Genomic DNA, 56,930 nt, shown 5'->3' with positions numbered 1-56,930 from the left:
TTATGCCGTGGGATTTTCGCAAAGGTATTCGAGCAAAGGTACAGCCGAAGCCAACCCTATCTGTTCCCAAAACTGCTACTCCTTCGCGGTCAGGATGCGATCGCTCTTATCCAGATGTTTGCATTCCCTCAGCTCCGCCTGATCTAGATTGTGGGGATATCAGCTACCGTCGGTTCCGGGTGGTAGGGGCTGACCCCCATCGGTTTGATGGGAATCGGGATGGAGTTGGTTGTGAGAGGTAGTAATGATTATGGGCACTATTTAGCTGATGGCTCGGGTAAAAATATGCGCTCTCTTAAGTTGACAACAGGCCAAAAAATTACTTCTGCTAGTTCTCTTGTAATCTCTTTCCTTGCCATAGCTACCGTCAGTGCATTGGCTCATTCTGGCCGAACCAATGCAAGTGGATGCCACAATAATAGTAAGACAGGGAGTTATCACTGCCACAATTCAGGTACTCCCACTGCACCAAGCTCTCCCAGCAGTCCACGACGATCGACGCCGACTTCCTCGCCCAGTCGAACCACAGCCCCTCGTGTAAGTGAACCGTATCCCAAGTCGGCTAAATTAATCCAAAGCGAAAGTGCATGTATTAATGCTGAATCCGTCAATGTACGCCGCCTGCCGAGCCTTGACTCAAGTGTTGTTCAGACTCTGGATAAGAACCAGTGCATCTTCGCACTGACACAAGAGTTCTCAGTGACAAGTAATTCGTACCGCTGGAGAAAAGTACGGCTGTCTGACGGACGCGAAGGGTATACCGTCACCCAGTTTCTCAATTTACTGTAATTGGGCTTTCATAACGATTCTTTCTGAGTGCGTTTAGATTTGGACTTTGACCGAGCAGCGGCAGCTTGGGACGCTTCCACCCACTGCACGAGCTGTTCTAGATTATCAAAGACCTCACTTGGCAAACGATAGTAAGACATCTGGATGGGTTTGCCTTTTCCGTAGTAGGTGAAAGGTTCTGAGACTGCTTCAATGTAGTCCTCTCGGTTCTGATCATCAACCTTGAAATAGAGGACATCATCGGCAATCAGGGCGATCATCACTCCCTCTACAAATAAGCCATAACCGCCAAACATGAACCGTGCCGTTACCGGCGCAACCTGATTGAGATGGGCAACCGCTTGATCAACAAACGGAGAACGACTGGACATATTCAATCCTCAAAATCAAATTACAGATCTTGTTTACCGCACCACCGGCACATCTTCCCATCTTGTCGTAAACGCCTGCGTCATCCTCTCGCGCTTCATCGCCCACTGTTTGCTGCAGCCCTCGCTAGCGAAAAAGACCGCCCGCCGTCCGTAAATCCGATTGAGCTGATCGATCGCACTCATTAGCGCGATCGCCTTCTCACTATCCCTTTCCTGAAAGAGATGGCCCTGCATTGCATTAGCCTGGGAGATATCCAGCAGCATCACCCCCGCCTTCGCATACCGTCGCCCTTTCCGATAGATTCTCCGTAGTGCTTGCCCTGCTGCATTAATCAGCTTACGAGTGTCAGCCGTGGGTATCGGGAACCTAGCTAATGCAGACTGCGAGTAGTACTCCTCATCGGGATTATGCCTGCCGGTGCGAATAGAAACCTGTATCGCACTGCAGGCCGAGCCTTGCGATCGCAACTTCTCCCCTGCCTTGGTCGCGTGCATGGCCACAGACTGCAGCAGCGGCTCCAGCTCCTCTACTCGCTGCCCGAAGGATCTTGAAGAGATGATTTGCTTCTTGGGCTGAATGTCCTCTAGTCCGATGCACGGAACACCCCGCAGCTCTAGAATTAGGCGCTGCATCACTACGCTGTATTGCCTTCGCATAGAGTCAGGATCGGCATCTCGTAAGTCTTTAGCAGTGTGGATGCCAGTGGCCTGGAGCTTCTTCGACAAGCGCCGTCCTATGCCCCAAATATCCTGCACCTCAATGGAAGCAAGGACATCATCGAGAGAGTCTGCGCTGCCTAGATTGAAGACCTGTCCCGGAATCTTCCGCTGCTTACAAATGCGGTTGGCGATTTTAGCCAGCACTTTTGTAGGTGCGATACCAATACTGACGGGGATGCCGGTATGTCTGTAGGTTGTTGCCGCAATCTCGCGGGCATAGGCATCGAGCGAGAGATGGCAAAATCCAGAGAGATCAAGCCATGCCTCGTCAATCGAATAGACCTCTACGTCGGGGGTGAATTGCCCTAGAACCTCCATTACCCGTGCTGACATATTCCCGTAAAGCGTGTAATTGCTGGAGACAATCACCGCATTGATATCCTCTAGCTGAGCACGAACTTTGAAATAAGGGGCACCCATAGGAATACCAGCGTCTTTAACTTCATTAGATCGACTCACAAGACAGCCATCATTGTTACTCAAACAAGCCAGGGGCCTACGTTTCCAGGCCGGATTGAATACGCGCTCTGCTGAAATGTAAAAGTTGTTGGCGTCCACCAAAGCTATCTGCTGCAAGGGTTTAGACCGTTTTCCTGAAAACACCCCTGACGACCCCCCAGATCTCTAGCTCAGACTCTCGATGGATCCGAATTGGCTGGTACTGGCTATTCTCTGGTCGCAGCTCCAACACTCTGCCTTGCTTGTATAGGCGCTTGACCGTCAGCTCTCCTCCCAGCTCTGCGATAACGATAGAACCATGCGTCGCTTCGACTGCCCGATCGACAACCAGATAGTCCCGGTCGAAGATGCCTGCCTCCACCATCGAATCGCCCGAAACTCGCATGAAGAACGTCGCTGAAGGATGTGCGATCGCAAGTTTGTTGAGGTCGAGATTACACTCAATGTATTGGTCTGCTGGCGAAGGGAATCCAGCCGGTACAAGGGAACCGAGGAGCGGTCGCTCTAGCTCAGAAAGCTCTTTCAGCTCGTGGATAGATTGAACTTGCATACTAAGTGTTCATTGACCGAAAACCTCACTGGCAAACAAGTAGACATACAAAGCTTGCCCACGCAAAAGCTCAAAAATAGATGAACTCGAAGGGTGCTGGTATCTATGTACTGCTCAGAGTACCATAGGTATTCTGAGGATTCCAGTGGTATTGCTTCTTATTGCACCTTTAGTCTCCTGTTGAGGCTAGCTTGGATTGTTTATTGATACCCTGGGAGACTTAACGAGAGCAGAACTATATTGCTTTGAGATGCGATGGTCTCCGATCTGCCTCCCTCTCAGGGAGAAGCTTGCCCTTAAATTTTTTCAAGCGCCTTCTAAGCGATTAAAGCAACAAAGTCCTTCAGCTCTATTCAGTGAAGCTACGGAGTAGAGCACTTCAAACAAGATCTACAGTTCAGTAGTTTCTCTATTTCGGCTGTATAGGTAGTCGCAGTATACGTAAGTTGTGGTTACTAAAAACGCTAACCGGAAAAGAGAATGAAGCTTTTTAAGATCAATCAACTACTTGCCACAGCAGCTATTATCATTTTATCTGCTGCACCTGGGAAGGCTGAACCTCCTAAGTACGGACAAGCTTGCATCACGGGTGAAGATGTCAATGCACGTTGGGCCTTGAAACACGAGAACCCTGCAACATTTATGCAGGGACGCACCTTCGATAGAGCTGATTTACATAAAGCAGTGACATCGTTAGGTGAGTATCAACCGCTAGATCGACCCGTTGAGTATGTTTTTAGTAGAAATGAAGGGGTAGAGATTGTCACTCATCCACTGAACGGTATCAAACGCGGTGGTATCGCTTGGACAATGGTTTCGTATCCAATCCTAAACAGCAGTTCGTATGACGTTGCTTGGGTTGCTAGTAAGTTTCTTCGCAAACCTGACTATGTGAACGTAGAAGAATTGACTGGGCCTGGAGCGATAGGCACTCATACCGCCATTACATGCAGAAACGTAACTACTCACCGCTCATGGTTTTAGGTAAGGCGCGATTGCGATCGCAGTGACGGTGGTAATGCCGTCACTGCAATAGATTCTTATTATTGATTCCGACAATACTGCGCTACTTCTGAATCTTTGTTATCGATCTACACTGCTTATCAATAATAAGAAGGGTGAATCACCACCATTTGGCACTATTCGGGCTGTGACCGTAGGAAGTGCGATCACATCTATCAGATCTCTTGCCTGTTCCTAGACCGATTCTCCTCGAATAACGCATACTCTTCCCGCCGCTCCTGCAATTGTCCGGGCGTTAGCTCTTTCTCCTGCCGTGCTTTGATTCTGTCAAGCAGAAGCTGGTTCAGCTCAATCTGTTCTTGAGTGGTAGAACCAAAGTGTTTCATTGAGGCTAGAAACTCATCGGAAGCTTTAATATTCATCGCTTTTCTCTCCAAGTGTCTGCGGCCATAATTTCCACTGCTGCCCTTCCTGCGATCTCCATTCATCTTCTGAATACTAAGCTGATCGCCTCTCCACCCAATAGTAGAGTGCAACGATCGCAACCATCCCTGCCAGACAACCCCAGGCAGCAAGTGGCATCGGCGGTAGATACCAAGTCTCTGGTACTGCGATCGCATCCCTGGCTTCTTGAGTATAGAGATCCATCAGAGGCTTTCCAAGAGCATCTGAAATTGATTCTGTTCCTCATCACTCAAGAGAAATTCAGGATCGACTTTCCAGTCACCGTAGGCAGCTCGCCTGCCTTCAATAGTTACAGATTCGATGTAGTCGAATGTGCCTGGATCATCTATTAACAAACTGATCTTGTAATCATCAATCGTAAAATCAAATAGATCGCCAGATATGCAGCTCAAGAAAAAAGTATCAAATACTGCCTGGGCGTTCTTCTCTCCAGATATCATTTTTCTCAGGACTTCTGCAACCTCTCTCGGGCCAACCTGACAGTGAGAATGTTGCAGATCTGTATCAGAGTAAAGCGTAGGATCATTGAAATCAGGTCGTTCACTACTAAATTTTTGACTCTTTTGCCATTGAGTTGGTAGTAACGATTTTAGTATTGATTTCATTTGCACGGCTCCTTACAACGGCAACAACAACTGCATCCCCTTCGGCCTTCTGGCATTTTCCGGCAATGGCTCAGGCACCTCTGCCTTCTCCGCGCAATAGCGCTGATAGCTACAGCGATCGCACTGTTCTCCTTCTTGCGGTCTCCATTCATTTTCCTTCTGCAAGCTGACGGCTAGTTTCTCGATCAGCCTTTTTGACTCTTTCCTATGTTCAGGTGTCACCTGATAGGTAACCTTCCTTCCGGTCCGCAGATAAATCAGGCTGAGCTTCTTCAATGCTTGCTGATAAGTTTGCTTGAGCAGTAAATCATAGAGACCCAACTGAATATCAACCGCCTCAGGAGTATCATGAACTCGTAATACCCCACCCGATAAGATCCCTTAATCGCCCTCTCCACCCCCTAACCCTGCGGGTATAGACGGAGCACTGCGAAGAAACTTGGTAGAGCCAGGATCTTTTCCGCTTATTCAGCTTTTTTTAGGGGATAAGCAATTGGGACAGTAAATGTCACTCTGGAAACGCTGGATTTTGATTCTTCAGGAGGATCCTTACAATTCCCTCCGCCATTCAAAACATTGATTCCAAGAGTTTTTACTCCATCCCTATCTCCTGCACTGATCGCAACATCAAAGGTGACAGGAAAAACACTAGTACCATTTTCATCTGTATAGAGAGTTGGTGTAACAACATTGATACCTCCAGAAGATTTTGGGTTGATTCTGATCTGCTCGGTTCTGCGAGATTTTTGTGCCTCTTCAATTCCTTCTGTTATCTGAATAAGTGTTTCAGAAATAAACTGCTTTAAATTCATGAATCAACCTTCTTGATAGATACAACGTTGCCCAATATATTCTAAAACTCGACTATGGTTAGACGACAAGCTGCCGTATAACATTTCATTTTCACTCAATATTTGGCAATCCCTTCGATTCCAAGCAACAATTTCTCACTTATCTGTTTACTGTTCTGCCAGTAGTCTCAACTGCCCCAATCTCTCCCGCCGTTGCATCATATTGAACTTGACCATTTGCGATCGTGGTTCAAATGGCAGACGCGGCAGAGTGCCTTGAGATTACTTCTTCTGTTGTTCTCTGGATCCTGATCAAGATGTGCGCCGTCAAGGGTATACCGCTGGCGGTGCAGCAGTACCTCCACTGCAGGATACTGTGAGCGTTGGATGTAGTCCATCAGGCTCTCGCCAGTCCGACGACAGACTTTACCGCAATTCTCGCACTGCCATCCCGCCTCCTCTTTGATCGACGTTGCGATCGCTTTCCAATCAGCGGGATATCGGTGGCGTTCTAGGGACATGGGTTGAGCTGGTGCTTTTTTAAGTTGCACAGCTAGCACCCTAAAGTTTTACATACGCTATCCCCCGACAACAGCAGCCCGTCCAGCGTTTCCTGCAGCCATGCTCTCGACTCTTCCGGCTGGGGTAAGTCAAAGGTTGTCGCTCGGGGAACTGGGGTGAGCGAGGGTAGGGCTTGGGGTCGCGGTGGTTTAGGGAGACGTGGAAAATCTACGCTAAAAAACAATTATTTCAAAGTACACATAAATCATATTGTGTAATATTCAAATTACACAATATGATTTATCGTTAAATTAGTATAACCCCCTTGGTGAGGGCCTTGGAAGTATGCCAGTCAAAATTCTTGGGTCATGAATTGCTTTGATGGAGTTAATGAATGGATTTAAGCCTGACTAATAAGCCTTCTGAGCTGCCCCTTGCGTTTTCTTTGTTTATATCGACTCTCAGCTTCTTCCTGAACTTTTTTCATGAGTTTTGGATTATCTTTGCAAACGATGTAGAACCCTTCTAGTAAGGTTTCAAGTGTCAAAGGGCTATCTCTACACATTGTGAACAACTCTTCATCAATAGAGGTCTCTAATCTAATGTTCCTTCTGTTTCCAACTTCAGGTAACGTTTTTAATTCCTCTTCCCATGACAAAGTTCGAGTGATCTGATTTTCTTCAGTCGCATTAGGTATTGCACTTGTATTGGATGCAGACTCATGATCTTGTGCAGTAAAAGAGGTATCTCGTGAAACCTTTGGACGGCCTCTCTTCCGACTACCCTTCATTCCGTCTAAGATTTTATTCCCACTCACCGTTTAATACTCCTAATTACGTCTGAAATTACTTCAAAGGGATATTCCAAATCTGGATAACCAAGCTGCTTGAGGGTGGTTTTGCCGCTAATTGCTTGTTTGTACCTCTCTGATTCCCGTATCGTGGGAAATACTGGTGCATCACCATCAAGTTCTTCTTCCATTGCCGAGATACACAGCTGAGACTCATTAGTCCTGTTGTTACCCACCCATCGATCACGAAAAGGAATAACTCCTAAAATCTGAGCAGAAGAAACTTCAATGTCATTCAACTCATCTACTGCACACAATGTTCTCACCATTGAACCAAAACCCTTAACGCTTGATTCACAAGGCATAAGGATATAGTCAGAAGCACCAATGATCGTTTTACAGATCTGAGATCGTTGAGGCGGGGAATCCATGATGCAAATATCATGGCTTTTCAAAGGTTTGAGCCTTTTTCGTAGCATTACTGCACCAGCACCTGAGCTACTTAGCCAATCCTGAACTTGGTCTAATGCATCATCTGCTGGGATCAAGGATAGGTTGGATATTTCCGTTTCATAAACTGCATCCTCAATGTCTACTGTGCCTTTTATGGCTTCGAGAAGTGTTGGTTCATCAGACTCAACAGAATGACCCAAGAAAGTAGTTGCATTTGCTTGTGGATCTGAATCAATGAGCAAGACGTTAGAGCCTTGCTCCGCCAGATATTTTGCCAGCAAAACCGCTACGGTTGTCTTGCCTTGGCCACCACTCAATGACATAGAAGCAATATTAAGCATTTAACTATTGATTAATTGGTGTCATTGCTTTATATCACAAATACAACAAAAAAAAATAATGCAATTGTAAAAATACAATATATATGCTTTGTAAAAATATTATATTACACATTAACATATTCACGTCATAGTCATATTGTGTATAAAGCAAATTACACAATATGACTATGACGTGAATATGTAAAGGTTTATTTGTGTAAATATTTATCTATTTCTAGAATAGATTTAGTCTTATGATGCTGATGCCTGGGTTTTTATGTAATGTTGTTTGAATGATTGCCCAAAAGTCAGAGTAGCTGGATCCGCTAGCTCCCCTCCCACTCTACACTGCAAGTCGCTGAACCCTTGGGCTACTCAAACAAAAATTGGTCAAACTTCTTAGAGTCCAGCTCTGTGTACCTAACCGTATGCTGAATGTTGCGATGCCCCAGCCAGTCTTGAATCTTTCTGAGGTCATACCCCTTGTTTACAAGGTAGTACCCACAGCTATGTCTCAGCATGTGCGGATGCACCTTGATTTCGATCTCTGCTAAATCTACACAGCGCTTCAGCAGCATGGTGACAGCGTGGGGCGATAGGTGCTCAGCTCTCTCTGCCGGAAATAGAAACCGACTCTCTGGATATTCGGATCGCAAATCCACTAACAACTCAATCTCATCCTCCTGCAGTGGATGAGTCGATGGCTTGGATCCCTTCAGCCGCCTCACATAGATTTGCTGGGTGGGAATCATGACGGCTTCCCATTGCAATTGGATCGCTTCCGATACTCTCAGGCCATGCCGGAACATCATCAAAAATAGTGCTTTATCTCGGATCGGGTGCCGTCCTCGTAGCTCTGCAGCATCAATGAGCCGATCCATTTCATCGGGTGTCAGATGCTCCCTGGAGCGATAGTGCTTATTCTGCTTGCGAATGAATTTGGATCCGGTCAAAATCGGCTCAGCTTGTAACTGTTAATAAAATGGTCGTATTTTTAACAGTTTAAGGTGTTTAGGGTACATCGGAACAGAAAACAACACTAAGGCTGCAATGCCCTGACAGTAAGGGATGCAGGCGCTATTTTTAAGGTTTTCTAGAGTGCTAAAAACCTTAAAACATATGCCTAGAGAGGGTTTTAAGGTTTTTACATTTTTATATTCACGTTCAATATCGCTAAAAGCATTGCTACTATTGAGTTACAGGCATATTCTTGTCGCTTGTCGGGGAGGCAGAGGGAATCATCCAAGGAGGGTATTTTGGCGCAGGAGCATACGGGTTCCTACCATTTATGACATTAACAGCGGCTTTAAAAACACTATTAATAAGTATGCTTTATGCTAACTAGGATTCAGTATTTTTCGTCAAAATGTCGATCTATATATTGAAATAGTTGCAACATATAGATCGACCTAAAGAGCTTCATCATCAATGCCTAATAAGCTTCAGTACTGCACTTCAGAAGCTCTCTCTGAGACATTAGAGCTATGACTGAGTAGCAAAAAACATAATAGTGTAATGCTTGATAATAAAGGGTTTTAGCTTTCAAATCTGCGTTATGGCTTTGTATCTGATCACGTTGGCTTGATTTACTTTGAAGATCTGAGAGTACTGTTTGCAAATCAGTATCTTTAAGCCACAAGCATGGGTAGATACGACATTCTTACCGAAGAGTAGGGGGTACAAAGTAGACTTTAAAAAGTTGCTTTTAGTAGAGCGTTTCGCTTCAAGTGATGAATAGAACATCAATAAATCTGTATTAATGGCTAGTATTCCAGAGTAGTTAAGATACTCTGGACCAGCAGACTATGAGTTAAAGCAAAACAAGGACCAAACTCAAACACAATGCCTGAAAACCCTACCTTAAAAGGATTACAGGCCAATTACAGCCTAAAGCAAAAAATACAAAACCTTCTATTGCATAACCAGCAAAGGTTTCAGCGATTCGCACCTTCAAAAAAACACCAAAATTAGCGCTTGTAACCCATGCTGTCAGGGCGTTACAGGCTTAGCGTTGTTTCCTGTACCGATTCACCATAAACCCCTTTAACAACGAATTTACTGGCTTGTGGGGGTATGGCCCCCTGAAGACCCCTCGATTAAGCAAACCTTATCGATAGCAAGCGGCTGAAGCCCTTTAAAGTCGTCAGCATTCCCGCCACTGATAAGATTGGCTGATATCACCCCCGTTTTCCCGAGTCCTACCGCCGATGACCGATGATGCCACCTCTGGTCAAGAGCGTTTTCCGCAGAAGAGCGATCTCATCTCTCTAGGGTAAGCAGGCTATGCCCAACTGATAACCGCTGTCCACCGTGCACTTTCCTGAGTGAGAGGTTGCAATACAGCATGTGATAGCAATATTTGTAAAAAGTTAGTCTATTCGCATTGAGGGAATACTGAATATAATGCTGCCGTTTCATGTTTTTGGACGGCAATTATTTTAGGTTAATAGAACCAATGCCTTTACATAAATTGAATATAGCAGGGAAAAATGTACGTTTACATGGATGTTTGCGATCTCCCGATTTTCGAACGTCTAGGGTTCTTTGCTCTGACCCTTGGGATTTTGTTGCCCTTTGGCTCAAGCGTGCTCATCAAGATGAGGCTTTGTTCTATTGGGAACAGGCCAAGCATTTTTATAATGCTTCCCTTGCGTTGCCAGAGGTGTCAGCTCCACTTACATCGTACTACTGCTTCCTAAACGCAACCAAAGCGCTACTATCTTCTAAGAACTGCATAATTATTGAAAGTCATGGTGTTGGAGGACGAGCTATCGAAGGAAATAAATCACTTAGTAATGAGGTTGTAGACTTTCAAGGAAGTGGAATTTTACCTGCTATGTGCAAGTACTTAGCAGAACCTGATAATGCGGGAAAGAGTTTTACTCTGAAACAAATTTTGTGGCAAATGCCATTTATTCATCGAGCTTATTGCTTGTCTTACAAGGGTACGACCGAACTATTTATTCCACTTACAGAAAACTGCTTTATGAGAAAGGACGGTTCTTATGAGGCTTGGTTTCAAGCACAGGTTCATCCGCGTTATTTAAATGCCCATACGAAACGTATCATAGAACCCGGCTTTGAATTATTTAATCAGCATGGGCATACTCTGATTCGTAGAAAGCGGCGATTTAAATGGTCTGGCAGAGCTATTGAAGATAGCATTTCTAAGTTTATAAGCTATCATAAGCAAATCAGGCGTCGCATCATTCCAATATTTTCTAATGAAAATCGTTGGTATCTAAAAAAGTCAGTTGCGAATCACGATGATCTTTCTAACTCGCAGTTGGTGTTGATCTTTGCTGCAATGCATCGTTTGAGTGAATTAAGCCGCTATGATCCAATTGCCTTGGCGGCTCACTTCAATGTCAACCATAACTGGCTTTTAATGGAATTTATCAGATCTGCCGCAGGTCAATTTGTTTACGGAATTGCTTCTGAAATTACTGGCCTAGAGTTTATACGGCCAGATTCTTTCTGATTTTGAGTGATCTATTTCTCTAATTTATTAGTGGAAAAAGTACCACGAACTTTTCGCTTGTAGCTATGATGACAGTATGGGCAGGAATAACTTTCTAGTTCTTTCCCAACAGGATAAGACATTGGATGTACTACTAGCTTAAATTCCTTCTGGCATCCTTCACAAGTCTCAATGCTCATGGTATTTCAGATCTATTTAACTACAATTAGGGGATGCTATATTGTGCCCATTGTAGAGAGAGTAGCTTACACACTCTACGATAGTAATAATTCATAAAATTGTCCGGTAAGTAGTGATATTAGTTTTTGGGCCTTTTTCCATCTAGCAAAATGCTCCACAGCTATAGCAACTCCATGACCCCCTACGCCAACCACCGAATTCCGCAGCAGTGCGATCGCATGACACCAGAACAGCAGCGGGTGATACTTGATCGGGGCTATGCCGACATACGTCTAATTTTTCTCACAGGATCGCCGAAAGTGTTATCTAGTAGTCTTTTTAAGACTTCAAACTTTGAGATTCAGGCAACTTGTATTCTTGCCTACAGTAGGGGTATAACCGATGTTTGAGGGAGGTAATGAGTTCATCACAACTCTGACAGCGATTTTGTAATTGCTCACGATTATGTCGTAGATGTCCTTGATGTTCCGCAGCCACTGGAGTTAGCGATCCCGCTTCCCATCCAAATTGTGGAGACTTTGATTTTATGACTTGCAACCAGTTCATCATGCTGAAGGACTATTGTCAGCATGATCCCAATCTGAGCAAAATGAAGAGCGTCATCTTAAAATGCGCCCCGCATTGAAAATGGCTAGTAGTGCAACACCCACATCAGCAAAGACGGCCTCCCAAAGTGTGGCAACGCCAATGGCTCCTAGGCCGATGAATATAGCTTTTACCGTCATCGCAAGGATGATGTTCTGCCAGACAATCCGTAGAGTGTGTTGGGAGATCGCAATGGCTTCTGCCACTTTGGACGGTGCATCAGTCATAATCACCACATCAGCGGTTTCAATCGCCGCGTCTGAGCCGAGTCCCCCCATTGCCATCCCTACATCTGCTCTGGCAATCACAGGAGCATCGTTAATACCATCCCCAACAAAGGCCACTTTGTCTTTCGTTGAACTGGCCCGATCTAATAATTCCTCTAGTGCCTCGACTTTATCTTCGGGTAACAGTTCGGCTCGATATTGGTCAAGACCAAGGGTTTTGGCAATGCGATCAGCTACCGCTTGGTTATCACCTGTAAGCATGACCGTTTGAATACCCTGCGAATGTAAGGCTTGAATCGCGGCCACTGCGTCTTCTTTCAATTCATCCTCGATGATGATGCGCCCAGTATATTCACCGTCTACAGCCAGATGGGTAACAGTTCCTTCTACGGTGCAAACCTCATGGGGAATGCTTTCTCGATGCAGCAGTCGATCATTCCCTGCCAGAACGGTACGCTTCTCTATTCGGGCACGAATGCCGTGCCCCGCAATCTCTTCGTACTCCTGAACACCTGATTCATCTACGGATTTGCCATGTGCCAGTCGAATTGACTGCGCGACGGGATGATTAGATTGAGACTCAACTTGAGCCGCCAGTTCCAGTAGTTGTGGTTGGGTGAACCCATTCTCAGAGATCACGTCTGTGACGCGAAAGTTACCCTGGGTTAGGGTGCCAGTTTTATCAAAGACGACAGTTTTCACCTGGGCCAGCGCATCTAGGAAGACGGAGCCTTTAACGAGAATGCCGCGTCTGGCGGCTCCTCCCACGCCCCCGAAGTAGCCCAGCGGAATACTAATCACCAAACCGCAGGGACAAGAAATCACCAGCAGCACCAAAGCGCGATAGGTCCATTCGGCCTGGGATGCTCCGGCAATAAGGAGCGGCGGCAAAATTGCCACTGCTAGAGATAGGAATACAACGACAGGGGTGTAGTACCGGGCAAAGCGGGTGATAAATTTTTCGGTATCGGCCTTCTTACTGCTGGCGTTTTCCACCAGTTCTAAAATTCTGGAGATTGAGGATTCTGCAAAGGGTTTGGTGACGCGCACCGTCAGCACTCCCGACTGGTTAATCATGCCGGAAAGGACAGTTTCACCTGGAACAACAGTGCGAGGGACCGACTCCCCTGTGAGGGCAGAGGTATCGAGTTGGGATTGCCCCTCCAGGATTTCACCATCTAATGGAACTTTCTCACCGGGGCGAACCAGAATTAGATCACCCATGTTAACGGACTCAGGATCGACCTCACGAATCTGATCGCCCACTTTGAGATTGGCGGTGTCGGGTCGCACCTCCAGTAGGGCTTTGATGGAGCGGCGCGATCGCCCCACCGAATAATCCTGAAACAGCTCTCCGACCTGGAAGAACAACATCACAGCCACGGCTTCGGGCACCTCGTGAATCGCGATCGCACCCAGCGTGGCGATCGTCATCAGGAAATTTTCATCAAGTATGCGTCCCCGCAAGATATTGCGGCCTGCCGCTGTCAACACGCTCCAGCCGCTGACTAGGTATGCAGGTATTAAGACGGCGTATTCAGCAATGGCAAAGGGAGTGTTATGCAGTGGCTCATTGAAGAGAAGGCCGACAAGGAAGAGGAAGGCTGCGATCACAACTGGTGTCAGCTCTTTACGGAGACTAAATTCACCTGAGCCGTGGTCATGGCTATGATCGTGACCGCTGCCGCAGCAATTTTTACGGGCGTGGGATTCTGACATTTAGAAAAACCTGCCAAGAGTATTATCTGAATATCTGAAAGACTATTCAGATAATACATCATAAAAATATTCTTATCCACTGAATCTGATCAGAGTTATAAGCTCAATCAGTCAGCTTTTCATTGTTGGACTGGAACTAGCTGAAGACGTCACCCCCCTGATAGAGGTCGGTTTAATTCAGAAAAACCTTCACTCGTCCAGGTGATCGGCTACTTCTCGATATACTGTCATGATGTGGTCATCAGCGAGGCTGTAGCAGACATTTCGACCTTGGCGTCGGTATTTGACCAGGCGTTGTGATCGCAACACACGCAACTGATGAGACACTGCCGATTCACCCATTTTTACAGCAGCAGCTAAGTCACAGACGCACAGCTCCTGTTGGGCCAGCGCCGATAGGAGCTTCAACCGATGGGGATCAGAGAGGGCACTAAAAAAGTCAGCCATCCGCTGAGCCTTTTCAGTTTCGATAACGTCTGATTGCACCTGGCGAACATTGTCCAGATGTACCAATGATTCATCGCAGCTAGGAGCATCAGAAGATGGGGGAGATTGTCGTTTCAGGGGGCTAGAGTCAGCCATTGCAAATGAATTTGAGGATCGGCATTAGCTTCTATGATACTGATAATCATTGCCGATTGAATGCCTGTTCAGATGTCCTTGTGAGTGCCTAAGACAGCGGCACAAGGTTCTGTTGCTCTACCTCTTGAATGAACATCAATGTTTTCTGATAGTTCGCTTCATCTCCCTGCTGCTCAAACAGTTGTGCGGCCTGCTGCAAATCCGCCATGCCCGCTTGGCTATCTCCAGTTCGAGCGCGGAGTATTCCTCGATGACCATAAGCCTCTGCTAACTCGGGTTCTAGCTTAATCGCCTCGGTGTAATCTGCGATCGCACCTTCAATATCTTCCATTGCCGTGAGGACATTGCCGCGATTGTAGTAAGCATTGGCATAGTCGGGCTGCAACTTAATTGCCTGCTGTAAATCATCGAGAGCGAGTTTCAAGTTGCCGAGTCTGGTGCTATACAGAATCGCTCGGAAGTTATACGCCTGGGCATAGTTGGGATCAACCTCAATGGCCCGACTGAGATCTGACATGGCCCCGTCAAGGTCGCCTACGTCACTGCGGGCTTCGCCTCGGTTGTAGAGCAATACTGCGTTTGTGGGTTCAATTTTTAAGGCTTGGTTAAAGTCGGCGATCGCTTGCGGGTAATTTTGCAGATCGTGATAGGCCAGCCCCCGAGCTAAGTAGATCTCTGTGAGGCGGGGATTGGCTTGCAAGGCTTGATTGTAGGTTGCGATCGCGCCCCGAAAATCACCCTGTTTTGCTTGCTCCTGTCCCTGCTTTAGCAAGCTCTCGGCAGAGGATGAAGGGGCAGCCGCAACGAATGATGACCGTCCTGAAATCGCTGGTGCCGTACCTGTATACAGGATAAGACTGCCCAATATAGCTGCTTGCACAATAGAGTTCATAGGTCCGATAGCCGACGACGACTTTTGATTTCACCCTCACACTTTTAAGATAGCCGACCGATCACCGAATTCCTCGCAGATCGCTCTTAGAGGCAGACTGAATGGGGGGTCAGAGCTTGGCACTGAGATGGAACCGCGTTTCTAGTCACCTTTTGAGCGGTCAGGTGACTGCAGCTCCTGAAGGAGTTCTTGGGCTGATTCAAAGTCCGGTGTGATGTCCAAGGCCGCTTGGACTTCCTTTAGTGCTGCTTCCGGGTTATCCTCGCGCTTGAAAATAATGGCGAGGTTGTAGTGGGCCAGCGTGTGGTTGCTTGCCGGAGATTCTTCTCGGTCAGGGAGCGTCAAAACTTGACGAAAAACCTTGCTGGCTTCGTCTAACCGCCGCCCCTCAATCCAGGCTAGACCTAAGTTGATATAGGGCAAGTCATATTTAGGGCTAATCCGAATCGCATTTCGGTAGGCTAAAATCGCTTCTCTGAGGCGGAACTGTTGATGAAGGCTCAGTCCCAGGTAATAGTAGGCTTCTGCCGAATCAGGGCGTTGGGCGATCGCTTGCTGCAACATTGTCTCTGCATCGGTGTAGCGTCCTTCCTCAATGGCAGTCTGAGCCTGCTGCAGAAAGGAAGTATCACTCTGTTGGGCCAGCACCGAGAGACTTGGTTGCCAAACACAGAGAAACAGAGCTGCAGGAGCCACATGCATCAATCTCTTGAGTGATATCATCAGCACTCCTGCTTTTCAATATTGAGGGGATTCTTTGCTTTAACGGCGACGGCGTGATCTCAACGCCACTGCACCGACACTCCCCGAAACGCAAGCAGCCCCAATCACCAGTAGCTGTGGAGGAATGCTAGGTAAATGAGAAGAGGCATCACTCAGTTCACCATAGGTGATGCTGCCTCCTGTGGACATCACGGGCACCGTCCAGCTATCCCAGTGGCTCCCCTCACCGATATCAACGGTCCACTCTCCTGGTTTAGACTGATCAGGCTGAAATTCAAACTCGCCCTCTTCATTTGCCTGCATTACACGCCAGGGTTTTTCTTGATCGTCAGGGGCATAAATGGTCACTTTGGCATTGGGGTAGGGTTCACCGGAGCTGAATTTAGCGGTGAATTTAATGGCTGAACGGCTAACACTGCCCGTTACTCCATCAGGAGCAATTGGAGTGGGCAAGAGGTAGTCTGTCTCAATGACGTGGGCTAGCGTTTTGCCTGAGATTCCAAGAACGGCTAGCAAGGTTAAAGGAAGGAATAGCTTAGCTTTCATATTGCAATTCTCCTGTGCTTTGGGAAGCGGTAGGCAACTTCTAGCATATTCTGACGGTTAAATCTACGGCGATCGCAACTCTTCTGCTCGTTACATTTTGTTTGAGGTGTCGAACCTATTGTATTTGACTCTCTAGTTAGGTAGAGAGTCTATCCTAGATGTAAACACTCCGCGAAAGTGCTGCGGGGAAAAAGACACTATACATTGATAATTTGAAATGGCAAGCAATCTTTTAAAGCAACCTTGGCTGCGCTTTGGGGCTGCGATTCTGGTCGCAGGTGGCGTTGGCATCGGCGTTTACAGCATGGTTGCACCTACTGATGTTCAGCATCAAGCGATCGCAGACACCCTCCCCCCTGAAGCACGTCAAATCACGGCCTACCGCAGCCCCACCTGTGGCTGTTGTGGAGAATGGGTCAAACACATGCAGGCTCAGGGGTTCCAGGTTGAGGACAATATTGTCGAGGATATGGACGGTGTGAAGCGGGAGCATAATGTCCCTGAAGATCTTGCCTCCTGTCATACTGCAGTCGCAAATAGCTACGTGATCGAAGGTCACATTCCTGCGGCTGACGTGAAGCGACTGCTAACTGAGAAGCCTGATGTGGTGGGCATTGCTGTTCCTGGAATGCCGATTGGATCGCCGGGGATGGAATCGGGGAATGTCAAAGAACCCTACACGGTTTTTTCCTTTGATCGGGCCGGACAAACCACAGCATTTGCAGAACATAACTCCTAAACCCGAACAGCATTCTGATCGCTAGCTGCGGGTCTCTAGATACGCTGCTGTTCGTGATCACGTCCAGTCTTCGATGGACAAGCCTGTAATCTGGCTGAAATCACGACTGTTTCGGGTTAGCAAGATTGCCCCCTGGACAGAGGCGATTGCTGCAATTTTCAGATCCATCGATCCTAACCTAGGATATTGCTGTTTGAGGTGATGAAATTTCTGTGCCGCAGCTTCATCAAACTCAAGGACTGGAATAGTGCAATAGTTTGCCAATTGGCGCTTAAGCTGGTTGTATCCATTCACTTGCTGCTCAATCGTCTTTGCTTTGGCAAGGTAACTCAGCCAACCTCGCATCTGCTCTTCATAGCTGATAATTGTCGTCGTTACTTCTGAGGGGTTGATGGTTGCTAATTGCTGAAATAGCCGTTGTGCTGAGGTGCCTCCCCGATCTAGAACGCTCAGGTGATTGGTATCGAGGATGTACATCAACTGGCAGGTGATTCACTAGAGCCTGGTCGCAGGGACTTTCGGTACTCCTGCCCTAAGTGCATCGCTTCGTCATAGGCTGGATTGTTGGCGAAGGTTCCGGTGATTTTCTCCCACCAGGGTCTTGAAGAGGCACTATCTTCTACCTTCGTTTTGAGACGGGCGACTTCAGCTTCTAAGAGGGCAACTCTCTCTTCTATCTGATCTGGCATTGGCGCTTGATCTCAACTCATCTGAACTTGATCGTAAGTTACTACTCGACATTTCGCATACAAGCATCAACCGACAAAAATCCGAAGGACTTCCTCAATTACGAGGAATGGAACTTGTAGCGCTAGATGATTCCATTCTGAGCTGAGATCGCGATAAACCCTTCATTAACATCACGGCATCATCTACAAACGTATAGACAATCGGCACCACAATTAACGTCAATAGGGTTGAAATCACCAGCCCGCCCAGAATCACTGTGGCAATAGAAGAATAGGCATCCGAGCCAATTTCAGGGAAGAAGGCTAGCCGCACGACAACAATCAGCGTGGTCAAGGTGGTCATCACGATCGCTTTTAACCGCACGGGTCCAGCCTGGGCGATCGCCGCTGCCCGAGGTAACCCCTCCTGTCGCTTTGTGATAATTAGCTCTAGAAGCAAAATCGCCGCTGATAAAGACAGACCCGAGAGAATGATAATCCCCAGAATGGAAACAGTGGATAGCGTTTGATTCGCGAGGATTAGTCCACCAAAGACCCCCACCAACTGCAGCGGCACCGACAGCATCATCACCAAGGGGTGAATAAAAGAGTTGAACTGAATCACCAAGATGATGTAAATCAGCACTAGGGAAACGGCTAGCCCATTGAGCAAGCGTCCGAACTCGATCATCATGTCAGTCATATCGCCCATGGAGTCAATGCCATAGCCCGGTGGTATCTCTAGCTCAGCTCCGGCCCGCATTGCGATCGCCATGCTCAAGTCCATCGAAGCGGGTCCATTCCGGCGATAGTAACCATTCACATAGACAACCCGCTTACCATCGATATGTTCGATTAGCGTCGGCCCTTGTCGATAGTCAAGTTGCACCAGTGAATTAAGCGGTACCTGCCCACCGTTGGGAGTTGTCAGATAGGTGCTCTCTAGGTCAGCCGTCGTGCCCCGATCTGCTTCGTCATAGCGCACTAAAATCGAGTTTTGCCGAAGATTGGGACGGTTGTAGGAGCGCTGGGTCAGACCACCATTGAGTGCAAACCGGGATTGGGTGGCGATCGCTTCTACACTGAGACCCAACTCCTGGGCGCGGCGGCGATCAATATTGAGCCTTAACTCTGGCTGGGTCATGGCTGAGCTGGTTTGGGCCATCATCAGCCCCGGCGTATCCTCGGCAATCTGCAGCACATCGTTCGCCAGTTTGTGAAGAATGTCTAGATCATCACCATAGACGGCAAGTTGAATCGGTGCTGCAGAGGTGGCCATCACATCGACGCCCATTTCCTTTAGCGCCAGCCGTCGGATGCCGGGAATGGTTGCCAGGGCTTCGGTGTGAACTGTGTCCATGACCTGCCAGATGTCGCGATCTCGATCCAGCTTCAGGGTGACGGTCAGCGAGGCGGTATAGGCGTTCCCCATACTGTAGCCGGTGAAATAGGTGCTGTTGCGGGTCAGCTCATACCCCACTTGAGAGGAGACCTTTTCCACCTCTGGCTGTTGTAGCAATAGTGTTTCGAGCTGAGCGGTACTGGCATCAGTTTTAGCAAAGGAACTGCCTGCTTCCATTTCTAAGGTGACCATGAACTGACCAGAATCCCCTAGCGGCATCATTTCCTGGGGAACTAGGGGGTAAAGTGCGATCGCCAACACCATTGTTGAACCCAGGACTGCCAAGGCCAGTTCCCGATTGCGGAGCGAAAGCCGGAGGAGCCAACTATAACCCCGCACGAGTTGTTGAAAACCATAATTAACTGGGGTCAGCAGTTTTTGCAGCCAAGTTCGACCGGATTGGGGTCGGGAGCGATAGAACACCACCGCCAGCAGCGGCACCAGCGTCACTGACACCAGAACTGAAGCTACGAAAGCAAAAACCATCGGCCACACCAGGCCCACAAACATTAGTCCGGTTAGCCCGCCCGATAGTATGGTGGGTAGCAGTGCTGCCACCATGACACAACTAGCGGCCACACTAGCCAAAAAGACTTCCCCCGTCCCTTTGATCGCGGCCTGCAGCGGGCGCAACCCCTGGCGCAATTTTTGCTCAATGGCGTCAATCACAATGATGGAATCATCCACGAGCTTACCAATGGCCATCGTCATGCCAATCAACGTCGAAGAGTTGAGGGACATGTGCATGGGGCCAAAAGGCAGCGTTGAAAGGGCCAGCGAGGTCGGAATGGAAATCATAATCAGCGCGGTAGCGCGGAAGTCTTCGAGGAAGATTAAGATAATGCCCCCGGCCAACAGGACACTGATTAGCAACTCCTTAAACGTGCTCTGCACAATAATATTGACTAAAAAGGAGTTATCGTAAGCTTCTTGAAATTCCAGCCCTGGGTATTCCTGCTGGATTTTCTCTAGCTCGGCCCGTACCCGCTTAATCACCGCTGGAGAGCTAGAATCCGGCTTTTGAATAATATTCACCGCTAGGGCCGCTTGGCCGTTGTAGCGATACCCACTGCGACGCTCTTCAAAGGTATCTTGCACCGTGGCCACATCCCGCAGATACACCACTTGGCCCTGACGCTCTAGCAATGGATAGGTCAGCAATGCCTCCGCGTTTTGGACCCGCTCATCAGTCCGCACCAGAATTTCGGCATCTCCCCGCGTCAGAATGCCAGAGCCTTGACTCAAATTATTGCGATCTAAGGCATCGCGCACCTGAACAATCGAAAGACCATAGGCCCCCAATTTTTGGCGATCCACAATCACCTGGAGCTGCCGTCGATAGCCCCCCAGAATCGACACCGCCTGCACCTGGTCCAGCTTGGTGAGCCGATCCACCAGGGTATTATCGGCAAACTCCCGCAGTCGCACTGGATCCCACTGGTCCCCTGTCAGCGCCAGGGTCAATACAGGTCGGTTGAGGGGATCAATAGGCAGCACCCAGTAGGAGCGGGCATTTAAACCCTGTAGTTCTGTATCCCCCTCCGCCGCCTTCATCAGGCTTTGAACGGACTGGACTGCCTTGTCGATGCTGCCGCCCCAGCCAAACTGCACCGTCACCAAAGATAGATTCTGCTGGGAGGTCGAGCGGACAAAACGCACATCTTCCAGGACCGTCATCCGCTGCTCTAGGGGCTTGGTGATATAGGCTTCCACCTCTTCGGGGGCGGTGCCGGGAGCTTGGGTAATAACGGCCACCAGGGGGCTTTCGACATAGGGCATCATCCGTACCGGCAGACCCAGCAAGACCAGCAGAGACAGGATCAAGACGCCAATATAGAGCGCCGCCACAATCACCGGATGCTTGATCGACCAGCGGGTGAGGAATTCTTTCACGGTGCTTACTTCACATTGAAGGCTAGGGTTGCGGGTTCAGCATCTTTAGCCTTAACCTCCATGGTCCAGGAACCCGCCATGCCAAAGTTAGTTTTAATTTTGAACTGTTTGGCTTCGTCACCGGGTTCAATGATCGCCAGAGATGTCATATCTGCTTCGCCTGCCATGGGCATTGAGACATCAGCGGAAACGTCCTCTGGCGTAAGATTTTCCTGCTCGATATGAACCACAATTTCGGCGTCGCCCATCGGTAACTCGCCAGATTCAGGACTCACCAGATGAATATCCTCAGACGCCTTGACTGGATTCGTGCCTGACCTTTCGCTATGGTCTTGACTGTCTCTGTTGCTCTCAGCGTTTGCCTCTGTTTGTGCGATGGGTGCGCTTGAGCCGTTCGATGATGATTGGGTCGCTTGCTCATTGGAGTTAGCACCACAGGCAACGAGCAGGGTACTCACGACAGCGATCGCCAAAAAAGTTTTTTTCATATTAGTCCTCACAGTCAGTAATAGATTTAGATCAAGTTCGATCTCTCGAAAGGCATCCTATTGTGCCGTTAGCTTAAACTGAGCGCGGCCTTTGTGGTCTGAGTCCTTGACCTGGGCTTTGACTATCCAGTCGCCTTTCATGCCAAAGTGAGTCTTGACTCGGAACCGACCGGGTTCCGGCAGGGGTTTCAGATCGACCATGGTGGTCATGGGAGCCATATTTTTCATCGGCATGGTCACATCCACCGCTAACTGGTCTACGGCCAAGGGCGACTTGGACGCCGGATCGCTCACCTGCAGAGTCAACTCGGCGGTCCCCATCTTCACGGTTTTGGGATCAGGACTGATCAATTGAATCGCCACCGTGCCTGCTGCCGGAGCCGAGAGGGACGCGACGGGTTCGCCAGCGGTATTGACCATCGCCACCTTAGTGCCGTCTGACAAGCGGGAGAAGCCTGTGGTAATAACGCGATCGCCTGCCCTCAAACCCTGGGTAATTTCTACGCGATCGCCACTCACTAAGCCCCGTTTCACTAAACGACGCTCAGCAATAGCTGCGTCATCACTGCCCTGCACCACCCACGCTGCAGACTGTCCCTGATACTGATGCAAGGCCATCTGAGGCACCGATAGGGTTGCGGGTTTACTGGTTTTGATAATCTGCATCTCTAGAAACTGCCCCGACAGGAGCTGATCTTGGGGATTATTCACCACCGCCTCTACAGTGACCGTGCGTGTTTGGGGATCGGCGTTGGGGAAAATGCTGGTGATTTCGCCAGTAATGGGTGGCGTCTCGGTGCCCGGAATCTTAGCTTTGACGCGGGTGCCTTTGCCAATCCCCACCGCATCGGCCTGAGCGACATTGGCCCGCAGCCGCACCCGGCGATAGTCGCCGATTTTGAGAATTCCTATCCCTGGCTGCACCACAACGCCGGGATCAGCCATGCGGGACTGGACAATACCGCTGATGGGGGCGGTAATCACAGTGTATCGAGCCATCACTACGGCGGTATTGGCCTTCGCTTGAGATTGGCTAATCATGGCCCGATCTCGCCCCAGCTCTGCCCGCATACGCCCCAGCTTGGTTCTGGCCCCTGAGATTGCAGCTTCCTTGGCTGCCACCTCGGCAGCGATCGCATCATAGTCATTTTGAGCTAAGGCTCCACCAGCTACTAAATCCTTAAAGCGCTTGGCCTTGAGCTTCATATAATCGAGTTCAGCAACCAGGCGATCAATCTCGCGCTGTTGCTCTGTCACCTGAATTTCGTTGGCGGCAAGTACCTCTTGCATCACATTCCGCTCGGCCCGCGCTTCGTCTAACTCCGTTCGCCGTTCTAAGGCATCGAGCTGAGCAATGAGCTGGCCCTTTTGGACGCGATCTCCTGGATAAATGGAATAGTCTCTGAGCTGTCCGGCGATCCGGGGATAAACAGTAACTTCTAGGTAGGGATACACTGACCCCGTGTATTGAACTGTTTCTTGCACCAAACGCGGACGAATCTCTTCCACCTGGACGGGCACTGCGTTGAATGTCCCCTCTACCGCCATCATATCCTCCATGGACATACCGCTATGATCCATGGAACCTTCGTCCATCGCTCCGTGATCCATCCCCATATTTGCCATCCCACCGAAGTGTTTGACGACAAACCAAATGCCACCGGAGAGAATGATAAAAATGCCCAGCGCCAATACGCTTCTAAATGGACGAAAGCCAGGGAGATGAACTGAGGATGTGCTCGGGGAATCACTGCTCTCATCCTCGACTTCTCGGGTCTCCTCGACTTCAATAGGTGAAGAGACTAATTCATCCGGTTTGGATTTGACGCTATCTTGGGTCATTATTGCATTACTAAAATGAGAAAATGCTTCCTCAGTCAAGCCTATCGACCAATTGTGAAATCAGTATGAGAAGGAAGCCAAGAATGCTAAAAGTTGTGAGATGACCCGGTTGAGTCATCGTCGATGTGGTCTGTAAGCTGAAGAAAAATAGCTGCCAAGGTAGACCAGCTTTTCATAATATGCACAGCCTTAACCCTTAACCCAACTTGAGAGTCAAGCCTCAGATATTCATTTGCTTGAGCCGTAAACTTTACCCTTGCCCGACCCCTGCCTGGATCAGAGACTCGCGGGAAATGGGTTGCTGATTTTGGCAGCAGTCTGCCAACTTGCCATCCACCACCACTGCCGGAACCCGATGAATGCCATACTGAGCAGCTTGCTCACGACCTTGGGTGGCATCGTCTGCACCCAAATGCCAAATCTGGATCTCACAGGCTGGGCAGGCTAACTCCTGGACGAGCTGGACCGTAGGATGGCAAAGAGGACAATCCGCCGTGAACACTTCAATTAAACGCTGAGTCATTATTTAACTCTCCAGAATTGTTTACACAGCCTAAGCCCTGTAGCTAGCTGGAGAGTCAAGAACTGGGAGTGAGACCATCACAATCTTTTGAATTTCTCTAGCAATAACGCTCGGAGGCAGACAGATTTCACCGCTTGGGGGGAAGGCTAATCCTTGACTCTCAAGCCGACTTGAGAGTTTAGTTTAGAACTAATTCACGCACCACAAGAGAAGTTAGGATGAGCCAGATCGCAACAGCCCCAGCGGTACCGCCCACCCATCCACCGTTGAAGATTGGCGAATTAGCAACTCGTACTGGAGTGGCCGTCGCCACGATAACACGTTCAGCATCAGCAAAATCCACGCCATGCTTTTAGATTGGTTTGCCGCTTAGGTTCGTGTCAAACGAATCACATTATGCATATGATTATGCCTGTTTTGGCGTTCAACAGTTCATATTAGCTTTTTAAGTAAGGCTTTAAACGAAATGAATGTCATCCTGATTTCATAATTATGTGCCGTAATAGAGGTATACCTAATCGTTGCACCATGACTGAGGCTAAGGTTCGAGAGCAGTATGACCAGGTAGCCAGTCAGTATGACTGGCGTTGGCGGAGCTACACGGCTCAAACCCTCGATTTCTTGCAAGCATGTGCAAAGATTTCATCCTCGGCGAATGTCCTGGATGTGGGTTGTGGCACAGGTGAATTTGAGCAGCGATTGGTAAAGGAACACCCGGATCAGCACGTAGTCGGGGTTGATCTATCTGAGAATATGCTGGAGATCGCCCAAAAGAAATTTTCTTCCCATTCCAATGTTCAATTTCAACATGCCTCAGTCTTAGCCCTTCCTTTCCCTAAGCAGACGTTTGATGTTGTTGTGTCTGCCAATGCCTTTCACTACTTCGACCAACCTCTAGCGGCCCTGGCAGAAGTAAAGCGGGTTCTTAAACCCCAAGGACAGTTGATTATTTTAGATTGGTGCCGCGATTTTTTGCTCTGTAAGGTTTGTGATGCAGTGTTGAAAATTTTCGACTCAGCCCACCAGCAATGCTATACCCAAGCTGAATTTCATCAATTACTGGCATCGGCTCAATTTGAGATTAGCCAAACCACAAAAGATCGCTTCGGCCTGATCTGGGGACTGATGGCGGCAGTGGCAACTCCCAAGCAGCTTTAAGTTTTACTCAGTTCGTAACTCTAAGCATTTTAGTTTCGTAGTCCAGGTAGACATATGCAATCGCTCAACCGCAGACAATTTTTGGTTCTCAGTGCCAGTAGTGCAGGTGCCGTGTTGCTCTCGCAGTGCAGTCGCGGCCAAACTCAAACGGTACCCAAAGCACCCCTCAGTTTGCCAAAGCTGTACACCAGCAAAGATGGCTTGTTAGACCTAGAGTTGGAGGCCAGCTATCGTCAAGTTAACCTGGATGGGAAACCCACTAACTTACTGAGCTACAACGGCCAAGTTCCCGGTCCCCGGCTAGAAGCAAAGCCTGGAGATATAGTTCGGATTCGCTTCAAAAACAACCTGAGCGATCCGACCAACATTCACTATCACGGACTGCATATTCCACCTACGGGGAATGCAGACGACGTTTTCCGTCGCATTGATAGCGGGGAAAGCGCCCTCTATGAATTTTCGATTCCCCAGCAACATCCGGGAGGAATTGCTTACTATCATCCTCACCTGCACGGTTATGTTGCTGATCAGATCCTGGGTGGGTTAGGTGGCATGTTCATCGTCCGAGGGGCGCTAGATGAGATTCCCGAAATTCAGGCGGCAGAACAAACGTTTCTGTTTTTGAAAGATTTTGTAGTCGAGCAAAGACAGCCAATGATGGGGCGAATGGCAGGACGTGAGGGCGATCTGGTGACGGTGAACGGGCAGGTGAACCCTTCGTTTTCAATCCCCGCTGGTGGACTGGCGCGGCTGAGGCTAGTGAATGCCTCGAATGCTCGGTTCTATCGTTTGGCTCTAGAAAAGCATCCCCTATACCTGATTGCCACTGACGGCCATCCTTTATCGACACCAGTAGAGATACAGGAACTGCTTTTGTCGCCAGGGGAACGGGCCGAAGTGCTGGTGCAGGGTGATCAGGAAGCGGGCCAATACCGTCTCTTGAATCTACCCTACAGTCGAGGCCAGATGGGGATGATGGGGGGTGGCATGATGAGGCGAGATCGCGGAGGCCCAGGCATGATGGGCCGCGGTCGAATGGGACCAGGCATGATGGAGGGTAATGATCAGGACTCACCTCAAACCTTGGCGACACTGGCTTATACCGGCCAAGTGGAGCCTCAATCCATACCTCAACAATTGATTGAGGTTGAGACGCTACCGGAGCCACAAACCGTACGCCAGTTTGAGCTTGATCATGGCATGGTGCCTGGACAGGGCATGGTGTTTTTAATTAACGGCAAGTCCTTCGATCACCAACGTATTGACACTCAGGTATCTCTCGACACCGTCGAGGATTGGGAAGTTAGCAATACAGGGGTGATGGATCATCCGTTTCATCTACACACCAATCCGTTTCAAGTGATTGCTCGAAACGGCCAGCCAGTTCCTTATCAAGCCTGGAAAGACACGGTGTTAATTCCGACAGGTGAGACGGTTCGGATTCGGATTCCTTTCCGAGATTTTCCTGGGAAGACGGTCTACCACTGCCATATTCTCGACCATGAAGAGCTGGGAATGATGGGAACTATTGAGATGAAGGCATGAGGCCAGTATTGAGTGACTAAACGGAGAAGTCACAGACAATCTAGGCGATGGCGGGTTCTATTCAGCCGACCCAATGCGATCTCACTTCTGGTGCTTATTGGGTGCTTGCTTGTCTGCTGGTGGATTTATTCTCCGCCCGATCTATCTAGCCCTGAAACTTTCAAGCAAACGGTCATCAACGCAGGCTGGCTGGGGCCGTTCGTCTACATTGGGATCGTTGCCCTATCCGTGGTGATTAGTCCGATTCCAGGTGCCCCCATTGCAGTGGCCGCTGGCGCAATATGGGGGTCTCTAGTGGCGGGGATCTATAGCGTCATCGGTGGATTTATTGGCAGTTTAGCGGCCTACTATATTGGCCTTACTTTGGGACGCTCCGCCGTTTACGCCCTCACCGGCAAACTCATCTACTTTTCAAAGGAGCGAGGAGAGCTATATCTTGGCTGGTTGATCTTTCTGACTCGTTTACTTCCGGTCTTATCGTTTGATTTGATGAGCTATGGCGCAGGTATCACCGGACTTTCACTCCCTATCTACGCTACCGCTACCTTATTGGGCATGATTCCTTCAACCCTTCTGCTAACTTACATGGGGTCAGCATTTACGATAGGGCTACCTGAAAGCCTCGCACTGGCGGCTATTTTTCTGGTTCTGTTGGTGGGTCTGCCCTGGGGCATTCGGCGCTACAACTGGTTTGGGATGAAAAATATCATTAGAGTTGAATGATTTGAACGTTACCGTTTTACCCGAAGTTGATATTGCTGCAACCACATAAGCGTCCCCGTAATCACCAGCACCAACAAGCCGAGGGCATTGAGAAAGGGATAGACCAATTCCAAGTCAAACCGACCAAACCTTCCTCGATGGAGGTCCAACAGCCAAAGAAACTGATCTCCCTTGCCGCTGACAGCCGCCATTTGAAATCCGACGCCAGTGAGTAACGTTAGCAGAAGGGGAACACACATCAGAGGGGCAGTCGCCTTGTGGAGGCGGCGTAGGTTCAAGCGTAAAGAACTCATGACTGCAGCCAACGTCTTATGGCAGACAAACAGACTGGGCCGATTAGAATCAAACCCAAGGAGAGTTCACCCAAACCAAAGGGAAAGCCCATCACGGAACTTGCCAGCGTTGTTTGATTACTGACCACTGACGCTGTAGAAGGTTCTACAGGAGTGAGCGACGGCTTGGTAATCTTGGCAGGGGCGGTAGGTTGAGACTCTGGCACGGTCTCTGATCCATGAGATATTGAAGCTTCAGTTTTTTGGCTCTCGCTTGAACGATCGTGACTTTCGCCACTGTGAGCCAAAGAAAATAATCCGGTATTCGGCTCTGCATTTGTGACGTGAAGCGTCATCCATATTCCCTCGTGACGTAGTTTGGTTCGAGAGTGTCAACGTAAGTTTGCGATCGCACCATAAAAGTCCCATTATCCAATAACACTCAGCTCTAGAATAAAAGCCGCACACCCGCTAGAACTGAAAAGTCCCCGACGCTCTCTCCTTCTTCTCTGACTAGGTCAGCGGTTTCAAAGAATTTGCGCTGCCAGTTGATGCCAACATAAGGAGCAAACTTGCGGCTAATTTCATAGCGGAGGCGCAGTCCCAGCTCAATATCATTGAGTCCCGAGCCAACACCAAAATTTTCGACCCTCTGGGCGGCAAGGTTAATCTCAGCCTTGGGCTGCAAGATCAATCGCTGGGTCAGCAACAGCTCATATTCACCTGTGAGTCTAGCTGAGACATCACCATCCTCACTAATGAATAGGGAAGCATCCACCTCAAACAGATAGGGCGCTAATCCCTGGATGCCGACCACCGCAAAGGCTCGCCCTCGGTCTGGAGCAGGACCATATAAGCGGTCATACCTTAGGCCCGCCTGAAAATCCCAAAAGGGTGCGACCAGTTGACCGTATAGAGCTTGCACCTCTGCTTCTCCGCCAGTGTCTGCCGAGAGGCCCACGTCACCCTCTGTTTTGAACCAGAAGCGTCTGAAGTCGCCACCCACCCATCCGACTGCATCCCAATTCAGGGTCGTTGGGCCATCAACGGTGCGAATCTCCAACTGATCAATCAAGACAAAGAAGAAAGTTTGATTATCTTTAACGGGCGATGGCCAGTCCTCCTTGTCCGTTGGTTGTGGAGCTGCAGGTGAGAGCTGCGGCATTTCAGGCGATTCCTCCGTTAGAGACTGTGCTAGAGGACCATTTGTAAAAGAAGGCTGGGGAGTCTGCCTGCTGGTCTCAAGAAAAGTTATGGGAGGCTGTACTTTGCCTGCCTCTGTCTCCTCAAAGCCTTTGGAGTGGGTGGGCAGCAACGCTTCTGAACTAGCGGTTTCTGCCGTTGTCGGTTTGAGGGCGTCTACGGTAGCGCGAGGGTTGGGTGCAAGGGGTGCCAGTTGATCGCTTTCCTCTGCAGAGGATTCTGTCTCATTGGGGTCTTCCAAACGGTCGGCTGGTGGCGAATCGGGGGCTGCTAAGATTTCAACCTCCTGATGAATTGGCTGCGTTTTAGTCTTCTCCGCCTGCGCCGGGGAAAGACCACCCCCAAGCACCATCGAAACCAACGTTCCAGAAAGAGCGGTCGCCCAATAACGATGTTGAATCCTCACTCACAATTACCTCTACAAATTTACCAATAGTAGAGACAGCACAAATCCGCAAGACTGCTTCATTCGCTGTCAAAAAGCACATTGTTCTGTACGAGTTATGGGTATAAAGCCAATCTAATTCGCAGGACTCTGCCCACTGGGGCTAGGCGGTGTTGTCGAATCTGTTCCCGGCATGTCGTGCTGCATATTTCCCTTATCGTGTTGCATATTGTTCATGCTGTCTGAACCCATTCCCGGCATGTCATGCTGCATGCTGCCAGACTTCATACCCGGCATGTCGTGGGGCATATTATGCTGCATCCCATTTCCTTTTGGTTGTTCTGGGGCTGGAGATTCTGAACCCGTGGCCGCAGGTACTTCAGTACTGGTTTGGGTATTGTCGAGCCGCTGTTCCTCTGCCTGTACCCGAGGGGTAAACACGGCTAGAGCTGTAACCAACAACAATCCAGTAGTTGCATAACTTACTTTTTGAACGGTCATAAATTTACCTCTGCAATTTGGTTAGTGACAGAAACGATGCGGAACATTCCCACTTCCATGTGGTAGAGCAAGTGGCAGTGGAAGGCCCAATTACCGGGAGCATCTACCGTGACATCCACCGACACTTTCTCGGCAGGTTTGACATTGAGGGTGTGCTTTCGGGGCTGATGAGACCTTGCCCCATTGACCAGCTCCATCCACATGCCATGCAGATGAATGGGGTGCTCCATCATGGTGTCGTTGATAAAGGTGAGCCGCAGCCGTTCCCCGTTACGGAACGGAATTGGCTCTTTCGATTGCGAATACTTTTTCCCATCAAAGGACCACATGTAGCGCTCCATGTTGCCGGTGAGATGGATTTCTATCTCCCGTTCCGGCTGTCGTTGGTCCTCTCTGGGGGCGAGACTTCGCAAGTCGCTGTAAAGCAGGACACGGGTTCCCGTATTCTCCAAGCCAATGCCAGGATCATCAAGGCGGCTTTGAAGCATCATCGGCACACCTGAATTACCGGGGCCATGACCATCTGGACCGTGAGGGGTTCCTTGACCCATGCCTGACATGTTGTGCTGCATGTTGCTCATGCCACCAGATCCCTTCTCTGGCATGTTGTGTTGCATATTTTTCACATCGCTTGAATTCATGCCTGACATGTCGTGCTGCATGTTATTCATGCCACTAGACCCCTTCTCCGGCATATTATTCATGCCACCTGAGTCCATGCTCGACATATCATGCATCATGCCCATATCGGCCATTGTTCGCATGGCACGGGGACGTTGCTTAGGAATAGGTGCCGTCATTCCCTGACGGGGGGCCAAGGTACCACGAGCATATCCGCTACGGTCCATCGTCTCGGCAAAAATGGTAAAGGCTTGCTCGTCTTGCGGTTCAACGATCACGTCGTAAGTTTCAGCCACAGCGATGCGAAATTCGTCAACAGGGACGGGTTGAATATTCTGACCATCGGCCTGCACAACGGTCATCTTCAGGCCAGGAATCCGCACATCAAAAAAAGTCATGGCTGAAGCGTTGATGAACCGCAGGCGCACTTTCTCCCCAGAACGGAATAGTCCTGTCCAGTTCGATCCAGGGGCCTTGCCGTTCATGAGATAGGTGTAGGTCGCCCCCGTCACATCCGCAATATCTGTAGGATCCATTCGCATCCGCTTCCAGGGTAAATCCTTGGCGAGCGTTGCCACCGTGCGCCGGTTGTAATTGTAGTAGGCGCTCATCTTTTTTAGATTGGCCAGGACACTATGAGGATTCTCAAAGGTCCAGTCCGAGAGCATCACCACATAATCCCGCTGATACTCGAACGGTTCTGGCTCTAAAGGGTCTACAATTAGGGGTCCAAAATGCCCCATTTGCTCCTGTACACCGCTGTGACTGTGATACCAATAGGTTCCACTTTGCTGGACGGGGAAACGATAGGTAAAAGTCTTTCCTGGTTTGATACCCGCAAAACTAACTCCGGGTACGCCATCCATCTCAGGTGGTAGCAGAATGCCATGCCAGTGAATTGACGTGTCTTCCTTGAGCCGATTGGTTACTTGAATGGTGGCGGTTTGACCTTCCCTAAGCCTCACCAAGGGGCCAGGAATGGAGCCATTTGAGGTGATGGCTGAAGTCTCTTTACCGCCAATCTCAAGCTTGGTTTTCTGTACCTGAAGGTTAATTACGTCGGGATAATTACGGCCTCCTTCTGCCTCACGAGCTGTTGCAGCCCGTAGCCTTGGGGAAAGACTGTTAAACCCCAGTGCAAATCCCATTCCGGCTGAGAACCGGATAAAGTTGCGCCGAGTAATTATTTCGGTGGTGTAACCCATGACGTTGCGCGATGAATGGTAGCTAGATGAACAACAAATATAGAGAAAGAAGGAGTAAACATCAGAAAGCTTTTCAACATCTCTCTGATGTCTACAGCAATTTATGGTGTGAGGTATGAGGAAATACCCTAGTCACTACTGTGGAGCATAAATATGAAATCAGAATGAGATACCCAGGCTCTTATTCATAGGTAGAAATTCGAGCCATCCCCAAGGGAATATCTGTTGTCATTTCTGCGCCTCGCCCGGTCATGGGGAAGAGCCACACCGAGAATGGAGGAAGGTATTTAGGAGACAGTTTGCCTCCCAAGTACTGATATGAATTTGTCAGAACTACCTAAGATCGCGGTCTATGATGCCATAGCTGGCGGAGTATTTGTCTTGAGAACATGGCAGCCAGCAGGAACTTTCTCCACAACTCTTGCTGCCCCATTCGGACCACAAACAACCAGTGTTTTTGCAGAGACACGATTGATTAACCCCATACTGAAGAGAGATACAGGGCACCTCGAATAATTGACCTTACTGAGAATAAAATCTCGCCAATTGAGAATTTTCAATGATGTCATAAGGGTTTCAGACTGCAAGATCCTTAAGGAAATCTATTTTTCGAGGTGCCCTACAGCAATTAAGGCTGCACCAATAAAAACCTCAATTTATCTCATGACTTTAATGCTGCATAATGAACTACCTCTACTTTAGATTTCAAAGATGAAATCAGAATGAGAAAAGTAATCAGTTTTAGTTTTTAACAAATATCCAAATTGGAGATATTCGCCACCTTTAGCTTTAAGTATTAATGCCAATTCTAGGGAGTTTCTGCAGACGGAAGATAAATCCTAAAGATACTCCCTTGGCCCAGTTGGCTTTGGACCTGAATCTTGCCTTTATGAGCTTGAGCAATCGCATCAGCAATGGCTAACCCCAACCCCGAGCCACCTGTTTGTCGGTTGCGATCGCTATTCACCCGATAAAAGCGGTCAAAGATCTTCGCTTGGTATTCAGGTGCAATTCCCACCCCCGTATCCTGCACCTGGATTACCGCCTGCTGGTCTGGCTCATTCAGCAAAAGCGTAACTGCCCCGCCTTCAGGCGTATGCTGCAGTGCATTAATGACTAAATTAAACACGAGTCGGTAGAGCTGCGCCTCATCCCCGTTGACCCACAGTGGCTGCTCGACCTGAATGTCGGTCAGAAGCTTGACCTTGTTGTTCAAAGCTAGAGCTGCCAACTCTTCCGCGATGTCATTCACCACATCTTGAAGGCAGCATGAATCATTCTGCTGGGTCTGCACTTGACGGTCTAAGCGCGTTAGCAACAGCAAATCCTGAATCAGTTGAGACAGTCGCTGATGCTGTCGATCTAGAACCTGTAAGGTTTCGCGGGCATCGGTCTCCGATAAATGTGGCGTATCTAGCACCGATTCCACCGTTGCCTGGGCTGCAGCAATAGGGGTTCGCAACTCGTGGGCTGCATCGGCAGTGAACTGCTGCATCTGCTGGTAGGACTGACGAATGGGCTGCATAGCTCGTCCCGCTAGCCACCAGCCTGCGATTCCAACAAAAGCTAGCGCTAGAGGAAAGCCAGCAAAGAGCGCAAATCTCACCGATGTGAGGTATCGATCAGAATCCTCAAGAGAGCTGCCCACCTGTAGGTACCCCCAAAGCGGTGTGTCAAGATTCTGCAAAGGAACTGTAATTTGGCGGTAGCGAATGCTGCGCTCATCTGTCAGATACTGCCACTCAGCAGTGGGTGAGGTGATCGCTAACCCCTGTGGCTTCAGTCCGGCCAGCACAATAAGGTCTCCTGTGGGACTCAGAAGCCGAATAAAATAGTTGCCCTGGAACATGTCTCCGGGTGAGTGACTGGCAGTAGCGTCTAAACATTGACTGGTACGAATGCAGGCATCAGGGAGGAAGCGCTGAGCGCTAGCTGGGATTTCTCCTTGCTGCTGTAGCGTGGGTTCTAGATTGTCGTGCAGTCGGCCTGCGAACGCCTGCAATTCTCGGTCTGCCGCTGTGCGGTGAGCATGGTCAATGGCTTCGTAGACCCCAAAACCGCTCAGGACAAGAATAATCCCCATCACTCCGGCATACCAGCTTGCCAAGCGCCAGCGCGTCTGGCGAAAGAGCTTTATCTCATTCATGGTCTAGGTTGAGCCGATAGCCAATACCGTAGAGGGTCTCAATCGCATTGTCGCAGCCATGTTCAGAGAGCTTCCGCCGCAGTTGGCGCATGAGCGCAGCCACCACATTGCTAATGGTATCGGCTTCAGAACCCCAGAGCTGGTTAAGGATCTGGTCCCGGCTGACAATCTGGGTCGGATGCTGCATGAAATATTCTAAGAGCTGGAATTCTTTATGGGTTAACAGGATGTTCTGGGGGGCTTGCCCTTCTGAAATGGCAATAGAAACGTGATGAGTACCGTAGTCTAAAGTCAGTTGACCCACTTGGAGCTGCTGGGGTTGGAAATGGGGCGATCTCCGCTGCAGCGCCCGCAGTCGTGCCAGTAGTTCAATTTTACGGAAGGGTTTAACGAGATAGTCATCCGCTCCAGCATCTAGCCCCTCTGCTGTATCTTCTGGGCGATCCTTTGCAGTGAGCATCAATACAGGTAGGGAGCTGTTCTGGGCACGGAGGCGTTGACATAGCTCAACGCCAGATATCTCTGGCAATAGCCAATCAAAAATCGCCAGGGTATATTGCGTCCACTGGCTGTCTAGATAACCCCAAGCCTCTAAACCATCTTTGGCCCAGTCTACGATATAGGCTTCTTGGGCAAGGGTTCGCGCAATGGCAGCGCCTAAGTCCGGCTCATCTTCGACCAGTAGGACTCGCATGAGGGTTACAACGTAACTGTTGAGATGAGGGGGCAGATATCGCCCGGTTGGGGGCGGGGCTGACGGGTGGCCCAACGATCTTGATAGTCCTCCAGCTCTACTTTGAAGGCCGTCATCTTCTGAATTTGAGCTTCAAGCTGCTCAATCTTTTCCTGCAGAAGCGATTGGACAAACTCACAGGGCACGTCTCCCTGCCGATGAACATTCAGCACCTCATGGATATCCTCTAGGGAGAAGCCCAAAGCCTGTGCCTTTTTGATGAACTGCACCTGCTGCACAGCTTCTTCAGGATAATAGCGATAGCCATTGTCCCCCCGCTCTGACTGGAGTAGACCCAGACTTTCGTAATAGCGTAAAGCCCCGACAGCAATGCTAGTTCGCTTAGAAACCTCACCGATCCTTAAGCGTGTTGCGACAGCCATTGAACGCCCCTCTCAAAACAACTGATTCAACCTTAGACTCTACAGTAGACTATAGGGTCAAGACAGAAGAATGAGTTCTCTTTATTTTGAACCTCTTCCTCAGTGATCTTGGCTGTGTTTACCTTTTCCAGCATGGTCGCCATGCATGAACAAGTGCATCAGTGGGCAAATAAGCAGGAAAAGCCAAGGCAGAACAGGAGCTTTCGCCACTAGCAAAAAGGCAACTATTCCCAGACAGACTAGCAGCGCGATTCCAGCCGGAGACCGCCACCGCCATCTCAAGGGAGGATGTCTAGACATAAAAATCTCCCCAATATTTTCTTGATTTGTGTTAAATCAACTGACAAAAATATCATTTGGCCCTTCGATTTATTAAGTATTAGAAAAAATATCTCTTCCATAGACATGCTTCCATTCATTCAAAGAATAAATCTAGAGAGCTTACCTCCATCATTAATACAGAAGATTATGAGATGGAAATGAAGTTCTATTCTTGCTGCCTATTGTGGAACATTTATATCTCCGATCAGCTCAGAAACACTGTAGCTGAAACTTATAGACTAAGAAGCATACAAATATGAAATCAGGATGAGATCACCCTATTTAATTCGATAGATTTTGATGGATTTCACCTTTCCAACTTCTGGTGGACGCGCCCCTGAGAAAGAAAACTTAAGGTGCGAATGACGACGAATTTCGCTTCAAAAGTCTATCCAGGGAGAAAACATGCTGTTAAATCACGAAGAATACCAATCCAGCTTCGATAAATCGATGAAGTGCATGGTGGAATGCGAACACTGCGCTGAAGCCTGCATCGGAGAGCCAGAAATGATCAAGTGTGCCCGCACTTGCTTAGACTGCGCTGAAATCTGCCGCACGGCAGCGACTTTTATGGTTCGAGGCTCCTACTTTGTCTCTCATCTTTCCAGAGCCTGTGCTGACATTTGCGAAGCCTGCGCCCAAGAGTGTGAACAGTACGAGATGGAACACTGCAAAAAGTGTGCTCAAGCCTGTCGTACATCGGCTGACGCCTATCGCCAAATCGCTAGCGTTGCAAAGTAAGCTGCTGCTAAGCCATCGTTCCCACCTAACTCAGTAGACGATGCAGTGAAATCACTTGACAGGTAGCTGTTATACGAAACTGTTCGGTTTATAAAATTTCATCTTTCATCCGATTACTTCTACCTAAAAAATCTAATGACTATCAGAGACAGCACAATTGGAAGCCATACAGATACCAGGCATCACAATGAAATGCAGGGTAGCTACATCAAGTTCTTTGCCATGATTGGCACCTCCATCGTGACGATGTTCTTCTTAATGTATCTGCATTCCTATCAAATTCTCGATCATGCGTGGTTCAGCGAAACACGGGTCTTTATGGCCCTGATCATGGGTGCTGCAATGATGGTGATCATGCTGGGATTTATGCTGAACATGTACAAGAGCAGAAAAATGAACATCGCCATCTTCTCGCTCGCTATTCTACTGTTTGGAGCCGCATTATGGCTGGTGCGTAGCCAGGTTACGGTCAGCGATGTGGACTACATGGAAGGCATGATTCCTCACCATTCCATTGCAATTTTGACAAGTGAACGCGCCCAGATTAAGGATGTTCGCGTTCGTGAATTGGCCGATGAAATTATCGAAGCGCAGCGTAGAGAAATCAATGAGATGGAGTGGCTGATTGCTGACATCAGAGATAAGGGAAAGGTGGACACGCCCACCGAGGTAGAGGCGAGACCGCTACCAGACTTTTCCTCAAGCTCCGAGTAAATATCATTGACTCTCTAGTTAACTAGAGCATTTAGATTCGTTTCAGGTCACTGTATTTCACATCAGTCAGAGCAGCGACCTCGGTTTTCTAAAAAATCTGCCGCAAAGGAGCAATATCATGGCTCACTCCAGTCAGGCACATCACCCTACAGAAGGATCAGAGCAGGCTCACCATCATGACCATAAGGGGCATGGCGGTCACGATAAACATGCAGGTCACAACCCTGATATTTTCAAGCGTCGTTTCTTCATCTGTCTGATTTTGACGCTGCCCATTCTCTACTTCTCAATGCAGCTCCAAAGCTGGTTCGGCTATCAGGCCGTTACCTTCGCTGGCTCTAACTGGATTAACCCTGTCTTCGGAATTGCCATCTACTTCTATGGTGGCTGGGTCTTCCTCAAAGGTGCCTGGTCTGAAATTAATAGTCAGATTGGAATGATGACGCTGATCGCGCTGGCGATCACGGTGGCGTTTGTTTACAGTCTCGCGGTTTCACTGGGGCTGCAGGGCAAGCCCTTCTATTGGGAACTGGCAACCCTAGTAGACATTATGCTGCTAGGACACTGGGTTGAGATGGCATCCGTGCAGGGGGCCAGCAAAGCGCTGGAAAATTTAGCGGAGTTGGTACCTTCTGAGGCCCACCGTCTCCGAAATGATCGGGTGGAAGATATCCCGGTAAGCCAAATTCAGGCTAAAGACGTGATCCTGATTCGTCCTGGGGAGCAAATTCCCAATGATGGGGAAGTGATTGAAGGCACGACGGCAGTCGATGAGTCATTTCTGACCGGAGAGTCGCGGCCAGTCTCTAAGCAAGAAGGCGATGAAGTTGTGGCTGGGTCGGTCAATCAAGAGGGGTCCGTTCAGGTCCGGGTGACTCGGATTGGTGACGAGACAACGATTAATCAGATGATGCGCTTGGTTGATGAAGCCCAATCGTCTCGCAGTCGCTATCAGGCGTTGGCAGACCGAGCAGCTTACTGGCTGACGTTGGTTGCGATCGCATCCGGCACCCTCACCTTCATCATTTGGCTCAGCGTTAGCGATCTGGTGTTCTCCCTCAATCGAGCTGTCACCGTTCTGGTGATTACCTGCCCTCATGCTCTAGGACTGGCTATTCCCCTGGTGATTGCTAACTCGACTGCATTGGCCGCAAAAAACGGGATCTTAGTGAGAAACCGTGATTCTTTAGAACGGGCCAAAGATATCAAAACAATGGCCTTTGATAAAACGGGCACCCTGACGGAAGGACACTTCGGGGTTCAGAACGTCTATGCCGAGGGTCTGGATGAACTGAAGGCGTTGGCGATCGCAACTGCTCTAGAAACTTCCTCAGAGCATCCCCTAGCTCAGGCGATTGTTGAAGCAGCAGAACAGAAAAGTCTTGATATCCCAGCCATGAAAGATTTCGAGACCATCACGGGTCGAGGTGTACAAGGCAGGGTCAACGGTAAAACCTATCGTATTGGCCGTCCCGAGTGGGTGAAAGAACAGCAGGTGAAGCTACCATCCTCACTGCAAAGAGGACTGGATCGAGCGGATGAGCGCGGGGAAAGCGCTGTAGTCTTGATGGACGAACAGCAGGCCGTGGCCGTGATTTCAATGGCGGATCAAGTCCGCCAACGGGCTAAAGAAACCGTCCATCAACTCAAGCAAATGGACATTCAGACGGTCATGATTACCGGCGATGCTGAAGCTGTTGCCCGCACCGTTGCTGAGGAGATTGGCATTGATCGCTACTACGCTCGTGTTCTGCCCGAAGATAAGGTGAACCGGATTCGAGAACTGAAGCAGGAAGGCCCAACGGCCTTTGTCGGCGATGGCGTCAACGATGCGGCAGCGCTGCTAGAGGCCAATATGGGGCTGGCAATTGGGGCCGGGACAAATGTAGCGATTGAGTCGGCAGATCTGGTGCTGATTGAAGACGACCCGCTGGATGCAGTTAAAGCGCTAAATCTAGCGAAGAAAACCTACAGCAAGATGATTCAGAATCTGTTTTGGGCGACGAGCTATAACATCCTCGCTATTCCTTTAGCGGCTGGGGTGCTTTATCGATGGGGCTTTTTGCTTTCGCCTGCAGTAGGCGCACTGCTGATGAGCCTATCCACCGTCATCGTTTCAATTAATGCCGTGATGTTGCGTCGAGCAAAGTTAGCTTAGCGTCATGCAAATTGCAATTCAGCCACAGCATTGACTCTCTAGTGAACTGTAGGGTTTAGGCTGGTGGCACAAACCCAAGTATAGGAACGCAAACACTTAATCGAGGAAGAATAATGTCCAACACAACCATTACGAGAGAACCCGTCAAGGTTTATCGGATGTCGATGCCCGAGCATGAATGTCCGTGGGGACTCAAGGCCATCAACCTATTGGATGAGCAGGGAATTGATTTTGAAGACCATAAGTTGCGATCTCAGGATGAAGTCGAAGCCTTTAAAACGAAGCATCAGGTTGCCACGACACCCCAAATTTTCTTCGGTGAAGACCGAATCGGCGGCTACACCGATCTAGCTGAGCGGTTCGACGTTGAAGCAGAGTCTGCAGACTATTCTTACGCGCCCGTGATTGCCGTTTTTTCCACTGCTGGACTCATCTCTCTGGCGGCTTCTTTAGGCATGACAGGTCTGATGGGCGTCTCACTCTCAATGCTGGCATCGCTGAAGCTGATGGACATGAATGCTTTTTCTGAAAGTTTCAAGAAGTACGACCTAATCACGAAACGATTTAAGCCCTATGCCAAGATTTACCCATTTGCTGAATTACTAATCGGTCTCGGTTTCTTATCTGGATGGGTGCCACTCGTCACTGGAATTAGTTCGCTATTGATTGGTACCAGCGGCGGCATTTCTGTATTCAAAGCAGTCTATATCGACAAACTTGCGCTAAATTGTGCCTGCGTGGGCGGCAACACTAAGACTCCGCTGGGTATCGTGAGCTTTGCTGAGAATGCGATTATGGCTGGGATGGGGGCTTTTTTGATCTTTACAGCAGTTGAAGGTAAGCCAGAATCAGCACAATTTCCAGAGGCATTCCCGCCCGCCGTTATTCAACTCCATAATGAAACAGCTTGACCTAAAAACGACACACTGGTGGACCTTTATACTTGGTACTGTTCTGGGTGGCCTAAGCTGTGCCGTCTTGAGTGTCCTACCCAGTGATTACACTCTCGAAAGTTTGGCATTGATTCTCGTGGCGGTGAGCGCAGTCTATTTTGGAACCGCTATCTCAGAGAACAAACGAGAGATAGTAGTACTCGAAACACTGGTGACTCTGGTGTTTATTGCACTGGCTCTGCTCGGTCGGTGGTACTCGCCCCTGATCTTAGCCCTTGGCTATTTTCTACATGGCTTGTGGGACTACCTTCACCATTCCTGGCAAGTTGGGGCAACAGTGAGATCTGTTTGGTACCCACCTTTTTGCATGGGATACGACTGGCTGATTGCGATATTCATCCCGTTCGCCCATTAGGTAGCTCAATCTAGGCATTCTGAAATGCTGAGATATTGCTGCAAGCTTATCCACAGTACTCTACGAAAGTAAAACTGGCAGATAAATACAAAAGGTGCTGCCTCGATTAGGATGGCTCTGGACCGAGATCTTGCCTCTATGTTTAAGCGCTATCGCCTGGGCAATCGCCAAGCCCAATCCTGAACCGCCAGTTTTGCGGTTGCGATCGCGATTCACTCGATAGAAACGGGTAAACACCTGAGCCTGTTGTTCGGCTGGGATGCCAATTCCCGTATCTCGAACCTCGACGAAGGCATATTTTTTATCTCGGTCGAGTCGAATCACCACATCGCCACCCCGAGGCGTGTAGTGAATCGCATTGATCACCAGATTGGCAATCATCTGGTAAAGCTGTTCTTCATCCCCCTGTACAAATAGAGGGTGAGTCGTGTCCAATTCCGCAACCAGGGATAAACCAGCATTATGGGCTAGGGCAAGAAATTCATCCATCACATCGTTAATGATCAACCCTAGCTGACAAGCTTTGCGATTGCCCTTGCGGTTGTGTTGAGTATCAATCAGCGTCAGCAGCAGCAAATCCTGGACCAATTGAGTCAGTCGATTGACCTGCCGATTGATCGTCCCTAGCGTTTTTCGAGCTTCCCCCTCTGAGATATTGTCCAGCTCTAGGACAGAGTCAACCGTTGCTTTGGCTGCCGATAGTGGAGTGCGTAACTCATGGGCTGCATTGGCGGTAAATCGTTGCATATCTTGGTATGCATTCTGTACAGGCCGTAGGGATAGTCCGGCTAACCACCACCCAGCCCCGCAGACAACTAGCATCACAAGAGGCCACCCCCACAGTAGAAACCGCTGGGCCTCGGCTAATTCTTGATCCAGCTCACTGAGCGATCGGCCCACCTGCAGATAGCCCCAGTTCTTATGATCGACCGTCTCCAGCAGCAACGAATACTGCATAAAACGCTCTCCACTGCTATTTGTGAAGATCTGCCAACCGTCAAGAACTGTTTTGTCTGGGATATAGTTCGCTGATGGCCCCAACGTGGCCACAGTCTGACCCGACAAATTTTTCAATTGGGCATAGTAGACATCCTGTTTGACCAGTCCCAGGACGTGTCTTCTGGCAAAACGGTCTGGTTCTGGGCAGGTGACCGTTGGTTTGCACAGACCAGGGAGTAACCCTTCTACAGATGCATTCAGGCGTCCGGGTTGGAGCAATACTGAGCCTAGACTGTCGTGCAATATTCCTGATGATGATTCAATTTTTTGCGTCAGTGCCTGTAGCCGCATCTGCTCAGTGATTTGATAGTAGCCAACTCCACAGAGGGCCAGAATAATGCCCATGACCCCTGCATAGTAGCCAGTCAAGCGCCAGCGGGTGCGATTGAAGGGATTACGTTGAGGCATGGGAAGGGTTGAGACGATATCCCAGACCATAGATGGTGTCGAGTGAGTCCCCTAAACCATAGTCTGCTAGCTTCCGTCGCAGGAGACGCATCTGCGCTGGAACAACATTACTGGTTGGATCTGCCTCGATTTCCCAGACCTGGTTCATTAACTGCTCCCGAGGGATAATCTGATTGGGATGCTTCATAAAGTACTCTAGCAACTGGAACTCTTTTGCCGTCAGCGGTATGACCGAGGCAGTCACCGCTTCACCCTGCACAGAGACGGTTGCGGTGCCATAGTCTAGGAGGAGCTGCCCTACCTGTAACTGCTGTGCCTGAAGCTGAGGCGATCGCCGCTGCAGCGCCCGCAATCTCGCCTTGAGTTCCCCCATTTCAAAGGGTTTGACGAGGTAATCATCCGCTCCCGCATCCAGGCCAGCCACCTTATCTTCCATGCGCTCCTTGGCCGTCAGCATTAGCACAGGCAAGCAGGATTTTGACTGCCTAAGTCGCTGACAGAGTTCTATCCCCGATAACCCCGGCAGCAGCCAGTCAAAAATTGCTAGAGAATAGTTGACATGCGGGTTCTCAAGATAGTCCCAAGCTTGGGTTCCATCCTGTGCCCAGTCAACCACATACTTCTCTCGCGACAGGCTACGCTTAATCGCCGCCGCCAGATCGACCTCATCCTCAACGAGAAGAATCCGCATTCCAATAGAACCCTCCCTAGCACCAGATCCATTGTCTGTTCTCTTGCTGGTCCATCAGAAAACAGCCACGTCAATTGTTGTAAGTGTGGATGCGGGCCATCCCAACCGACAAGTCCTTAGCTGATTCAGTCCCACGAACAGTGACGGGCATCAGCCATACCCGACCCAACATTGACAGGGTGCGAACAGAGGATAGCTCAACTCTGAGTGCGGTACCGGGTGAGACAGGCTGAGCAAACTTAATCACGGCAGTTCGATCTTCGACCATCGTTGATGCCTCAATCACCTGTCCGTCTGCACCTCGAACAGAGATCCTGCCAACCGTCATTCGCTCTGGGAGGCCAATTGAGAGCTGGGAGACGGGATACCCCGAAACATTTAGCCCAAACTGATATTTTGCAAAGGGAGCAAGGGCATTCCGTGGAACCGAGCGACTAGAGGTTAGATAGGGGACTGGAGCATCTTGAATCGTCGCAGCCCAGGTCGGTACTGAAGCTAGGAATAATCCCCCAGCAAGTACTATTGTTGATAATTTAAACATTTTTCTCTCTCTGTGAACCTTGGTAAGTCGATTTATGATGAATTTCGGTAATATTGAAAAACAAAAATATAAACTGCTTACTGCTAAAATTTCTAGCAACAGTCGCACCGTCACTTCTAAAAGTCCATCCTGAAAAAATGTAAAAGATAGACTATTCAGAGGGTATTAACTCAATTTATTGGCGATGTGCCGACAATCGACTTTTGAGGACTGTCAGCACACCGCCAGAATATTATGAGCTAGAGTTAGAGCTGCTCTTCGGTGGTGTATTTGCCTTCAAGATGTGGCAACCAACCGGCACCTGATCAACAATTCGAGCAGCCCCATTAGGTCCACAGACAACAATAGATTTAGCTGAGGCTCGGCTTGGCAAAAGCATCCCTGACATCAATATTGTCAACAGAATACCCATGAAGGCTCTACTGGTTTTCATGACTTTTTACAACTGTATGAACTGATAGTGATCAGCCTATGTCATGAAAATAAAACACAAATGAAATTGATGCCTGCGATACAAATTAGTTAATTAACTTTACGTGGGGTTGTCAATTTCCAATATCTTCCCTCATCTCTCGATACTAAATCGGCTGTTAATCTTTTCGCCGCCAATATCAGTTTGCACGACTAAATCGTATTGGCCTGTGGCTTGCGCAGCCAGTAAGCCCGTGTAGCCTTCTTCGGCAGGCTTGTAAATCAACTTGACAGTTTGTTGCTCCCCGTCTGGTTGCTGAACGTTGGCTGTCACTTGGGCATCGGTAATCACTCGCTCTTCCGCTTCATGGAGAAGATATAAGTTGAGCTGAGTTCCATCGTCTTTGGGTTTCGTGACCAGCTCAATATGGTAAGGGTCTGATTCAACCACCTGACCACCCTTGGAATGCAGCTCATGTTCACTATGGTCATGTCCGTCATCGGCAGAGTGTTCTTCTCCATCTTTTGAGTGGTCGTGGCCATCATCGGCAGAATGTTCGGTTTCAGCGGACGTGCTTTGGGGAGTGCTGCTGCTGCAGGCAGTCAAAGGCAACACCAACAGACATAGGCTCAAAAAGACAGGAACGTTTAGATAATGGCGCATACAATGAACTCCTTGATTCAGTAAAAACGGTAGACGACATCTACCAAACTTCAATCGTTTGACAGGTGACAAATGTATTTTTGAGCAAAGGCTGCAGCGAGGTATAGAAATGAGAAATGATATCCTCTCGATCAATGACAGTAATGACAAGCGGTAAATCAGAGGACTCAGAGGCTGCGTCCAGCACATTGAGAGTGCGGAATACACCATGCTTGCCATACCCTGCAATAGCCTGCATGACCGTTACCCCCATCAACTCTTGCTGACGAGCCATCCCCAGTATTTCTTGGTAGAGGGGTTGGTGCTTCCAGTGGCTGGACTCACTGGTGTGAATGGTTAGCTGTTTCCAGGTGGTCGTGCTCGGCATTGGGTCTCTTGTTAGGGAATAAACTGTCTGATATTCATTGCTTCAGGGTCAAATCATGCTTCTGTACGTCGGCTTCATGTTCGGGTTGTCTGGTTGCTGGATCAGCCTTAGGGCGCAAGAATCGACCGAACTGAGCATATAGCGCGGGCAAGAGTACCAGAGTCAGGGCGGTGGAGGTGAACAGGCCCCCCAACACCACAACCGCTAGCGGTTGCAGAATTTCCTTGCCTGCCCCAGCCCCAATGACAAGGGGCAGCATTCCGAGCGCTGAGGTTAAGGCCGTCATCAAGATCGCTTCCAGGCGTTCTGTCGATCCCTCCATCACGCCTGCTTGGATCGACTTGCCCTCGGCAAATTTATTGTTATAGTTGTCCACCAATAGCAAGCCATTGCGGGTCGCCACACCAAACAGAGTGATAAAGCCCACCATTGACGCTACGGAGAGAATGCCCCCGCCCAAGGCGACGGAAAAGATACCACCCGATAGGGCCAGGGGTAGGTTAAGCATAATCATCACCGTGGCGGGGACAGACTTGACGGCAAAATACATCATCACGGCCACCACCACCAGCGCCAGAAATCCAAAGGTGATCAGGTTTTGGGACGCTCGCTGCTCTGACTCAAACTGACCGCCGTACTGAATGAAGTATCCCTCTGGCAGCTCCACCTCTTGGGCTACGGTAGCTTTAATTTCTTCGACGGCACTGCCTAAGTCTCGATTGGCAACGTTGGTTGACACGATGAAGCGGCGCAGCACATTTTCACGGTTAATTGTGTTGGGGCCAGTGCCAAAGCTGATATCGGCTACCTGTGCCAGCGGTATTTTCGTCCCGCTGGGGGTATCAACCAACAGGTTGCGAATTGTATCGAGGTTGCTGCGATCTGATTCCTGCAACCAGACCAATAGATCGAAGAGCTGCTGCCCTTCTAGCACTTGTGATACAGCGCGTCCATTGAAGGCTGTTTCGACCGTTTCTGCAAGTTGGCCCACCGTTAAGCCATAGCGGGCAGCGGCTTGACGGTCGAATTCAATCTGAAGCTGTTTGATGTCCACTTGGGGTTCGAGCTGTAAATCAACCAGTCCCGGCACTTCGCTGATGGCAGTCTGTATCTGGGTACCAAGGGAGCGCAGCTCGTCTAAGTCTGGTCCGAAAATCTTGATGGCGATCGCGCTTCTCACCCCGGACAGAATTTCATCAATGCGGTGAGAAATGAAGCCGCCAATCCCTGGAACAACTCCTGGAATTTGAGCAAACGTCTCACGTAACGTCTCAATAGTGGCCTCTCGGTCTTTCATCCCAGCTTCACTAATTTCCACATCAACATGACCAAATGAAACGCTGGCGGCATCAGCATCCCCCGACACCCGACCCGCCCTAAGCTGCACTGAATCAAACAGAGGATCGTCTCTGAGCAAATCTTGAATGGCGAGTCCGGCCCGACTGGTGAGTTCTAGAGAGCTGCCGGGATAGAGTGTCATCGTATTCACCAAAGAACGCTCCTGAAACTCCGGTAGAAATACGCGACCTAGCGTGGGCAACACTAGCATCGAAGCGACAAATAGTGCCACCGCAATCATCAGAACGACTTTGGCTCGGCTAAGGGAGAACTGTAACAGCGGTTGATACAGACGCTTTGCGGTTCGGGCAAGCCAGGTTTCCACCGCTGGTAGTTTGTGATTCGAGAGCAGCAGGGCAGAGAGCGCGGGAGAGAGCGTCAGGGCTACAAAGGTGGACGAGAAAATTGAAAGGAGATAGGCAAAGCCCATCGGGGCAAAGATTTTGCCTTCAATCCCAGTCAAGGTAAAGATGGGTGCGAAAATAACCGCGATGATAATGGTCGAGAATAAAACACTCACCCGCACTTCTCTGGAGGCGTTATACACCACCTGCAATGGGGGAATGGGGGTGCCTGCCAGTTGATTTTCCCGGATACGTCGATAGGAATTTTCCATATCGACAATGGCATCATCAACAACAGAACCGATCGCCACAGCCAGTCCCCCTAACGTCATGGTGTTGATTCCCAGACCAAATAGATTCAGGATGCTCAGACCAATCAGTAGAGACAGAGGGATAGCGCTCAAAGCCATTACTGCTGTGCGCCAGTTCATCAAAAACAACAGCAGCACAATCGCCACAATGATGATGCCGTCCCGCAGGGAGCTGGTGACGTTCTGAATCGAAGCATCAATAAAATCAGACTGGCGAAACGTGGCCGTCACCTCCACATCTTCCGGCAACCCCGCCTTAATGGTCTCCATCTGGGCTTCCACTGCTCGGGTGACTGTGGGCGTATCCGAAAGCGGCTGCTTATTCACCATCATCACAATGGCTGCTTTGCCATTGGCGCTGGCATCTCCTCGCTTCAGGGCCGCCCCAATTTGAATATCAGCCACATTACCCAGCAGGACTGGCACCCCATCACGGGCAGTTACCACAGATTCCTGCAGTGCCTCCACCGATTGGATGCGACCGAGGCCGCGAATTAAATACTCTCGGTCGGGGGTAATCAAAAAGCCCCCCCCTGCGTTGGTATTGGCCTCTTCGACGGCCTGCGTCACTTCTGCCAAGGTGATATCATAGGCTCTCAATTTGGCTGGATCGACTAAAACCTGATACTGGCGGGTTTCGCCCCCGTAGGAGAGCACCTGGGTTACACCGGGAACAGCCAACAGTTGATTGGTAATCTCAAGATCAACGAGGTTGCGAACATCCATGAGTGTGGTTTTGCCTCCATCCGCAATCGTGAAGGCATAGGTTAAAACTGTACCGATAGGGGAAGACAGCGGCGAAATTTGAGGGATCTCAACTCCATTAGGGAGCTGACTGGTCACTTGCTGCAGCCGTTCTGAGACCAGTTGCCGAGCCAGGTAAACATCCGTTCCCCAGTTAAATGTGATCTGAACCACCGAAATCCCGACACCGGACGAGGACCGGACAATATCGACCCCCGGCGTTCCATTGACGGCGCTCTCGATGGGAAAGGTCACTAAAGACTCCACTTCTTCCGGGGCTAGCCCAGGTGCCTCTGTTTGCACATCCACCTGTGGGGGCGCAAAGTTAGGGAACACATCCAACGGCATCTTGGAAACGGTCAACAGTCCCCAAACCGTCACGATAATTGCGCCGATCACAATCAACCAGCGCTGGGCAATAGACCATTTCAGGACGGCATTTAACATAAGGGATCTAGAAACGCTTCACTGCCGACCAATACTCAGACCAAAGGAGAGCTTCTGACACTAGGCTGACTCCTGGTGTTGCTTGCTTGCCGCTTCATCAGCAACGGATGACGGTTCTGCTGCATCAGAGGAGGCTTCTCCATTAAGAACAAAGTCAGTCTCAGGCACACCGTCCCTTAGCATCTGGCCGTTCTCCTCAGCCGTCTGAGTCAAGTCTGGATCCGGCTCACCCGAACCGGAGCGACCCCGGCGTCCTGCTAGATAGGCCCCAGCCGCGATCGCTCCCCCAGTGGGCACCACGATCCACCAGGGAACGTTGCCCGTACTCAGCAGCGAAAAACCTGAGGGAGTCGCGGCTGCTTCACTGCCGTGATCATGTCCATCGTCTTCAGAGTGATCATGTCCGTCATCTTCTGAGGCTTGACTCCCACCCTGCAGCGATTGAGCATAGAGCATCATGGCCCCTTGCGTGACGATGCGATCGCCATCAAAAAGGCCCCGCTTGATTGCAACCCAGCCGCCAAAGGTTTCGCCCAGCTCAACTTTTACTGGCTCAAACCGACCTTTGCCATTTTCCACATAAACGAAGGACTGGTTATTGACTTCCACCAGTCCCCCCGAAGGAATGGCGGTCGTCGCGGTAGAAGTACGCCCTGTCATAATCTCCAGCTCCGCAAACATCCCTGGCTTGAGTTTGTTGCGGGGATTGCTGACGCTGGCTCGAACAGGGACCACCCGAGTTTCGCCTGCAACCACGGGATCAATTTGAACAATCTGCCCATTGAAGATTTCTCCCGGCAGGCTAGACACCTGCATTCTGATGGGTTGACCTCGGCTTAACTGATCAAGATCTTTCTCATAAACGTTGGCCGCTGCCCAGACTTCAGCATCGTTCACAATGGTCATCAGTTGCCCCCCCGCATCTTCAAAGGACGCCCCTAGAGTGACCTCCCGCTTGGCGATCGTGCCTGCAATGGGAGCCTGAACCACCACTAAACCTTGTTGATTGGAGGGCGTTCGTAGTTGTCTCAGCCGCGTCTGATATGTGGTTCCACTTAGCCCTACACGCTGATTGGCCCCTGCGACTGCTGCTGAAGTTCGTTTTAGTTCTGCTTCGGCTCTAAGAACTGCTTGACGACTCTCGTTTTTGTTCAACGCTGCTTTCGCTTCGGCAAGTTGGGTCTTGGAGGTCAGCATCTGACGACGGGGTAATGCCCCTTCAGACACCAAACGGGCATCTCCGTCGTAGCGTTCCTGGGCTTCGGCCAGTTGCGTTTGTGCCTGAGCGATTTCAGTGGCAGCAATTTGACGCTCACGGGTTAAGTTTTCCTGGGCAAGCCGCAAGTTTGCCTGTGCTTCTCTCAGGGTGACTTCTGCATCTGTGCGTCTGTCGAGGGATTCAACTCGTAATTGCAGTAGCTCTAGGCTAGATATCACTGCTACAGGCTGGCCCTTTTTGACGCGATCTCCAGGTTTCACTAAAAGTTCAACGACGGTGCCTGGAGTCGGAATCGTCACATTAGCCTGACGATTCGGCTGGGTTTCAATTTGTCCTGTGGCTTTAATGCCGACACCAATCCGCTGCTGTCCAGCAGGCTCAATCTTGATGCCAATGCGCTTGGAAATGTCAGCGTTCACCTCAACGCTCTTAGGCCCGCCCGTATTGCCACCCGTTTCAAACTCATTTCCGTGATTGTGGCCTGCCCCTGCAAGGGAAGGCGCGACTCCTAGAGTCGTAAGGCAACCGATGAGTATGCCTGAGGCAACTGCGGTTGCAAGTGGTTTACGGGAAACAAGACACATAGATAATTTGCCTTAGAGCTGAAGATAAACTCTGTCAACTTGCAATTAGAGAATTACTTCGGATGGGGACAGTGAGACTTCAAAATATGCATACAAACCTCGTTTGAAGCTTGTCTTAACCAGACAGCGAAAGACTCCACAGCCCTGGTTCTCCTGGATGGTATTGCGACCATTGACAATCCGTTCCATGCAGAGAAGCCCTTTGTTTATAGGGTTTCATAGAAAAATAAAACGAAAGTGAAACTATCTTAAATTTCGAGAAGTTCTGCCAATTTGATAAGGATTAGTTGCCAAGTAGGCTCTCAGCCACTTGGTCAATGAGTAGAGAATTCTCTTGCGTGACAAAAAATTAAGGGAATGGTTTATCACCACTACATCCTCATGTTCCAGAGTAGACAACCTACTCTGGAACACAAGCCTATGACTTCATTGAGGTGCCATAGCTGCTGAAGGCTACCGTGTACACACAAGTCGATATGAAATTCATTTACCCCTTTTAGAGCAAATGTTGGTTCCCTGAAACCCTTGCAGAATAATTTGGAATTCTCAATAACGAGTCCTCCTTGAGAATGGCCTTGGAATTACTAAAACCTATGTATGGCAATGGATTTGGGGATCAGAACGATGTTCGATCTGACTTGTTTGTACACGGTAGTTACTGGGGGAACTCGCTTATTTGCGATCGCCATCTGCTTTCCTCGCGGGGGTTCCGATATAGAGGAATATTCAAATATAAAATATGTGGCTAATATCTTAGCTATGACTAAACTATGACGAATAAGCTGTGGTAGGATGAGTCCAGATTTTGGATTCTACGGCTGGAGTGCGTTTGAATGGCTCGGGCGATCTCTGAAAAATGCAGGCGCTGTGCCAAGCTGCCCGTGACGGAGGCGAAAGAGAAAGACTGTTGGGTCGGTCAACCTTGCCACGTCCGTCGCCACGGTTACCGCAACCGCGATCGCTACAACAAGCAGAAGAAACAGCAGTATGCGATCGTAACCGGCAAGATTATCCCAGAAGTAACGGTTGCTGTCCCTCAGACCCCTGCCGCTATTTTGCATCTCTATCGAGAGCGGAAGGATGCGCCCCTCCATGCGATCGCGGCAGAGCTATGGGTGGGCGGGAAGCAAGTGGCAAAAGTTGAACCTGTGCATTGTCTGGGGTGGACGGGTTCTCAAGCAAAGCAGTATTCGCGGGATATCCTCGATAGCTTTTCCGGGCAGCTCGAAGAATGCCTGTTGGAGCGGTTTGAATCTCAGGTGGAGTTGAATCCGAGCCAGTGCCCGATCCGTCCTTGTCCGCTGCATCCAGAGGCAAACTGATGAGTGTCGTTCAGTTAGAGCTAGATCTGTGGCAGCAGCTTGCGATCGCTGAGGACTATCCCGAGCAGACGGATGTGGAGCAATTGTGTCTGGGGTTAGATCTGATGCTGACTGAGATACCGGAACGTCAGCAGTTGGCGACAGCGGGTGAGGCGTTTCTTCAGATTGCAGATGTCTTCAGTCGGCGGGCGGATGTGTTGCTGGGGGACTGGCGGCAGGCTCATAGTGAAGAGGGGCCAGTTCTAGACTTCGATGCGCTAGAGGGGCTGGTGCGGCAATCGATGTCGTTTGAGCTGGATGATTTGATCGCTGAACCTGAACCCGTGACGCGGCGGACGTTTCCCAAAGATGAAGTGGAGTCTGTGGTTGCGATCGTGGAAAAGGAGGTGCTGCTGCAAGAGCTGGATCTGCAGGAGGCTGAGGAGGTGCTTTCTGTGGTGGAGGAAGAGGATGTGAAGGCGTGGGTGGATGCGATCTCACAGCAGCTTGTCAACTCGGGAGGAAAAGTGAGTCTACAGAAGCTTAAGAAAGTGCTGAAACTTTCCTATGGGAGGCTGTGGTTGGGACTGCTGCTCGGGGGCTTTGTGCTGGAGTCGCAGGGAGATCGCTTCTATGGAGGGCGGATTGTGGTGGGTGTTGCACGTTGAGATCGCTGAAGTTTAGGTAAGAATCTTAGTTCTTGATGTACTGAACTAAAACCTGAAGATCAATTTACTAGAATACACAATAGACAAAACTTAGAGAAATATCCTAATGCCTTTAGCTGAAAACATTGACCGCTCTAGTTTTGTGAATTTGGTTGTATACAGCGGATTATTGGTTACAGCATCATGCTTACCTGCAGGAGTGGCAGGGGCTGCTGTTTCCGGGGTTGCAGGGAGCTTAGTCGCTAGCAATTGGGAGCATGTCTGGAGTGATATTTCGGAACGATTATCGCGGCATGATGCTCTAGAAACGAATGCGTTGATAAAGTGCATTGGTAAAGCCCTAGCAGCAACACTGACATCCATCTCTAAACAAAGAGAATTTAGTCCAATCAAAGCAAAGCTTGTTGCAATGTCAAAGATTGCATCACATCAGTGGCTAGAAGTCTTAGCACCACAAAATTGCATAGTGGCAGGCAGGAATAAAGTCATTCGTCTGAATGCTGACAATGAGATATTCCTATCTCAATCAGAGTGGTGCTTAATCTTAAAGGGACTTGAAGGGAGGACATCGCCAACAGAAGGAATGGGACTATTCTCTCGGCAACTATATCATTTGACTCAGAATGATATGCAGTCTCTAGCTGACGAAGTACAGCAATTTTTCCCGCTGGCCTTTAGAACCGTATTAGCTGAGGACTTTACAAAAGATGGTAAGGCATTTGCTAGTTTTATTCTAGCTTCGATATCTAATTTTCAGATAGAAATGCAACAATATGGACAGTCGATGGAGGACATTAAAAAACTAATACAGAAATTTAGTGCAGGAGATGAACGAACTCGGGAAGCTCTACAGGCTATTGGAGAAGCAATAGATACAGGTGTATCTTCCGAAATAAGTGCTGATCAGTACGGTCAGATTAAGCAGAATCTGTTGTTAGCTTCTAAAGGACTACTCTCGGTTCGTCAGACCCTAAATAATCAAAGGCATATTTCTCGTCCTGAACTAGTTAACTTGTTGGGACGTATTAAGAGTAGTACGACTTCTACAACAATTGTTTTAGGTGCTCCTGGTGTGGGTAAATCTGCATTAATGGCAACCTTTGGGAAAGAATTGTGCGCGCAAGGATATGTTGTTCTGGCAATCAAAGCTGATGAACTCAACGGAGCTATCCAAACGATTGAGGACTTACAGCTTGATTTGCACCTTGATTTGCACCCCATTGATGCAATGCTAGCAATTTCTGGGAAAGAGCCGGTTGTATTGCTAGTTGATCAGTTAGATGCAATATCTGAACTTCTTGATCTCAAGTCTCAGCGATTGAATCTCCTATTGTCCTTGATCCAAAGATTGTCTGGTAGCGAGAACGTTCATATTGTTGCAACCTGTCGGGAGTTTGAATTCAGCTATAGTTCTCAACTGCACCGTCTTAGCTATATTGATCAATTATTTTTGAACCTTCCTGCGTGGGATGATGTTGCTGCAATTCTCAAGGAAGGAGGACATTTACCTGACAATATGGGGGAGCCGTTAAGAGAAGTACTTCAGAATCCGCTCCACTTAAATATTTTTCTTGAAGTTGCTCAACCTGGAGATGTGTTTTCCTCCTCTCAGAAACTGCTAGACCATCTATGGGCGAAAAGAGTAACAAACCAAACTGAAGCTGAGCAATGTGTAACTTTTTTAGAAAAGCTGGCTGAACGCATGACTGAAGAGGAGGTGCTATGGGTACCTAGCGCGATCTCCGATACTTCACCGAAAATTAGGCAAACATTAGAACAGGCAGGGGTACTCACGACCAATTCTGAGAACGGAAATATTGGCTTCCGTCATCAGACCTACTATGATCATGCGCTAGCACGTTCTTTTGCGCGTGGTACAAAATCACTCATAGATATCGTTCTAGAACGTCAGAGTGGTCTCTTCGTTCGCCCTATTCTGCTCAGAGGTCTCAGTTATCTGCGAGGTACAGATTCTCTACAGTATAAAAAACAGTTAACTAGCCTGATGCAGGCTGAACAATATCGGATCAGAACTCATATACGTAGTCTTCTGTTGGAATTTATGGGAGCGCAGACTAATCCTGATTCAGTCGAGGCGAGATTACTTATCCCTCTCCTCAACTCAGAAGCAGAAGGGATTAAAGTTCTGAAGGTGACGGTAGGTAGTCAAGGCTGGTTTAACCACTTACGCAGTAGCCCAGAGTTTACACAGTGGTTAGCGAAAACCGCTGAGCAGGCGGTATACTGTCGGCCACTTCTGTACGTGGCAGCTAGTTTTGCACCTGAGGAAGTATGGCAGCTTTTAGAAAGTTATTGGTTACATAATCAGACCTATGACTTCTTAAGCATTCGAGTGCTATGGAATATCGATCATTGGACACCTCAAAGAGTTAGATTCGCAGAGCAAATTATTCGCCGTTCCAAAATTGAGTGGCATGAAGTTTCAGGGATTGCTGAAAAAATTGATGAAGCTCTTCCCCATGATGCTCCGAGGGTCATTCTTGCCCACCTGGACTTCCTTTTAGCCAAGGCAATTGAGACTAGTCAGATACAGGTTCCAGAACCACCGTTCGAGACGAGCGAGGTTGAGGAATATAATTATTCATTTGTGGAAAATGTAAGACGGTTGCTTGAGAGCAAGGGTGACCTATATGAAATTGAAAAATTTGCTCAGGTTAATTCCGAAGCGTTTCTGTATACTATTTGGCCATGGGTCATTGATGTTATCGAGAAAATTTCCATAGAGAATAGTGGTAGTGATACCAGCTATCGCAATGATCATTCCATGGGCTTAGATCATTATCATGGAGAAGTTGTTGAGGCAATCCTGGTTGCCATAACTGATTTAGCCGTTAATAATAGAGAGCAGTTTTTTAAATTTCTTGAGGACAATCAGGAATCTGATCTGTTATTGGTACATAGACTATTTGCGCGTGGTTTAGAGAAAATAGCAGAACAAGTTCCACAGACGATATTAGCCTATCTCCTTGGCGATAAAAGACGCTTATGTCTTGGAGATGGTATTGAAGGGTGTCACTTTGAGACCAAGCGTCTCATTTCTTCTGTCTGTCCTCATTTAGACCCTGAGGATAGAGAAAAGATTGAAAATGCTATTCGTAAATTTAATTATTGCAGCCCTATCGATACATTCAGTGCCGGTAAGCGGCTTGGCTTCCTGAAATATAATCGTCAACACCGTCTCCAACTTTTACTCGCTTTTCCAGATGATTGCTTAAGTTTGACAGGGAAAAGACTGATAGATGAAGAGATTCGTGCTTTTCCTTGGGTGATAGAAGAAGATCGAACTCCATTTATGTGCGAAGACCCATTGATTGGCCCAAGAGTCACCAGTGAGGAAATGAAGCATGCCAGTGACCAGCATCTGCTGAGGCTATTTGATGAGTTACATGACGGAACCAGAGGGGAACGCTCGATGCGTAATAGGCATCTAAGTAACTCAAGATCTGGTGGAGCAAATCAGCAATCACAAGCTTTTGGCAATCTTATAAAAAATGATCCCGAACGCTTCCTGCGGCTTCTGCCTCAACTGCATCCACAACGTCATGAAAGCTATGTTGCAGCTTCATTGATTAGCCTCTCAGAGATTGACTATCCCGCAGAACAGCTAGTTCAAATTGTTGAGGCCATAAGTATTAGGGGATTTAGATCAGAGTCTCTTTGCGAAAACGCAGCTCGTGCATTAAGCAATATAGCAGGTCGTAACAAAGGACTACCTGACTCGATTCAAGCTCTACTACTAGATTGGTTGCCTAAGCAAACTAGACCCGAACTTGGACATCACCGTAGTAAGGCAGAGAGTTATTCAAACCGTAAAACACCTATTCTTTTTGGGTTTGGCGGTCACGATGCTTTATCTGGAGGACGATGTATTATCGTTAGGGCAATTGCTCAAGGTTTTATCAAACAGGATCCACCAAATCTACTCTGTTGGGCTAAATTCATCAGATCTCAGGTGGGTGTAGAGCATCATCCTGCAATATGGGTAGAAGTATTGAGGCATATGCCAATTCTGTTAAATGAAGATCGTTCTGAGGCCACAGAACTCTTCGATTTGGTGATTCGAAACTGCCCGGAGACTCTTAACTTTTTCTCGGCACTTTTTCCGATATCTCGAACAATAGGATTGTTTGAGCCAAAGGAAACTGTCCATGGATGGTTAGAGATGCTTCAAACCAATAGTTCTGAATTTTCTCACCAAGCCTATGGTGAGTTACTGGTACTTCAATATTTTCAATACCAGGATGAATGGTCGTTGGGCCGCATCCGCAATCATCTTCGATCTTTGGGTGACGAGGCCGTTCTTTGTGGACTTGCTCATGCAGCAAGTCATCTATGGGGGCAACCACGTTGTCGAGCGATGGCTGCAGAAATTCTCACGAACCTTGCCAGTTCTGCAAACTCTTCCGTTCAGAATGCAATAGCCAGTGTTTTCCACCTTAGCCGAGATATATTCCAATTGTGTGATGGGATGTTACAGATTCTTGAAGCAGTGTGCAAGAATCAGAGCATCCTTATTGAAGCTGCCAATGTTTTGGTTGAAATTATTGAGGAAGAGGATTTAGTCAACTCCCATCCTGAAATAGTTGTTGAGGTTTGTCAGAGCCTCTTAGGAATTGGGGAAGAACTGACCAACCCTACTAGACCTTCAATACTCGTCGCAGAAAGCTTGACCACAATTGTGATTCAACTACATCGTCAGCCTCAGTACCGTGAGATTGGCTTGCAATTATTCGAGCACTTACTTGAGCTAAATCTTCGGGAGACTCAAGCAGCCTTGGAAACACTGGATAGAAAACCTAATCGTTCCAGCTCATATTCTGCTCCCAGACGGCGATTGCGTAGTCGTTCCAAAAAGGTGGTCTAAGAGAAAAATGTGGTGAATGCATGAATCATTCTTCTAGCGAACTGCTGTGGATCCTCATCTAAATCAATGTTTTCAAAATATCCAACGCCGCTCGCTGCTTCGCCAACTTCTTCCGCTGTGCGATCGCATCCCCCACAACAACCTCCCCGAAGTACTCAGCAGTACACCGGCAGTAGAACCCACCTGATCGCTCCTCGAAAACAAACGACGGCGACGGCCACCCCATCAACTGACAAATCTCAAGCAAAGTCCCGACATGGTTTTGCCCATCCACCAGGGGCTTCTCTAGAATCACCTGCAGCTTTTGCGATCTCACATCCACCTTCGGCACCACAGCAGTCTCACCCTCAATGGCTACCGACTTCTCCGGTACCTCCCGCGCCTCGACACCCACCAGCTCACCTCGGACAAAGCCACAGAGCCAAAGCCAACAAGCCCGATGCTTTGCCGCCAGCTTCCGACGATCGCAACCCGGCCCCACCGTCGTCAGCCTTTCTCCATCGATGTATACTTCAGCCCAGGCAAAAAAGCTGCTATCCTGCGATAACTCTGTACATTTCAGAGCATCCCAAGAATCCTCTTGAATAACAGCGATAGACAACACGCTGGCCGCATCCCGCACCT

At 49.0% G+C, this 56,930-nt stretch carries 56 protein-coding genes and 2 pseudogenes; 17 read left to right on the top strand and 41 right to left on the bottom strand.

What is annotated here, in order from left to right:
* Both C1752_RS29455 and C1752_RS30420 read left to right on the top strand, forming a co-directional pair.
* Positions 1 to 242: pseudogene (locus C1752_RS29455) on the top strand (thermonuclease family protein); the annotation flags it as partial.
* A pseudogene (locus C1752_RS30420) lies at positions 208 to 414 on the top strand (hypothetical protein); the annotation flags it as partial. The pseudogenes C1752_RS29455 and C1752_RS30420, both read left to right, overlap by 35 nt.
* A gap of 383 nt (positions 415 to 797) precedes the next feature.
* On the opposite strand, the gene C1752_RS23465 reads toward C1752_RS30420, so the two are convergent.
* Genes C1752_RS23465 through C1752_RS23455 form a run of 3 tightly spaced genes read right to left on the bottom strand, consistent with a single transcriptional unit; the run spans position 798 to position 2,889 of the window.
* The gene (locus C1752_RS23465) at positions 798 to 1,160 is read right to left on the bottom strand and encodes a TfoX/Sxy family protein (protein WP_110988483.1); all 363 of its coding nucleotides are present in this window, start codon (positions 1,158 to 1,160) and stop codon (positions 798 to 800) included.
* A gap of 33 nt (positions 1,161 to 1,193) precedes the next feature.
* Positions 1,194 to 2,456 (bottom strand): Y-family DNA polymerase, encoded by a 1,263-nt coding sequence (locus tag C1752_RS23460; protein WP_158535171.1) that lies wholly within the window; start codon positions 2,454 to 2,456, stop codon positions 1,194 to 1,196.
* A 4-nt stretch (positions 2,457 to 2,460) separates the two neighbouring features.
* Positions 2,461 to 2,889, bottom strand: a complete 429-nt coding sequence (locus tag C1752_RS23455) for a LexA family protein (RefSeq protein WP_110988481.1) — start codon at positions 2,887 to 2,889, stop codon at positions 2,461 to 2,463.
* Positions 2,890 to 3,369: 480 nt separating this feature from the next.
* Between C1752_RS23455 and C1752_RS23450 the strand changes: the two genes are divergently transcribed.
* Entirely contained in the window at positions 3,370 to 3,873 is a 504-nt protein-coding gene (locus tag C1752_RS23450) for a hypothetical protein (RefSeq protein ID WP_110988480.1), read from the top strand.
* Between the two features lie 194 nt (positions 3,874 to 4,067).
* Here C1752_RS23450 and C1752_RS23445 read toward each other — a convergent pair whose 3' ends face one another.
* The 9 genes from C1752_RS23445 to C1752_RS23410 all read right to left on the bottom strand — a co-directional run bounded on the left by C1752_RS23445 (position 4,068) and on the right by C1752_RS23410 (position 8,730).
* The gene (locus tag C1752_RS23445) at positions 4,068 to 4,274 is read right to left on the bottom strand and encodes a hypothetical protein (RefSeq protein ID WP_146242415.1); all 207 of its coding nucleotides are present in this window, start codon (positions 4,272 to 4,274) and stop codon (positions 4,068 to 4,070) included.
* A 76-nt stretch (positions 4,275 to 4,350) separates the two neighbouring features.
* Positions 4,351 to 4,500 (bottom strand): hypothetical protein, encoded by a 150-nt coding sequence (locus C1752_RS28585; RefSeq protein ID WP_158535170.1) that lies wholly within the window; start codon positions 4,498 to 4,500, stop codon positions 4,351 to 4,353.
* A complete protein-coding gene (locus C1752_RS23440) occupies positions 4,500 to 4,922 on the bottom strand; it encodes a DUF7693 family protein (protein ID WP_110988478.1) in 423 nt (140 codons plus the stop codon). Before C1752_RS23440 ends, C1752_RS28585 begins: the two co-directional genes overlap by 1 nt.
* Before the next feature lie 12 nt (positions 4,923 to 4,934).
* Positions 4,935 to 5,300, bottom strand: a complete 366-nt coding sequence (locus C1752_RS23435) for a PD-(D/E)XK nuclease family protein (protein ID WP_110988477.1) — start codon at positions 5,298 to 5,300, stop codon at positions 4,935 to 4,937.
* A gap of 86 nt (positions 5,301 to 5,386) precedes the next feature.
* Positions 5,387 to 5,734, bottom strand: coding sequence for a hypothetical protein (locus C1752_RS23430; RefSeq protein ID WP_110988476.1), 348 nt, complete (start codon positions 5,732 to 5,734; stop codon positions 5,387 to 5,389).
* A 197-nt stretch (positions 5,735 to 5,931) separates the two neighbouring features.
* On the bottom strand, positions 5,932 to 6,264 hold the full coding sequence (locus C1752_RS23425; protein ID WP_233501845.1) for an HNH endonuclease: 333 nt from the start codon (positions 6,262 to 6,264) through the stop codon (positions 5,932 to 5,934).
* Between the two features lie 350 nt (positions 6,265 to 6,614).
* Positions 6,615 to 7,031 (bottom strand): carboxysome distribution maintenance protein McdB, encoded by a 417-nt coding sequence (locus C1752_RS23420; RefSeq protein ID WP_110988475.1) that lies wholly within the window; start codon positions 7,029 to 7,031, stop codon positions 6,615 to 6,617.
* The gene (locus tag C1752_RS23415; RefSeq protein ID WP_110988474.1) at positions 7,028 to 7,798 is read right to left on the bottom strand and encodes a carboxysome distribution maintenance ATPase McdA; all 771 of its coding nucleotides are present in this window, start codon (positions 7,796 to 7,798) and stop codon (positions 7,028 to 7,030) included. Before C1752_RS23415 ends, C1752_RS23420 begins: the two co-directional genes overlap by 4 nt.
* 350 nt (positions 7,799 to 8,148) lie before the next feature.
* Positions 8,149 to 8,730 carry a tyrosine-type recombinase/integrase gene (locus C1752_RS23410; RefSeq protein WP_233501843.1) on the bottom strand — a complete coding sequence of 194 codons (582 nt, stop codon included), beginning with the start codon at positions 8,728 to 8,730 and terminating at the stop codon, positions 8,149 to 8,151.
* Between the two features lie 1,502 nt (positions 8,731 to 10,232).
* Between C1752_RS23410 and C1752_RS23405 the strand changes: the two genes are divergently transcribed.
* On the top strand, positions 10,233 to 11,258 hold the full coding sequence (locus C1752_RS23405) for a YaaC family protein (protein WP_110988486.1): 1,026 nt from the start codon (positions 10,233 to 10,235) through the stop codon (positions 11,256 to 11,258).
* A 353-nt stretch (positions 11,259 to 11,611) separates the two neighbouring features.
* Entirely contained in the window at positions 11,612 to 11,827 is a 216-nt protein-coding gene (locus C1752_RS28135; RefSeq protein ID WP_146242414.1) for a hypothetical protein, read from the top strand.
* A 210-nt stretch (positions 11,828 to 12,037) separates the two neighbouring features.
* Here the strand turns inward: C1752_RS28135 and C1752_RS23400 are convergent, their stop codons facing one another.
* From C1752_RS23400 to C1752_RS23380, 5 genes are all read right to left on the bottom strand, one after another.
* Entirely contained in the window at positions 12,038 to 13,969 is a 1,932-nt protein-coding gene (locus C1752_RS23400) for a heavy metal translocating P-type ATPase (RefSeq protein ID WP_110988473.1), read from the bottom strand.
* 189 nt (positions 13,970 to 14,158) lie between these two features.
* Entirely contained in the window at positions 14,159 to 14,551 is a 393-nt protein-coding gene (locus C1752_RS23395) for an ArsR/SmtB family transcription factor (protein ID WP_110988472.1), read from the bottom strand.
* An 88-nt stretch (positions 14,552 to 14,639) separates the two neighbouring features.
* Positions 14,640 to 15,443, bottom strand: coding sequence for a tetratricopeptide repeat protein (locus tag C1752_RS23390; protein WP_110988471.1), 804 nt, complete (start codon positions 15,441 to 15,443; stop codon positions 14,640 to 14,642).
* Positions 15,444 to 15,584: 141 nt separating this feature from the next.
* Positions 15,585 to 16,166, bottom strand: coding sequence for a tetratricopeptide repeat protein (locus C1752_RS23385; protein WP_110988470.1), 582 nt, complete (start codon positions 16,164 to 16,166; stop codon positions 15,585 to 15,587).
* Between the two features lie 39 nt (positions 16,167 to 16,205).
* The gene (locus tag C1752_RS23380; protein WP_110988469.1) at positions 16,206 to 16,712 is read right to left on the bottom strand and encodes a hypothetical protein; all 507 of its coding nucleotides are present in this window, start codon (positions 16,710 to 16,712) and stop codon (positions 16,206 to 16,208) included.
* A 217-nt stretch (positions 16,713 to 16,929) separates the two neighbouring features.
* Here C1752_RS23380 and C1752_RS29085 point away from each other — a divergent pair, with 217 nt between their 5' ends.
* Complete coding sequence (locus C1752_RS29085) at positions 16,930 to 17,451, top strand: DUF411 domain-containing protein (RefSeq protein WP_199464499.1); 522 nt, start codon at positions 16,930 to 16,932, stop codon at positions 17,449 to 17,451.
* Between the two features lie 57 nt (positions 17,452 to 17,508).
* On the opposite strand, the gene C1752_RS23370 is transcribed toward C1752_RS29085, so the two are convergent.
* From C1752_RS23370 to C1752_RS28580, 7 genes are all read right to left on the bottom strand, one after another.
* A complete protein-coding gene (locus tag C1752_RS23370) occupies positions 17,509 to 17,928 on the bottom strand; it encodes a type II toxin-antitoxin system VapC family toxin (protein ID WP_110988468.1) in 420 nt (139 codons plus the stop codon).
* A complete protein-coding gene (locus tag C1752_RS23365) occupies positions 17,928 to 18,140 on the bottom strand; it encodes a hypothetical protein (protein ID WP_110988467.1) in 213 nt (70 codons plus the stop codon). Before C1752_RS23365 ends, C1752_RS23370 begins: the two co-directional genes overlap by 1 nt.
* A 94-nt stretch (positions 18,141 to 18,234) precedes the next feature.
* Positions 18,235 to 21,414 carry an efflux RND transporter permease subunit gene (locus C1752_RS23360; RefSeq protein WP_110988466.1) on the bottom strand — a complete coding sequence of 1,060 codons (3,180 nt, stop codon included), beginning with the start codon at positions 21,412 to 21,414 and terminating at the stop codon, positions 18,235 to 18,237.
* Between the two features lie 5 nt (positions 21,415 to 21,419).
* The gene (locus tag C1752_RS23355; protein ID WP_110988465.1) at positions 21,420 to 21,902 is read right to left on the bottom strand and encodes a FixH family protein; all 483 of its coding nucleotides are present in this window, start codon (positions 21,900 to 21,902) and stop codon (positions 21,420 to 21,422) included.
* 57 nt (positions 21,903 to 21,959) lie between these two features.
* The gene (locus tag C1752_RS23350; RefSeq protein ID WP_110988464.1) at positions 21,960 to 23,744 is read right to left on the bottom strand and encodes an efflux RND transporter periplasmic adaptor subunit; all 1,785 of its coding nucleotides are present in this window, start codon (positions 23,742 to 23,744) and stop codon (positions 21,960 to 21,962) included.
* A 250-nt stretch (positions 23,745 to 23,994) separates the two neighbouring features.
* A complete protein-coding gene (locus C1752_RS23345; protein ID WP_110988463.1) occupies positions 23,995 to 24,267 on the bottom strand; it encodes a thioredoxin family protein in 273 nt (90 codons plus the stop codon).
* Between the two features lie 178 nt (positions 24,268 to 24,445).
* Positions 24,446 to 24,610, bottom strand: coding sequence for a hypothetical protein (locus C1752_RS28580; RefSeq protein WP_158535168.1), 165 nt, complete (start codon positions 24,608 to 24,610; stop codon positions 24,446 to 24,448).
* Positions 24,611 to 24,795: 185 nt separating this feature from the next.
* Here C1752_RS28580 and C1752_RS23340 point away from each other — a divergent pair, with 185 nt between their 5' ends.
* Genes C1752_RS23340 through C1752_RS23330 form a run of 3 tightly spaced genes read left to right on the top strand, consistent with a single transcriptional unit; the run spans position 24,796 to position 27,693 of the window.
* A complete protein-coding gene (locus tag C1752_RS23340; protein ID WP_110988462.1) occupies positions 24,796 to 25,425 on the top strand; it encodes a class I SAM-dependent methyltransferase in 630 nt (209 codons plus the stop codon).
* Positions 25,426 to 25,479: 54 nt separating this feature from the next.
* Entirely contained in the window at positions 25,480 to 26,970 is a 1,491-nt protein-coding gene (locus C1752_RS23335) for a multicopper oxidase family protein (protein ID WP_110988461.1), read from the top strand.
* A gap of 12 nt (positions 26,971 to 26,982) precedes the next feature.
* Positions 26,983 to 27,693, top strand: a complete 711-nt coding sequence (locus C1752_RS23330; protein WP_110988460.1) for a TVP38/TMEM64 family protein — start codon at positions 26,983 to 26,985, stop codon at positions 27,691 to 27,693.
* Positions 27,694 to 27,701: 8 nt separating this feature from the next.
* Here C1752_RS23330 and C1752_RS23325 read toward each other — a convergent pair whose 3' ends face one another.
* The 9 genes from C1752_RS23325 to C1752_RS23285 all read right to left on the bottom strand — a co-directional run bounded on the left by C1752_RS23325 (position 27,702) and on the right by C1752_RS23285 (position 35,442).
* Positions 27,702 to 27,986: a PepSY domain-containing protein gene (locus tag C1752_RS23325; protein WP_110988459.1), complete on the bottom strand. Its 285-nt coding sequence runs from the start codon at positions 27,984 to 27,986 to the stop codon at positions 27,702 to 27,704.
* Entirely contained in the window at positions 27,983 to 28,321 is a 339-nt protein-coding gene (locus tag C1752_RS23320; protein WP_110988458.1) for a hypothetical protein, read from the bottom strand. The genes C1752_RS23325 and C1752_RS23320 overlap by 4 nt, the downstream gene beginning before the upstream one ends.
* A 92-nt stretch (positions 28,322 to 28,413) precedes the next feature.
* On the bottom strand, positions 28,414 to 29,574 hold the full coding sequence (locus C1752_RS29080) for a copper resistance protein B (protein ID WP_199464498.1): 1,161 nt from the start codon (positions 29,572 to 29,574) through the stop codon (positions 28,414 to 28,416).
* A 114-nt stretch (positions 29,575 to 29,688) separates the two neighbouring features.
* The gene (locus C1752_RS23310; RefSeq protein ID WP_110988457.1) at positions 29,689 to 30,054 is read right to left on the bottom strand and encodes a hypothetical protein; all 366 of its coding nucleotides are present in this window, start codon (positions 30,052 to 30,054) and stop codon (positions 29,689 to 29,691) included.
* Positions 30,051 to 31,880, bottom strand: a complete 1,830-nt coding sequence (locus C1752_RS23305) for a copper resistance system multicopper oxidase (protein WP_110988456.1) — start codon at positions 31,878 to 31,880, stop codon at positions 30,051 to 30,053. Before C1752_RS23305 ends, C1752_RS23310 begins: the two co-directional genes overlap by 4 nt.
* A gap of 808 nt (positions 31,881 to 32,688) precedes the next feature.
* Positions 32,689 to 34,026 (bottom strand): two-component system sensor histidine kinase RppB, encoded by a 1,338-nt coding sequence (gene rppB / locus C1752_RS23300; protein WP_110988455.1) that lies wholly within the window; start codon positions 34,024 to 34,026, stop codon positions 32,689 to 32,691.
* Positions 34,019 to 34,720, bottom strand: coding sequence for a two-component system response regulator RppA (rppA, locus tag C1752_RS23295; protein ID WP_110988454.1), 702 nt, complete (start codon positions 34,718 to 34,720; stop codon positions 34,019 to 34,021). The genes rppB (C1752_RS23300) and rppA (C1752_RS23295) overlap by 8 nt, the downstream gene beginning before the upstream one ends.
* 5 nt (positions 34,721 to 34,725) lie before the next feature.
* Complete coding sequence (locus C1752_RS23290; protein ID WP_110988453.1) at positions 34,726 to 35,142, bottom strand: heavy metal-responsive transcriptional regulator; 417 nt, start codon at positions 35,140 to 35,142, stop codon at positions 34,726 to 34,728.
* 99 nt (positions 35,143 to 35,241) lie between these two features.
* Positions 35,242 to 35,442: a DUF2933 domain-containing protein gene (locus C1752_RS23285; protein ID WP_110988452.1), complete on the bottom strand. Its 201-nt coding sequence runs from the start codon at positions 35,440 to 35,442 to the stop codon at positions 35,242 to 35,244.
* Positions 35,443 to 35,868: 426 nt separating this feature from the next.
* On the opposite strand from C1752_RS23285, the gene C1752_RS23280 reads away from it, so the two are divergent.
* The 5 genes from C1752_RS23280 (at position 35,869) to C1752_RS23260 (ending at position 40,384) form a co-directional block, all read left to right on the top strand.
* Complete coding sequence (locus tag C1752_RS23280) at positions 35,869 to 36,204, top strand: four-helix bundle copper-binding protein (RefSeq protein ID WP_110988451.1); 336 nt, start codon at positions 35,869 to 35,871, stop codon at positions 36,202 to 36,204.
* A 192-nt stretch (positions 36,205 to 36,396) separates the two neighbouring features.
* Positions 36,397 to 36,918 (top strand): DUF305 domain-containing protein, encoded by a 522-nt coding sequence (locus C1752_RS23275; protein WP_110988450.1) that lies wholly within the window; start codon positions 36,397 to 36,399, stop codon positions 36,916 to 36,918.
* 118 nt (positions 36,919 to 37,036) lie between these two features.
* Positions 37,037 to 39,076 carry a heavy metal translocating P-type ATPase gene (locus C1752_RS23270; protein ID WP_110988449.1) on the top strand — a complete coding sequence of 680 codons (2,040 nt, stop codon included), beginning with the start codon at positions 37,037 to 37,039 and terminating at the stop codon, positions 39,074 to 39,076.
* A 113-nt stretch (positions 39,077 to 39,189) separates the two neighbouring features.
* Positions 39,190 to 39,987, top strand: a complete 798-nt coding sequence (locus C1752_RS23265; protein WP_110988448.1) for a MauE/DoxX family redox-associated membrane protein — start codon at positions 39,190 to 39,192, stop codon at positions 39,985 to 39,987.
* Complete coding sequence (locus tag C1752_RS23260) at positions 39,974 to 40,384, top strand: DUF6010 family protein (RefSeq protein ID WP_110988447.1); 411 nt, start codon at positions 39,974 to 39,976, stop codon at positions 40,382 to 40,384. Before C1752_RS23265 ends, C1752_RS23260 begins: the two co-directional genes overlap by 14 nt.
* A gap of 60 nt (positions 40,385 to 40,444) precedes the next feature.
* Here C1752_RS23260 and rppB (C1752_RS23255) read toward each other — a convergent pair whose 3' ends face one another.
* The 7 genes from rppB (C1752_RS23255) to C1752_RS23225 all read right to left on the bottom strand — a co-directional run bounded on the left by rppB (C1752_RS23255) (position 40,445) and on the right by C1752_RS23225 (position 49,452).
* Positions 40,445 to 41,791: a two-component system sensor histidine kinase RppB gene (gene rppB / locus C1752_RS23255; RefSeq protein ID WP_110988446.1), complete on the bottom strand. Its 1,347-nt coding sequence runs from the start codon at positions 41,789 to 41,791 to the stop codon at positions 40,445 to 40,447.
* On the bottom strand, positions 41,778 to 42,482 hold the full coding sequence (gene rppA / locus C1752_RS23250; protein ID WP_110988445.1) for a two-component system response regulator RppA: 705 nt from the start codon (positions 42,480 to 42,482) through the stop codon (positions 41,778 to 41,780). The genes rppB (C1752_RS23255) and rppA (C1752_RS23250) overlap by 14 nt, the downstream gene beginning before the upstream one ends.
* Before the next feature lie 70 nt (positions 42,483 to 42,552).
* Positions 42,553 to 43,023 (bottom strand): DUF2808 domain-containing protein, encoded by a 471-nt coding sequence (locus C1752_RS23245; protein ID WP_110988444.1) that lies wholly within the window; start codon positions 43,021 to 43,023, stop codon positions 42,553 to 42,555.
* Positions 43,024 to 43,588: 565 nt separating this feature from the next.
* Positions 43,589 to 44,098, bottom strand: a complete 510-nt coding sequence (locus C1752_RS23240; protein ID WP_110988443.1) for a hypothetical protein — start codon at positions 44,096 to 44,098, stop codon at positions 43,589 to 43,591.
* Between the two features lie 40 nt (positions 44,099 to 44,138).
* Complete coding sequence (locus tag C1752_RS23235; protein ID WP_110988442.1) at positions 44,139 to 44,465, bottom strand: putative PII-like signaling protein; 327 nt, start codon at positions 44,463 to 44,465, stop codon at positions 44,139 to 44,141.
* A gap of 34 nt (positions 44,466 to 44,499) precedes the next feature.
* A complete protein-coding gene (locus C1752_RS23230) occupies positions 44,500 to 47,649 on the bottom strand; it encodes an efflux RND transporter permease subunit (protein WP_110988441.1) in 3,150 nt (1,049 codons plus the stop codon).
* Positions 47,650 to 47,709: 60 nt separating this feature from the next.
* Positions 47,710 to 49,452, bottom strand: a complete 1,743-nt coding sequence (locus C1752_RS23225) for an efflux RND transporter periplasmic adaptor subunit (RefSeq protein ID WP_110988440.1) — start codon at positions 49,450 to 49,452, stop codon at positions 47,710 to 47,712.
* Positions 49,453 to 50,285: 833 nt separating this feature from the next.
* Here C1752_RS23225 and C1752_RS23220 point away from each other — a divergent pair.
* The 3 genes from C1752_RS23220 to C1752_RS23210 all read left to right on the top strand — a co-directional run bounded on the left by C1752_RS23220 (position 50,286) and on the right by C1752_RS23210 (position 56,306).
* The gene (locus C1752_RS23220; RefSeq protein ID WP_110988439.1) at positions 50,286 to 50,774 is read left to right on the top strand and encodes a hypothetical protein; all 489 of its coding nucleotides are present in this window, start codon (positions 50,286 to 50,288) and stop codon (positions 50,772 to 50,774) included.
* Positions 50,774 to 51,421 (top strand): hypothetical protein, encoded by a 648-nt coding sequence (locus C1752_RS23215; RefSeq protein ID WP_110988438.1) that lies wholly within the window; start codon positions 50,774 to 50,776, stop codon positions 51,419 to 51,421. Before C1752_RS23220 ends, C1752_RS23215 begins: the two co-directional genes overlap by 1 nt.
* Before the next feature lie 106 nt (positions 51,422 to 51,527).
* Positions 51,528 to 56,306, top strand: coding sequence for an AAA family ATPase (locus C1752_RS23210; RefSeq protein ID WP_110988437.1), 4,779 nt, complete (start codon positions 51,528 to 51,530; stop codon positions 56,304 to 56,306).
* A gap of 58 nt (positions 56,307 to 56,364) precedes the next feature.
* Here the strand turns inward: C1752_RS23210 and C1752_RS23205 are convergent.
* A partial coding sequence (locus tag C1752_RS23205) for a putative dsRNA-binding protein (protein WP_233501842.1) occupies positions 56,365 to 56,930 on the bottom strand: 566 nt, incomplete at its 5' end.

The organism is Acaryochloris thomasi RCC1774 (assembly GCF_003231495.1).
In the GTDB taxonomy this organism is placed as follows: Bacteria; Cyanobacteriota; Cyanobacteriia; order Thermosynechococcales; family Thermosynechococcaceae; genus RCC1774.
Note: the sequence above shows the minus strand (reverse complement) of the source record. Positions and strands in the feature narration are given on the sequence as shown.

Bases quoted from the DNA above. Each gene is read 5' to 3' on its own strand.
- C1752_RS23465 (WP_110988483.1), bottom strand. From the start codon at position 1,160: ATGTCCAGTCGTTCTCCGTTTGTTGATCAAGCGGTTGCCCATCTCAAT.
- C1752_RS23455 (WP_110988481.1), bottom strand. From the start codon at position 2,889: ATGCAAGTTCAATCTATCCACGAGCTGAAAGAGCTTTCTGAGCTAGAG.
- C1752_RS23450 (WP_110988480.1), top strand. From the start codon at position 3,370: ATGAAGCTTTTTAAGATCAATCAACTACTTGCCACAGCAGCTATTATC.
- C1752_RS23445 (WP_146242415.1), bottom strand. From the start codon at position 4,274: ATGAATATTAAAGCTTCCGATGAGTTTCTAGCCTCAATGAAACACTTT.
- C1752_RS28585 (WP_158535170.1), bottom strand. From the start codon at position 4,500: ATGGATCTCTATACTCAAGAAGCCAGGGATGCGATCGCAGTACCAGAG.
- C1752_RS23440 (WP_110988478.1), bottom strand. From the start codon at position 4,922: ATGAAATCAATACTAAAATCGTTACTACCAACTCAATGGCAAAAGAGT.
- C1752_RS23430 (WP_110988476.1), bottom strand. From the start codon at position 5,734: ATGAATTTAAAGCAGTTTATTTCTGAAACACTTATTCAGATAACAGAA.
- C1752_RS23415 (WP_110988474.1), bottom strand. From the start codon at position 7,798: ATGCTTAATATTGCTTCTATGTCATTGAGTGGTGGCCAAGGCAAGACA.
- C1752_RS23405 (WP_110988486.1), top strand. From the start codon at position 10,233: ATGCCTTTACATAAATTGAATATAGCAGGGAAAAATGTACGTTTACAT.
- C1752_RS28135 (WP_146242414.1), top strand. From the start codon at position 11,612: ATGACCCCCTACGCCAACCACCGAATTCCGCAGCAGTGCGATCGCATG.
- C1752_RS23400 (WP_110988473.1), bottom strand. From the start codon at position 13,969: ATGTCAGAATCCCACGCCCGTAAAAATTGCTGCGGCAGCGGTCACGAT.
- C1752_RS23395 (WP_110988472.1), bottom strand. From the start codon at position 14,551: ATGGCTGACTCTAGCCCCCTGAAACGACAATCTCCCCCATCTTCTGAT.
- C1752_RS23390 (WP_110988471.1), bottom strand. From the start codon at position 15,443: ATGAACTCTATTGTGCAAGCAGCTATATTGGGCAGTCTTATCCTGTAT.
- C1752_RS23385 (WP_110988470.1), bottom strand. From the start codon at position 16,166: ATGATATCACTCAAGAGATTGATGCATGTGGCTCCTGCAGCTCTGTTT.
- C1752_RS23380 (WP_110988469.1), bottom strand. From the start codon at position 16,712: ATGAAAGCTAAGCTATTCCTTCCTTTAACCTTGCTAGCCGTTCTTGGA.
- C1752_RS29085 (WP_199464499.1), top strand. From the start codon at position 16,930: ATGGCAAGCAATCTTTTAAAGCAACCTTGGCTGCGCTTTGGGGCTGCG.
- C1752_RS23370 (WP_110988468.1), bottom strand. From the start codon at position 17,928: ATGTACATCCTCGATACCAATCACCTGAGCGTTCTAGATCGGGGAGGC.
- C1752_RS23365 (WP_110988467.1), bottom strand. From the start codon at position 18,140: ATGCCAGATCAGATAGAAGAGAGAGTTGCCCTCTTAGAAGCTGAAGTC.
- C1752_RS23355 (WP_110988465.1), bottom strand. From the start codon at position 21,902: ATGAAAAAAACTTTTTTGGCGATCGCTGTCGTGAGTACCCTGCTCGTT.
- C1752_RS23350 (WP_110988464.1), bottom strand. From the start codon at position 23,744: ATGACCCAAGATAGCGTCAAATCCAAACCGGATGAATTAGTCTCTTCA.
- C1752_RS23345 (WP_110988463.1), bottom strand. From the start codon at position 24,267: ATGACTCAGCGTTTAATTGAAGTGTTCACGGCGGATTGTCCTCTTTGC.
- C1752_RS23340 (WP_110988462.1), top strand. From the start codon at position 24,796: ATGACTGAGGCTAAGGTTCGAGAGCAGTATGACCAGGTAGCCAGTCAG.
- C1752_RS23335 (WP_110988461.1), top strand. From the start codon at position 25,480: ATGCAATCGCTCAACCGCAGACAATTTTTGGTTCTCAGTGCCAGTAGT.
- C1752_RS23325 (WP_110988459.1), bottom strand. From the start codon at position 27,986: ATGAGTTCTTTACGCTTGAACCTACGCCGCCTCCACAAGGCGACTGCC.
- C1752_RS23320 (WP_110988458.1), bottom strand. From the start codon at position 28,321: ATGACGCTTCACGTCACAAATGCAGAGCCGAATACCGGATTATTTTCT.
- C1752_RS23310 (WP_110988457.1), bottom strand. From the start codon at position 30,054: ATGACCGTTCAAAAAGTAAGTTATGCAACTACTGGATTGTTGTTGGTT.
- C1752_RS23305 (WP_110988456.1), bottom strand. From the start codon at position 31,880: ATGGGTTACACCACCGAAATAATTACTCGGCGCAACTTTATCCGGTTC.
- rppB (WP_110988455.1), bottom strand. From the start codon at position 34,026: ATGAATGAGATAAAGCTCTTTCGCCAGACGCGCTGGCGCTTGGCAAGC.
- rppA (WP_110988454.1), bottom strand. From the start codon at position 34,720: ATGCGAGTCCTACTGGTCGAAGATGAGCCGGACTTAGGCGCTGCCATT.
- C1752_RS23290 (WP_110988453.1), bottom strand. From the start codon at position 35,142: ATGGCTGTCGCAACACGCTTAAGGATCGGTGAGGTTTCTAAGCGAACT.
- C1752_RS23285 (WP_110988452.1), bottom strand. From the start codon at position 35,442: ATGTCTAGACATCCTCCCTTGAGATGGCGGTGGCGGTCTCCGGCTGGA.
- C1752_RS23280 (WP_110988451.1), top strand. From the start codon at position 35,869: ATGCTGTTAAATCACGAAGAATACCAATCCAGCTTCGATAAATCGATG.
- C1752_RS23275 (WP_110988450.1), top strand. From the start codon at position 36,397: ATGCAGGGTAGCTACATCAAGTTCTTTGCCATGATTGGCACCTCCATC.
- C1752_RS23270 (WP_110988449.1), top strand. From the start codon at position 37,037: ATGGCTCACTCCAGTCAGGCACATCACCCTACAGAAGGATCAGAGCAG.
- C1752_RS23265 (WP_110988448.1), top strand. From the start codon at position 39,190: ATGTCCAACACAACCATTACGAGAGAACCCGTCAAGGTTTATCGGATG.
- C1752_RS23260 (WP_110988447.1), top strand. From the start codon at position 39,974: ATGAAACAGCTTGACCTAAAAACGACACACTGGTGGACCTTTATACTT.
- rppB (WP_110988446.1), bottom strand. From the start codon at position 41,791: ATGCCTCAACGTAATCCCTTCAATCGCACCCGCTGGCGCTTGACTGGC.
- rppA (WP_110988445.1), bottom strand. From the start codon at position 42,482: ATGCGGATTCTTCTCGTTGAGGATGAGGTCGATCTGGCGGCGGCGATT.
- C1752_RS23245 (WP_110988444.1), bottom strand. From the start codon at position 43,023: ATGTTTAAATTATCAACAATAGTACTTGCTGGGGGATTATTCCTAGCT.
- C1752_RS23240 (WP_110988443.1), bottom strand. From the start codon at position 44,098: ATGCGCCATTATCTAAACGTTCCTGTCTTTTTGAGCCTATGTCTGTTG.
- C1752_RS23235 (WP_110988442.1), bottom strand. From the start codon at position 44,465: ATGCCGAGCACGACCACCTGGAAACAGCTAACCATTCACACCAGTGAG.
- C1752_RS23230 (WP_110988441.1), bottom strand. From the start codon at position 47,649: ATGTTAAATGCCGTCCTGAAATGGTCTATTGCCCAGCGCTGGTTGATT.
- C1752_RS23225 (WP_110988440.1), bottom strand. From the start codon at position 49,452: ATGTGTCTTGTTTCCCGTAAACCACTTGCAACCGCAGTTGCCTCAGGC.
- C1752_RS23220 (WP_110988439.1), top strand. From the start codon at position 50,286: ATGGCTCGGGCGATCTCTGAAAAATGCAGGCGCTGTGCCAAGCTGCCC.
- C1752_RS23215 (WP_110988438.1), top strand. From the start codon at position 50,774: ATGAGTGTCGTTCAGTTAGAGCTAGATCTGTGGCAGCAGCTTGCGATC.
- C1752_RS23210 (WP_110988437.1), top strand. From the start codon at position 51,528: ATGCCTTTAGCTGAAAACATTGACCGCTCTAGTTTTGTGAATTTGGTT.